The following is a 56,839-nucleotide window of genomic DNA, read 5'->3' on the forward strand; positions in this document are numbered from 1 at the left end:
CGAAGAGGGTGCCGGTCAGGTCGACCCCGGTCAGGTCCGGTACCGGATCGCGATCCAGCCGGAGCCCCTGCACGGTCAGGCCGGCCAGGCTGCCGGCCCGGAGATGGAGATCCAGTTCCTCGCGTGACTCGATCTCGTCGACGGTGTCGTCGTGCGGTTCGAGCACGTCGGCGGGGGGTGGCGTGGGCACCCTGCCATCTTGCCCCGGCCGGGCAAGCCGGCCCGCCCGGAACCGGCGAGAGCCCGACGACACCAGGTCGCCGGGCTCTCTGTTACCGGGTCCTGGGGAGGCTCCGGATCTCTATTTGTAGTCCAGTCCCGCCGGTACCGCACCGGCCGCACGCGTGACAGATCACTCAGCCTTTCAGCCAGCCCCGTGACATACCCCGCTCGCCGGAGCAGCCGGCGGCCGGGTTGAATGGTCCGATGCAGAACCTCTTGCCCGAACCGCCGGCCACCCTGCTGCCCGGCGACGACGAGGCCGAGTCGGCCCTCGCCGCCGCGCGGGCGGCGAACACCGACGAGGCGTACGCCTCGGCCGCCGCGCAGCACCCGACGTTCAGTGCCGCCTGGGCGGCGCTGGCCGCGCGGGCCCTCGACTCCGGCCAGGTCGTCGCCGCCTACGCGTACGCCCGCACCGGCTATCACCGGGGCCTGGACCAGCTCCGCCGCAGCGGCTGGAAGGGGCACGGCCCGGTCCCGTGGGGCCACGGGCCGAACCGGGGGTTCCTGCGCTGCCTGCACGTGCTCTCCCGGGCGGCCGGCGAGATCGGCGAGTCCGACGAGGCGGCCCGCTGTGCGCAGTTCCTCCGCGACTGCGACCCGGCGGCCGGGGACGCCCTCTCCAGCACCTGACCGGCACCGGTCCGGCGTCGGCGGCCGGGCGGCCACCCGACCCGCTCCCGGCCGTCGGCGAGCCGACCCGACCAGAAGCGTCGTGCCCAGACGCGCCGTGACCAGAAGCGTCCTGGCCAGGAACGCCGCGACCGGGGTCGTCGTCGTGACCGGGGTCAGAGCCCTTCGGCCACCGAGGCGGCGATCTTGAGCCAGGCGTCCCGGGTCGCGGACGAGAGTCCGGCGTACCGGATCGGCTCGCCGGTGTCGATCAACCGCTCGTACGGTGCCAGCAGCACCGTCCTGGTGCGGGCGGCGAAGTGCCGCTGGATCGCCGGTAGGTCGATCTCCTTGCGGGACGGCGGCATGGAGACCACCGTCACCGCCTGCCGGACGAGCCGCTGCCGGCCACTCTGCTCCAGGTGGTCGAGCATCCGGGCGGCCGTCTCGGCGGAGTCGTTCCTGGCCGACATGGTCACCACGAGCTGGTCGGTGGCGTCGATCGCCGCCTGCCAGTTCTGGGCCCGGACGTTGTTGCCGGTGTCCACGAAGATCAGCTTGTAGAACCGGCTGACCACCTCGCGGATCTCCGCGAAGGCGGCGGCGGTGAGCATCTCGCCACCGGTCGCGGACTCGTCGGAGGCGAGGACGTCGAACATGCCCTCGCTCTGCGAGCGTACGTACTGCGACAGGTCGCCGACCCGGCCGTGCGCACCCTTGAACTGGTAGAGGTCGCGCAGCATGTCCCGCACGGTCCGGGAGTGGAAGTCCTGCTGGGCCCGCATGCCCAGGGTCCCCTGGGTCTCGTTGTTGTCCCAGGCCAGCACGTACCCGCCGCGCTTCTGCCCGAAGGTCATCGCCAGCAGCAGGATCGCCACCGTCTTGCCGGCACCGCCCTTGGGGTTGACGACGGTCACCTGCCGCAACCCGCCGAAGTTCCGGCGGATCATCTCGATGTCCTGCTTGATCTCCTGCTCGTGCCGCCCCGGGGCGAGCTTCACCAGCCCCAGCGTGGTCTTGTTGACCGCGGCGCGTAGCCCGGTCTGCGCGACGGGGTCGGCGGGGCGTACCGCCCGGCGCCGGGCGAAGTCCTCGGCGGTGGGGGTACCGGAGTCCGGTGTCCAGAGCGGGTCGGGGTAGGCGGGTTGCGCTGGCACCCCCTGCACCCCGGCCGACTCGGCGTACGGCTGCTGCGGCACCTCGGTCACCCCGGGGTGCGGCGGGACCGGTGGCACCGGCGGTGGTGCCCAGCCGGACTGCGGGCCGGGTACCGGTGGAGGCGGGGGCGGATAGCTCGGGTAGCCGGGCTGGCTCGGGTAACCCGGCGGACCGGGCTGGTCCGGCGGCTGCGGCGGGTAGGCGGGGTGGGCCGCCACCGGAGGCGGTAGCGGCGGCTGCGGCGGTACCGGCTGTTGGGGCGACGGCGGCGGCGGATAGGCCGGCACCGGACGCGCCGCCGCCGAGTAGGCGCCGGGCGCCATCGTGGGCGGGTACGGGCCGACCGGTGGCGCGGCTCCGCTGACCGGACCGGGGCCGGGACCGGAGACGGGCTGCGGCGGTAACGGTTGTGCCGGTACCGGAGGTGGTGCCACAGGTTGTGCTGCCACCGGTGCCGGGGCGCCGTGCTGCGGGCCGACCGGTCGCTGCGGCGGCTGTGCCCACGGTGACTCGGTCGGCGGCCGGGCCGGCCCGCCCTCCGGCTGGCTCCGGCTGGTGGCCGGCAGTGTCGCCCGGCCACGGGCCGGTTCGGCGGCTCGGACGCCTTCGCCCGGCTCGGCCGCTTCGGCGGCCCGGTCGGCTTCCCGCTGCTCGGCCGGCGCGGCGGCTTTCGGCTGCTCGGCCGGCGCGGCGGCTTTCGGCTGCTCGGCCGGCCCGGCTTCCGGCCGGGCCCCGCTCGCCTCGGCCGCTCCCAGCGGCCCCGCCGGCCCGCCCTGCGGCGTGCCGGAGCCGGCCTCGGCGGCCCCGGCGGCCTGGCCGCCGCCAGCCGCCCCGCTGACCGGAATCGCCCCGCCGGTCGGGGTCGGGGTGCTGGTCGGGACGGAGTCGTTCGCCGGTATGGCGCCGCTGGTCGGGGCCGCCCCGCTGACCGGCTCCGTGCCGGCCGGTGCGACCGGGGGCGCCCCGCTCACCGGGTTCACCGTCGCCTTGCCAGTGGCCGGATTGACGGACGCCTTCCCGGCGGACGGGCTCACCGGGTTGACCGCCGCCTTGCCCGCGGTGGGACTGACGCTGGCCTTCCCGGCGGTGGGGCTGACGCTGGCCTTCCCGGCCGCTCGCGGCTCGGCCGTACCGGTGCCGCCGGTGCGCTCCTCGCCGGTCGTCGCCAGCCGGTCCGGGGACTCCGGCCGAACCCGGCCGACCGCGTCCGGGCGATGGATGTCACCGGTACCCACCGAGGCCCGGCCCTGGTTGCCCGGGGTGACCGTCGGCCAGACCCGGGTCGGGGAGTGCACCGGGGTCTCGGCCGCGCCGCTGTGCGGAGCCGGACCCGGTGGTGGCGGCGGCGCCGGCACGGGCGGGACCGGCGGGTGCAGCGGTACGGCGGTCACCGGCGGGACAGGCGGCGGAACGGGGGGCGCGGGCGGGATCGGCACGGGGCCGAACGACGGCGGGACCGGCGGCACCGGGACAGCGGGTGGCGGAGGAGGCGGTGGGGTGGACTGGTAGGGCTGGTGCGCGACGGGCTGCGGAACCCCGGCCATCGGGCCCGGCGGGGTCGCGTCCGGAGGCGGCGGTGGAGCCGGCGCCCAACTGATCGGATTGGACTCGTCGCGCGGCTCGGCGACGATCTCGTCCGGCGGCCACAGCGGCTCGGCCTCCTGCGGCGCTGGCGGCACCTGGCCCGGCACGTACACCCGGTCTCCATGATTGTTCACCACGACCTACCTACCTCCCTCCCACACCCGAGGATATGCCCGCCGATCGGCCTCGGGCCGGGCACGAAGGTCCCACCTACAGCCTTCCACAAGAGATCAGTGGTCGTACACCGCCCATGCCCCCGGCTCGATCCACCACGATCGCTTGCGGTTGAGGGTCCCCGTTACCCCGTCGTCCAGGAACGGAACCTCCGGATCCCGGGGCGTGACCGCGACCGCACGGCCACGCGCCCGCCGGACCTCGAGGCGTACCGTCCGGCGGCCGAGGCGGGACCGTTCGGTCACCGGTACGGCCACCGCCACCTCGACGGTGCCGTCGGCCGGGTCCGCCGTGGACAGCAGGCGCACCCCGCCCAGTTCGGCGTAGCCGCCCGCGTTGCCGATCGCGCAGGCGAAGAGCGGGTCGTCGCCGGCCGACAGCACGGTGTCGTCCACCTCCACCCGACCGCGCCAGGCCAACGGGGTACCGGCGTCGTTGGCGGCACCGAGCAGCGCGCCGTCCAGGGTTACCGAACCGCCGTCGTTGCGGAGCAGGTCGAGGCGGCGTACCCGACCGTCGAGCACGGCCCCGGCGACCGCCGCCGGTTCGCGGGGCAGGCCGAGTTGTCCGGCGAGGTCCCGGGGCGGACCGGACGCCGCCGACCGGCTCGGCTCCAGCGGCAGTACGCCGATCGCCGGCAGGTCCGGCACGGTCCGGTTGGCGGCGAGGTCGGCCGGGCGGCGGCTGGGCGGCGGGGCGTACCGGCGGACCAGCCGGCGCATGACGGCGCGTAACTGGCCGTCACTCGCTGTAGCGACGACGAGTCGGGTCTTAGCGTCCGGGTCGGGCCAGTCGAGCCCGTCCGGCCGGGGCGGACCGTCCAACCGGGCCAGCACGGCGTCGATCTCCCGATCCGACCGGGCGGTCACCGTCTCCACCCGGGCACCGCGCTCGGTGAGCGCGTCGGCGCAGGCCAGCACCGGTACCCGTGGGGTCTCCGCGCAGCTCGCCCGGTCGGGTGCCGCAGCGGACGAACAGCAGTCGCCGCCCGCGCCACAACCCGTCGGGGTGTCCTCACCCCGGGCGAGGGTGAGCAGTACCACGTCGTACACCGGGAGTCGCCTCCTGCCGCCAGCCGGCCTCTGCCGGCCGGGTCGTCACTTTTTGTTAGCCTGACACCCCGGGCTCGCCACGCGGTCGCCACCTGGCACCCGAGCCCCCTGGAGGCGGGTTTAGAGATGCCGGCGATCGTGCTCATCGGGGCGCAGTGGGGCGACGAGGGCAAGGGCAAGGTTACCGACCTGCTGGGTGACCGGGTCGACTACGTCGTCCGTTACTCCGGCGGCAACAACGCCGGGCACACGGTGGTGACTCCGGACGGGCAGAAGTACGCGCTGCACCTGATGCCGTCGGGCGCGCTCTCGCCGAGCGCGGTGATCGTGATCGGCAACGGTGTAGTGGTCGACCCGAAGGTGCTGATCTCCGAGATCGACGGCCTGGCCGAGCGGGGCGTCGACGTCTCCCGGCTGCGGATCTCCGGCGACGCACACCTGATCATGCCGCACCACCGGGCGCTGGACCGGGTCGTCGAGCGTTACCTCGGCTCGTCCCGGATCGGCACCACCGGCCGGGGCATCGGCCCGGCGTACGGCGACAAGGTGGCCCGGATGGGCATCCGGGTGCAGGACCTGCTCGACCCGGGCATCCTGCGCAAGAAGCTCGAACTCGCGCTGCGGGAGAAGAACCAGATCCTCTTCAAGGTCTACAACCGCAAGGCGCTGGACGTCGACGCGGTGACCGAGGAATACCTGGGCTACGCGGAGCGGCTGCGGCCGTACATCGCCGAGACCCGGGTGATCCTCTGGGACGCGCTGGACCGGGGCGAGACGGTGCTGCTGGAGGGTGCCCAGGCCACCATGCTCGACATGGACCACGGCACGTACCCCTTCGTCACCTCGTCGAACCCGACGGTCGGCGGCGCCTGTGTCGGCTCCGGCATCCCGCCGATGGCGATCAACCAGGTGATCGGGGTGACGAAGGCGTACACCACCCGGGTCGGGTCGGGGCCGTTCCCGACCGAACTCTTCGACGACAACGGCGCCCACCTGCGCAAGGTCGGCGCCGAGTACGGCACCACCACCGGCCGGGAACGCCGGTGCGGCTGGTTCGACGCGGTGATCGCCCGGTACGCCGTACGGCTCAACGGCATCACCGACCTGGTCGTCACCAAGCTCGACGTCCTCTCCGGGCTGGAGAAGGTGCCGATCTGCGTCGGCTACGAGATCGACGGCGAGCGGTACGACGACATGCCGATGACGCAGACCGCGATCCACCACGCCAAGCCGATCTACGAGGAGCTGGACGGCTGGTGGGAGGACATCTCCAAGGCGCGGTCGGAGGCGGAGCTGCCGGAGAACGCCCGCCGCTACCTGGCCCGGATCGAGGAGTTGTCCCGGGCCCGGGTCAGCGTGGTCGGCGTCGGCCCCGGCCGGGACGAGAACATCGTCCGCCACGAACTGATCCCGCCCCGAGGGGTGTAAGGAAGGGCCCCCTGTACAACAAAAAACGATAGGCGGGGGCCCTTCCTTACACCCCTGACCGTAGGATCGGTGGCCGTGCGCGTACTACTTATCGGTGGCGGCGGGCGGGAGCATGCTCTGGCGCTCGGCCTCGCCGCAGACCCGGCCGTCGACCAGTTGATCGCCGCGCCGGGCAACCCGGGCATCGCCGCGGTCGCGGAGCTGCGCCCGGTGCAGGCCACCGATCCGGCGTCGGTCGCGGCGCTCGCCGTCGAGGTCCAGGCCGACCTGGTCGTCGTCGGTCCGGAGGCGCCGCTGGTCGCCGGGGTCGCCGACGCGGTACGCGCCAAGGGCATCCCCTGCTTCGGTCCGTCCGGCGAGGCGGCCCGGATCGAGGGCTCCAAGACGTTCGCCAAGGACGTGATGGCGGCGGCCGGGGTGCCGACGGCCCGGGCCCGGACGGTCGACAATCCCGGCAGCGGGATCGGATCGGCGCTGGTGGCGCAGGCGCTCGACGAGTTCGGCCCGCCGTACGTGGTCAAGGACGACGGGCTCGCCGCCGGCAAGGGCGTACTGGTCACCGGCGACCGGTCGGCGGCACTCGACCACGCCGCCGGGTGTGGCCGGGTCGTCGTCGAGGAGTACCTGGCCGGACCCGAGGTGTCGCTCTTCGTGGTCACCGACGGCGAGACCGCGCTGCCGCTGCTGCCGGCCCAGGACTTCAAGCGGGTCGGCGACGGCGACACCGGCCCGAACACCGGCGGCATGGGGGCGTACGCGCCGCTGCCGTGGCTGCCCCCGGGCACCGTCGACGAGGTGATGGGGACGGTGGTCGAGCCGACCCTGGCCGAGATGCGACGTCGGGGCACCCCGTTCAGCGGACTGCTCTACGTCGGGCTCGCCATCACCCGGCACGGGCCACGGGTGATCGAGTTCAACGCGCGGTTCGGCGACCCGGAGACGCAGGTCGTACTCGCGCTGCTGGAGACGCCGCTCGTCGGCCTGCTGCACGCGGCGGCCACCGGCACGCTGGCCGCGCATCCGCCGCTGCGCTGGCGGTCCGGTGCGGCGGTCACCGTCGTGGTCGCCTCGGCGGGCTATCCGGGTACGCCCAGGACCGGTGACGTGATCACTGGTGCGGAGCGGGCCGGGATCGTGCACGCCGGCACCGCACACCGGGACTCGGACGGTGCGCTGGTCTCCGCGGGGGGCCGGGTCCTCGCCGGTACCGGTCTCGGCGCCGACCTCGACACGGCCCGGGCCGCCGCCTACGAGCTGGTCGCCGGGATCGACCTGCCGGGCGCGCACCACCGGACCGACATCGCGGCGCTCGCCGCGGCGGGCCGGCTCGCCGCGCCCGACCGCGTCGAGTCGCCGGCCGGCTGAGCCCGTCGGCACCGGGCGGCGGGGGCGGACCGCGACCTGTGCCGGCTGGCACGAAGTCGTGATTCGCGGCTCCGACCGATTCCCCTACCGTCAGATCAACCCCGGCCGTCGGTCCCGGGGATCCCACTGCCGGAGGAGCGACCATGCACAGGTACCTGATTCGGGCGGCGCTGGTCGCACTCGGCGGCGCGATCGCGATCGCCGCGACCGGCTGCGTGACCAGCGAGACCGGTGGGTCCACACCGGCCGGTTCGGCGCCGGCCACCGGTGACGCGGGCCTGGGCAGTGCCCCGCCGGCCGAGGCGGCCGGAACGCCGGCACCGACCGGCAGCCCGGCGGGCCAGGGCGGCCAGCCGGGCGGCGGCACCGGCAGACCTGGTGGCGGCGGCGACAGCGGTACGACGGGCAAGAAGCCGGGCGGTCCGACCATCGTGTTCTACCGGATCAAGCAGAAGCCGCAGTGCGACCAGGGTACGAACGTCAACCGCGTTCCCGGGGTGCCGGTGGTCCTGGAATGGAAGGTGACCGGCGCCGACAAGGTCACCATCTCCGTCGACGGGCCCGGGGTCTACGACACCTACCCGGCCGTCGGCACCGCGACGATCGACTTCCCCTGCGGCGACGGGCAGCCGGGCGGGTACGTCGAGCACACCTACCAGCTCCGTACCGTTGGCGGCGGCGAGGTGCGCTCCAAGACGCTGACCGCCTCGGCCCTGGTACACGAGATTCCCCAGGTGTGAGCGGGCGCCGCCCGGCCCGTCCAGGGCAAGAAGATCGACGTGATCTTCGTACGCGAGAACCGGATCGTCGGCACCTACACCGGCGACTCGCTCTCCGTCTCCACCGCCTGCGGCGGCGCCTGCTCCGACCACCGGATCCTGATCGGCACGGTCACCGTCCGGGTCGCCACCTGAGCCGTCGACGTGCCCGGGGCCTGACCGTCGACCGCCGAGGGGTGGCCGGGGGTCAGGCCCGGTGGTAGCGGCGTAGTTCCCGGGTCAGCACCTTGCCGGTCGCGTTGCGGGGCAGGGCGGGTACGAAGAGCACGTCCCGGGGCACCGAGAACCGGGCGCGGTAGCGGCGGACGTACTCGCGCACCGCGTCCGGGTCGAGCGTCTCGCCCGGATGCAGCACCAGGTACGCCGCCAGCCGCTGCCCGTACGTCCGGTCCGGTACGCCGATCACCGCCACCTCGCGTACCTGGGGCAGTTCGGCGAGCAGGTTCTCCACTTCGGACGGATGAACGTTCTCGCCGCCGGAGACGATCATGTCGTCGGCGCGGCCGTCGACGAAGAGCAGCCCGTCGGCGTCCAGGTGGCCGAGGTCGCCGGTGTCCAGCAGCCGCCCGCCGGCCGGGTCGCCCCGGCCGTCCGTTTCCCGGCCGCCCGTCGTGTACCCCTCGAAGAGCAGTTCGTTGCCGACCAGGATCCGGCCCACCTGGCCGGTCGGGACCGGCTCGCCGCGCGGGTCGACGATCACCAGCCGGGTGCCGTGCGGCGGCCGACCGGCGGTGGCCGGCGCCCGGCGCAGCTCGGCCGGAGTGGCGATGGCCGCCCAGGAGACCTCGGTGGAGCCGTACAGGTTGTAGAGCACGTCGCCGTAGCGGTCCATGAACCGGGTGGCCAGCCCGCCGGGCAGCGCGGAACCGCTCACCGCCACCACCTCCAGCGGGGGCCGGGTTGCCGGTGGCGGCACCTCCAGCAGCCGCTGCACCATCACCGGTACGGCGAAGAGCGCGGTGCAGCCGTGCCGCTCCACCGCCTCCAGCGCCGCCGACGGCTCGAACCTGCGGTGCAGTACGACGGTGCCGCGCAGCGCGAAGGCCATCTGGAGCGCGGCGTACCCCCAGGTGTGGAAGAGCGGGGCGGCGATCATCATCCGGACCCCGCTGTGCAGCGGGATCCGGCCGATGATCGCGACGAGCGGGCCGAGACCGTTCGGGGTGGGCCGGCGGGCGCCCTTCGGCGTACCGGTGGTGCCGGAGGTGAGCACGATGGTCCGGCCGTCCCGGCCCGGCGGGTGCAGCTCGCCGAGGGGCGCTCCGGCGACCAGGTCCGGGTACTCCCGCTCGTCGACCCGCTCCACCTCGGCAGGCAGCCCGACCACCCGGTCGAGGAACTCGGCGTCGTGCACCAGCAGCCGGATCCGCTGCTCCTCGGTGACGGTGCCGAGCTGCGTCCCGGAGAGTCCGGTGTTCACCAGCACGATGTCGGCGCCGAGCAGCCCGCCGGCGAGGGCCGTCTCCACCAGGGCGGAGTGGTTGCGGCAGAGCACCCCGATCCGGTCGCCCTCCGCGATGCCGTACCGGGCCCGCAGCGACCGGGCCAGCCGTTCGGCCCGGTCCAGTAGCTCCCGGTAGCTGATCTCGCCCTGCTCCTCGTCGATCAGCGCGGTCCGGTCCGGGTCCCGGGCCGCCGCCTGGCGCAGTTCGCCGACCAGGCTGAAGCCCCAGTTCCGCAGCGCGCCGAGTTGTGCCGCGACCCGCCGGGGCGAGCCGGGCTTGAGTAGTCCACGCCGGGTCAGCGTGCTGACGAGGAACGCGAGGTCCGAGGGCAAGGGTGGCTCCGATCAGCGGATCTGGCGACCGGAGATGGCCCGGGAGATCACCAGCCGCTGGATCTCCGAGGTCCCCTCGAAGATGGTGTAGATCTTGGCGTCCCGGTACCAGCGCTCGACCGGGTGCTCGCGCAGGAAGCCGGCGCCGCCGAGGATCTGCACCGCCCGGTCGGTCACCGAGACGGCCACCTCGCCGGCCTTGAGCTTGGACATCGAGCCCTCGCCCGCGCTGAAGGGCCGGTTGTTGCGGCCCATCCAGGCGGCCCGCCAGACCAGCAGCCGGGCGGCGTCGATCTCCATCCGCATGTCCGCGAGCTGGAACGCGATCGCCTGGTTCTCGATGATCGGCCGTCCGAACTGGATCCGCTCCTGGGCGTACGCCAGGGCGTACTCGTAGGCCGCCCGGGCCACCCCGATCGCCTGGGCCCCGACCGTCGGCCGGGAGAGTTCGAAGGTGCGCATCGCCGCCTGGCTGTTGCCGCGCTGGCCGGAGCGGGCCCGGTCGAGCCGTTCGCGCAGTGCCTCGGGCCCACCGAGCAGGCAGCGGCCCGGCACCCGTACCTCGTCGAGGAAGACGTCGGCGGTGTGCGAGGCGCGCAGCCCGAGCTTTTTGAGCTTCTTCGTCGCGGTCAGCCCCTCGGTGCCGGGCGGCACCACGAAGGCGGCCTGGCCACGGGAGCCGAGTTCGGGCTCCACCGAGGCGGTCACCACGTGCACGGCGGCGATCCCGCCGTTGGTGGCGTACGCCTTCTGCCCGGTCAGCACCCACTCGTCGGCGGCGGCGTCGTAACGGGCCCGGGTACGCATGGCGGAGACGTCGGATCCGGCCTCCGGCTCGGTGGTGCAGAACGCCGCGACGGCCGGCCGGTCGGTGTCGCCGTAGCACTGCGGTACCCATTCGACCAGTTGGTCAGGGGTGCCGGAGCCGTAGATGGCGGCGACCGCCAGGGTGGTGCCGAAGAGGGCCATGCCGATGCCGGCGTCGCCCCAGAAGAGTTCCTCGTTGGCCAGTGGCAGGGACAGCCCGGTCGGGTCGGCCCAGCAGTTCGCGATGAACTCGAAGCCGTACAGTCCGACCTTCGCCGCCTCCTGGATCACCGGCCAGGGGGTCTCCTCGCGGGCGTCCCACTCGGCGGCGGCCGGGCGCACGACCTCGGCGGCGAAGCCGTGCACCCAGTCCCGCAGGTCGCGTTGCTCTTCGTTCAGGTCGAGCGAGAACTCGGTCACGCCGTCCCCTCGTCGGTCGTCGGATTCGGTGCCCGGGGCGCCGACTCGGCCGGGCCCGGGTGCCGGGGGTCAGGCCTTCGGGATGTCGAACAGATTGGCGATGTTGGCCGCCAGCCCTAGGTCGCCCTTTGCCTTCAGCTTGCCGGTCATGAACATCATCACCGGGTTGGCACCACCGGAAACGATCTTGAGGAACTCCACCGGACCCATCGTGAGGGTGAGCTTCGGCTCCCGCTGCGGCGTCTCCGAGACCTGGCAGGTCCCGTTCTCGATGACGATCTCGTAGGTGTCGGAGCCGCCGTCGGCCCGGCCGGTGATGGTCCAGTGGATGACCGTGTTGGTGTTGCCGGCCCGGTCGGCCCGGAACAGCGACGGCATCCGGCCGAACACCGCGTCGAGGACCTTGCCGCGCAGGTCGCCGCTCATCACCTCGGCCAGCTTGTCGTCCGGGGTGGACTTGACGATCTGGGCGAACTGCTTGGGCTCGAGCGAGGCGAAGTTCGCCGGGTCGAAGTCGGTCATTCGAGAGTCCTCCGGGCTGCTGGTGGTCGTCGCTGTTCCGGTCAACTTTATTGGTTACTCACGCGTAACCTTACGCACGAGTAGGTAAGCTCGCAAGGGTGTCGACTCCGCCCGCGTTCCGGCGGCTGCCCCGGGCCGTACGGGAGCAGCAGATGCTCGACGCCGCGGTCCGGGTCTTCTCCCGACGTGGCTTCCACGCGGCGAGCATGGACGAGATCGCCGACGGAGCAGGCATCTCCAAACCCATGGTCTACGCCTATCTGGGGTCCAAAGAGGAGCTTTTCACCGCCTGCCTGCACCGCGAGGGGACCCGGCTGGTGGAGGCGATCGTCGGCGCGGTCGTGCCGGACCTGTCGTTCGAGGAGCGGCTCTGGCGCGGCCTGCGGGCGTTCTTCCGGTTCGTCGGGGCGCACCGGGACGGCTGGGCGGTCCTCTACCGGCAGGCCCGGGGCGAGCGGCCGTTCGCCAGCGAGGTGGCGGTGATGCGCAGCCGGATCATCGAGGTGGTCGCCGGGATGCTCGCCCGCGGCCTGGCCGCCGACGGCCGCGAGGTCCGCGAGCCCGAACTGGAGGTCATGGCGTATGCCCTGGTCGGCGCCTCGGAGTCGGTCGCCGACTGGCTGGCCGACCACCCCGACGCCGACCCGGACGCGATGGCCGGCCGGATGATGGACTTCGTCTGGACCGGCGCCGGCAACCTGCTCGCCGGCCGCTCGTGGCGCCCCCCGTCCGCCCCGGTGGACTGACACCCCCGCTGTTCCGACGGCCTTCCGGCGTCGCCCGCGCCCTCGCCGTCGCCGATCCGTCACTTGACGTCTGCCGTCCGGGGTGTCAGTCTCGTCTGACAGGGGGTGTCAGACGAGACTGACATCCAGGAAGGGAACCGGACGCATGGACCAGGCCCCGCCCTCGGGGGAGCAGTTGCTGCGGATGCTCACCGCGCTGGCCAGCCCGCACCGGCTGCGAATCGTCGCGGCGCTGGTCGAGGGCCGCAGCTATGTCAGTCAACTGGCCCGTCGGCTGGGGATGAACCGGCCGCTGCTCTACATGCACCTCCAGCGGCTGGAGGCGGCCGGCCTGGTCGTCGGCGAGCTGGAGACGGCCCGGGACGGCAGCTCGGTGAAGTACTTCGAGGTGGTGCCGTTCGCGCTGGCACTCACCCCGCAGGTGATCGCCGGGGCCGTCCCGACGCTGGCGGCGGCGGAGCCCGGAACTGGCGGAACCGGAGGGAACGGCCCGGCAGCGGGCGGATCGGGAGAGGACACGAGCAGGTGACCACACTGTTGGCAGCCGAGCCGGACATCGCGCAGACCACCACGGTCGCGTCGGCCGCGCTGGACATCGCGCAGACCGCCACGATCGCGTCCGCCGTACTGGGGGTGGCGCTGGTCGCCGTCGTCGGCTTCGTCGCCCTGGGCTTCTACCGGGCCCGGCGGAGCACGGCCGGCGAGGCGGCGTACCGCGCACTGGTCGAGCGGGTCGTCGAGGCGGAGACCCGGACGGCGGAGGCCACCGCCGCGACCGCCGAGCAACTGGCCGCGCTCCGTGCCGAGCTGCGCGGCACCCGCGACGAGACGACCGAGGTCAAGCAGCGGCTGGCCGAGTTGGAGCGGCTACTCAGCCAGATCGGCTGAGTCGTCGGCCGGCGACACCTCACGGGGAGGAAACACGAATGGGATCCAGCCTGCGACACACCGTCCGGGCGGTGCTGGCGGCGGTGCTCGCCCTGCCGGCGGCGGTGGCCGCCGGGACCGGGTCGGCGGCCGCAGTGCCCGCACCGGACGAACTGGCCCGGGTGGAGAGCTACCTGCGGGAGTACATGTCCGAGGTTCGCACGCCGGGGCTGGCGTACGCGGTGGTGCGTGGCGACCGGGTCGTCGGGCAGGGCACCTGGGGGGTCGACGGTGACGGCAACCCGATCACCGCGCACACCCCGTTCGTGCTCGGCTCGGTGACGAAGTCGTTCACCGCGCTGGCGGTGATGCAGCTCGTCGAGGCGGGCCGGGTCGAGCTGGACGCACCGGTCCGCCGGTACGTCCCGTGGCTGCGCCTGGCCGACGATCCGGTCGCGGCCAGGATCACCGTACGGCAGCTGCTCATCCAGACCAGCGGGCTGCCGCAGGTGGCCGCGATGGGGCTCACCGACCGGTACGACAACACGCCCGGCGCGCTGGCCCGTGCGGTACGGGACCTCGCGGCGGTCCGGCCGACGGCCGAGCCGGGCGGAGTCCACCAGTACAGCGACGCCAACTACATGATCCTGGGCGTACTGGTCGAGGAGGTGACCGGGGAGAGCTACGGCGGATATCTGCGCCGGCATGTACTCGATCCACTCGGGATGGTCGACTCCGCCGCCACCGGTGCCGAGGCGGAGGCGGTCGGGGTACCGCCCGGACACCGCTACTACCTCGGCCGTCCGCGGCGCTTCGACCCGGGCTTCGACGGCTCCGGCGTGACCTACGGTTTCCTGGCGGCGAGCCTCACCGACGTGACCCGCTACGCGATGGCACAGCTGGCCGGCGGCCGGTACTCGGGTCGCGCGGTCCTGTCCCCACAGGGCGTCGCGCAGTTGCACACCGGCCAGGTCCCGACCGGCGGCGGTGGCCGGTACGCGATGGGGTGGCGGGACGGCACGCTCGGCGGTCCGGCCGAGCGGGTGGTCTGGCACGCCGGGGCGACGGCGAACTCGTTCGGCCACATCGTGCTGGTACCCGGGTCGGATCTGGCCGTGGTGGTGCTGGCCAACATCTACAGCCTGGCGATGGACGGTCCGCTCGTCTCGGCGGCCTTCAACGTGGCCCGGATCCTCGGCGGCGCCGAGCCGGAGGCCGGTGCGGCGAAGGATCCGACCTTCACCCGGCTGCTCGCCGGGCTGGGCGTGGTCGCGGTGCTCCTGCTCGGCCTGCTGGCCTGGTCGGTACTCCGGCTCCTCCGTCGCCCGGCCGGAGCGGCCGGGTCGCGCCGCCGGATCCTCGCCGGAGCGGCCGGCTGGGTCGCCGGCTGCGCCGGGCTGGCCGTGGGGGTGACCTGGGCGATCCCGGCGGCCTGGGACGGTGCCGGGCTGACGCAGGTGCGGCTCTTCGCCCCGGATGTCGGTGACGCGATCGTGGCGGTGGCGGTGCTGGCCGGACTGCTGGCCCTGGCCCGGGTCGGCGTCGCCGCCGTCGCCCTGGCCGGTCGCCGACCGGTGCCGCAGACGCGGCCGCGCTACGAGGCGGCCGGCTGACCGCTCGGGCGCCGCGCTGCCGAGGTGCCCGGCCGACGGTCGGCGGGAACGGGGGTACGGGTGCTCCGGTCCGGTGGGACCGGAGCACCCGTCACGTCGCCGGTGGTGCGGGGTCGGATCAGCCGTGCCGACGGTCAGATCCGGCCGGTGCCGGCGCCGCCGGTGACGATGGACTTGACGTTGGCGGCCGGGTCGACGCTGACGCTGTACGGGAGGCTCCGTACGCTGCCGCCGGTCTGGCCGCTGCCGGAGTTCACGAAGTGGTTGTTCCGGGCGACCAGGGTGCCGGGGCCGGAGCTGGCCTCACCGAGGTGGTACGGGTCGTCGGTGTTCTCGAAGTAGTTGCCCTCGACGAGCACGCCCGCGCCCTCGGTGGAGGCGACGCCGTAGCCGCCGACGTTGTTGTAGTAGTTGTTGAAGACGTGCACCGGGTTGCCGAAGCGGACCCGGGGGTGCCGCTGGTTGGAGCCGTCGAACCAGTTGTGGTGGTACGTCACCCGCAACTTGCCACTGTCCTCGCTCGCGTTGTCGTCGGAGTGGCCGAGCAGGAACGACTTGTCGTGGTCGAAGACCCGGTTCCAGGAGACGGTGGCGCAGTCCGAGGCCCGCTTGATGTCGACCGCGCCGTCGGAGCCGTTGCTGAAGCTGTTGTGGTCGATCCAGACCCGGGTCGAGTACTGCACGTTGATCGCGTCGTCGCTCCAGTTCCGGAAGTTGATGTTCCGGATGATGACGTTGCTGACGCTGGCGACGTTGAGCCCGCCACCGGTGATGGCGGCGTTGCTGCCCACCCCGATGATGGTCTTGTTGGCGGCGACCTTCTGCATGCCGCTGATCGACAGGCTGCCGGAGACCCGGATCACGCGCGCACCGCTGGCCTGCATCTCGCTGACCAACTGGCTGCCGCTGGTGACCGTCACCGGGGAGGCGTTGCCGCCGCCGGTGGTGCCACCGCACTGGGTCGCCCAGCCCTGCATGTTGAACGAGGCGGCCGACGCGCTGGGCGTCGCGACCATCGAGGTGGTGACGAGTACGGCGGCGGTGGCTGCGGCGAGCAGTGGCGTCCGGGTGAGCCGTCGTACGCGCTGGGACGTGGTGGTTTCGGTGCTGGACACAGATACCTCCGAGCGGAAGTGATCCACCTCGGCGGCCGGGTCGCGGGTGGGACGCGGGCGCCGCCAGCGATGGTGGACGGTGCGGCCGGCGGTTCCGGGCGCGCACTTGTTGGGGACGGGGATGCTGGAAAGCGCTTTCCAGCATCAAACGAAGACTATCGATGCACATCCAGTCGTGTCAACGACGAATCTCGATGTTTGTTCCGTCCTGTCGGGCTTGGGGCGAGAGCGCGATCAGTCCGGATCACACCGGATCAGACCCCGGTCGCGGCCACCTCGCCGACCAGGTGGGCGCGACCACGCGACGGGTCGTACAGCCCGAAACTCCGGGCCGGGTCGGCGGAGAACGCGACCGTACCGGGCAGCGGCACGGGCCGCCGGAAGGCCACCTCCACGGTGTACGCGTCGGGCAGCCGCCCCTCCAACGCCGCCAGGCACCGCGCCTTGCTCCACATGCCGTGCGCGATCGGCCCGGCGAAGCCGAACAGCCGGGCGGCGACCCGCGAGGTGTGGATCGGGTTGTGGTCGCCGGAGACCCGGGCGTAGTCCCGGCCCACCCGGGAGCCCAGCCGCCAGAGCGCGGTCGGGGCCGGCGCCGCCGGCTGCTCCGGGGAGTCGCCCCGGCCGCCGGCCGCCGTACGCTCCCGCCGCAGGTACGTCGACACTCCGCGCCACACCACCTCCCCGTCGGCCGAGGCGGTGCAGACCACGTCGAACTGCCGGCCCCGGTCGTGCGGGCGCAGGTCGACGGCGCGTACCGCCAGGTCCAGCGGCTCCGCCGCGTCCATCCGCCGGTACGTGGTGATCCGGTTCGCCACGTGCACCAGGCCGACCAGGGGCAGCGGAAACTCCGGCGCGCTCATCAGGCGCAACGCCAGCGGGAAGGCGAGTACGTGCGGATAGGTCGGCGGCAGCGCGTCGGCGAGCCGGAACCCGCAGACCCGGTCGTACGCCGCGAGGTGGTCCCGGTCGACCGTGACCGCCCGGACCAGCAGTCCGGTCCCGGGGAGCCGGTCGGCCCGCCGGGCCGCACCGAACCTCGGGGCCAGCCCGATCGCCGCCCGCCGGTAGAGCGGCCCGGGGGCCGGCAGCGCCGCCAGCTCGACCGCGGACCTCCCCGGTGCTCTCCCGGGCTCGTCCGCAGTGCTGTCCCCGGTGTCGTTCGGCAGCTGCGCCATCACGCCCCCAGCAGACTCTGGCCGCAGACCCGGACCACGTTGCCGGTGACGCCGGCCGAGCCGGGCGAGGCGAACCAGGCGATCGTCTGGGCGACGTCGACCGGCAGGCCGCCCTGGGCCATGCTGTTCATCCGCCGGCCGGCCTCGCGGAGCACCAGCGGGATCCGGGCGGTCAACCGGGTCTCGATGAAGCCCGGCGCGACCGCGTTGACGGTGATGCCGCGCTCGGCGAGGACCGGAGCCATCGAGTGCACCAGGCCGATCACCCCGGCCTTGGAGGTGGCGTAGTTGGTCTGGCCCCGGTTGCCGGCGATCCCGGCGATCGAGGAGACCCCGATGAGTCGCCCGCCGGGCGGGATCAGCTCCCGGTCGAGCAGTACGTCGTTGATCCGCTCCTGGCTGGTGAGGTTGACCTCCAGCACCGAGTCCCACCAGTCCGGCTGCATCCGGCCGAGCGTCTTGTCCCGGGTGATCCCGGCGTTGTGCACCAGCACGTCGACCCGGCCGTGCCGGTCGGCGAGGTGGTCGGCGAGCCGCAGCGGTGCGTCCGGCGCGGTCAGGTCGAGCTGTACCGCCGTACCGCCGACGGCGTTGGCGACCTCGGCGAGCGCGTCACCGGCGGCCGGTACGTCCAGGGCCACCACCTGGGCACCGTCGGCCGCCAGCACCTCGGCGACCTTCGCCCCGATCCCCCGGGCGGCACCGGTGACCAGGGCGATCCGGCCGTCCAGCGGGCGGGCCCAGTCGACCTCCGGCACCTCGGCCGGGCCGATCCGGACCACCTGTCCGGAGACGTACGCCGAACGGCCGGAGAGCAGGAAGCGCAGGGTCGACTCGACCGCCCGCTCGGCGCCCGGCGCGACGTAGACGAGCTGCGCCGTCGTACCCCGGCCGAACTCCTTGCCGATGCTCCGGGTCAGCCCTTCCAGGGCGCGCTGCGCCGTCGCCTCCCGCGCGGTGGCGCAGGACTCCGGCGGCGTGCCGAAGACGACCACCCGGCCGGACGGGTGCAGCGCCCGGGCCAGCGGGTGGAAGAAGTCGTAGAGCGCACGCAGCCCGGCCGAGTCGGTGATGCCGGTGGCGTCGTAGAGGAGGGCGGCCTGCGGCGGCACCCGGCCGTCGCCGCCGGTGGGCCGGATGGTGGCCGGATCGGAGATCTCCACGCCGGCCGAGGTGAGCACCTTGGCCAGCGGTTCGACCAGGCGGCCGCCGGAGGCGGCGTCGAGGCGTACCGGGCCGTGTGTCAGCGGGTCGCCGGGGCGGTACCGGCGCAGTCTGGGCGGGTCGGGCAGGCCGAGGCGCTTGACCAGCGCCCGGCCGGGACCGGTGTGGGCGAAGCTCGCGTACCTGTCACTCATGAGAGAAGCCTACTCGCGGGTAAGGTAGGAACAACCCTGCGTTCTGGAGGCGTCACCATGGAAACCGTACGCCGCGTCGCGGTCCTCGGAGGCAACCGGATCCCGTTCGCCCGCTCCAACGGTCGGTACGCAAAGGCGTCCAACCAGGACATGCTGACCGCCGCCCTGGACGGGTTGATCGCCCGGTTCGGCCTGGCCGGCGAGCGGCTCGGCGAGGTGGCCGCCGGGGCGGTGCTCAAGCACTCGAAGGACTTCAACCTCACCCGGGAGGTGGTACTCGGCTCCCGGCTCGACCCGCACACCCCGGCGTACGACCTCCAGCAGGCCTGCGGCACCGGCCTGGAGGCGGCGATCCTGGTCGCCAACAAGATCGCGCTCGGTCAGATCGACGTCGGGGTCGCCGGTGGCGTGGACACCACCTCGGACGCGCCGCTGGCCGTCAACGAGGAACTGCGGCGCACCCTGCTGGAGATCAACGCCGCCCGTACCCTCGGCGGGCGCCTGAAGGCCGCCAGCCGGCTCCGCCCGGCCCAGCCGTTCCGGCCGGAGATCCCGCGCAACGCGGAGCCGCGTACCGGACTGTCGATGGGCGAGCACGCGGCGGTCACCGCCCGGCGGTGGAACGTCGACCGGCAGGCCCAGGACGAACTCGCGGTCCGGTCGCACCAGCGGCTCGCCGCCGCGTACGACCGGGGGTTCTTCGACGACCTGGTCACGCCGTACCTCGGGCTGACCCGGGACGCGAATCTCCGCCCCGACACCAGCGTGGAGAAGCTCGGCCGGCTCAAGCCGGCCTTCGGCACCCGGGGGCCGGACGCCGAGCGGGCCAGCATGACCGCCGGCAACTCGTCCCCGCTCACCGACGGGGCGTCGACGGTGCTGCTCGCCTCCGAGGAGTGGGCCAGGGCGCACAACCTGCCGGTACTCGCCTGGTTCGGCGCGTCGACGACCGCCGCCGTCGACTTCGTGCACGGCGACGAGGGGCTGCTGATGGCCCCCGCGTACGCCGTACCCCGGCTGCTCGCCCGGACCGGGCTGACCCTGGCCGACTTCGACTACTTCGAGATCCACGAGGCGTTCGCGTCGCAGGTGCTGGCCACCCTGGCCGCCTGGGAGTCGCCGGAGTTCTGCAAGGAGAAGCTGGGCCTGGACGCCCCGCTCGGCACGATCGACCCCGACAAGCTGAACGTCAACGGCTCGTCGTTGGCCGCCGGCCACCCGTTCGCCGCCACCGGCGGCCGGATCGTGGCCACCCTGGCCAAGCTGCTCGCCGAGCGCGGCTCGGGACGCGGGTTGATCTCGATCTGCGCGGCCGGCGGCCAGGGCGTGGTGGCGATCCTGGAACGCTGAGCCCGCACCGCAGCCCGTGAGCCCGACAACCGTCGGGATCGGTGACCTGGACACCAGATGCGCTAACCGTGCGACGTAACGCCTCTCAGGTCCAGGTCGAGATCGCGACACCACTCCCAAACAACTGTTTGATAGTCGAGTCGGCGTCTCCTAGCCCAGCCGTGCCGCCACGCCCAGCCGTGCCGCCGCGCCCAGCCGTGCTGCCGGGCGCTCCGTCGCCGGCAGCGGGTCCGGCTCCGGCGGGCCGGGTCGGGTGGTGCCGCCGCCCCCACCCACCGCACCGGTGCCGGACCCCGCCGACGCTGTTCAGTCGTCGGTGACGAGTACCCCCATCGACCGGGCCGTGCCGGCGACCTGCCGCATCGCCGCCGCCACGTCGTCGGTGTTCAGGTCGGGCAACTTCCGCTCGGCGATCTCCCGGAGCTGCTGACGGGAGATCGTGGCCACCGCCTGTGAGCCGGGCCGTGCGGAACCACCGGCCAGCCCGAGCGCCTTCCGGATCAGGTACGCCGTCGGCGGCGTCTTGAACCGCAGCGCGTACGACCGGTCGTCGAAGACGGTGACGACCACCGGAACGATCTCGCCGCGCTGGGCCGAGGTGGCGGCGTCGTAGTCGAGCTTGAGCTGCCGGGTGTTGACGCCGGTCGGGCCGAGCATCTTGCCGATGTCGACCATCGCCGCGTTACCGGCGTCGAGTTCCAGCGTGAGCTGGCGGTTGATCTTCTTCTGCGGTGCCATGCCGGCGAAGCTATGGATTCCAGCGACTGGAGGGTCAACGCGATTGTCCAGGGCCCGGACCGCCCGCCGGACGGATCCGGACCGGGATGGCAGACAATGGCGGGGTGACCAGCATCCCCAACGTCCTCGCCAACCGCTACGCCTCGGCCGAGCTGGCCGCCCTCTGGTCCCCGGAGGAGAAGATCCGGATGGAGCGCCGCCTCTGGCTGGCCGTACTCCGGGCGCAGCGCGATCTCGGCGTGCCGGTGCCGGACGGCGCGGTCGAGGCGTACGAGCGGGTGCTGGACCAGGTCGACCTCGCCTCGATCGCGGCCCGGGAGCGGGTGACCCGGCACGACGTGAAGGCGCGGATCGAGGAGTTCAGCGCGCTGGCCGGGCACGAGCAGGTGCACAAGGGGATGACCTCCCGGGACCTGACCGAGAACGTCGAGCAGCTACAGGTCCGCGCCTCGCTGGAACTGGTCCGGGACCGGGTGGTCGCCGCACTGGCCCGGCTGGCCCGACTCGCCGTCGAGCACGCCGACCTGGTGCTGACCGGCCGCTCGCACAACGTCGCCGCCCAGGCGACCACGCTGGGCAAGCGGTTCGCCAGCGCCGCCGAGGAACTGCTGATCGGGTACGAGCGGCTGACCGACCTGATCGAGCGCTATCCGTTGCGCGGCGTGAAGGGGCCGGTCGGTACCGCCGCCGACCAGCTCGACCTCTTCGACGGGGACCCGGCCAAGGTGGCCGAGCTGGAGCGCCGGGTCGCCGAGCACCTCGGGTTCCGCCGGGTGCTGGACAGCGTCGGCCAGGTCTATCCGCGCTCGCTGGACTTTGACGTGATCTCCGCGTTGGCCCAGACGGCCGCCGCGCCGAGCAGCCTGGCCACCACGATCCGGCTGATGGTCGGCCAGGAACTGGCCACCGAGGGCTTCCGCCCCGGCCAGGTCGGCTCCAGCGCGATGCCGCACAAGATGAACACCCGGTCCAGCGAGCGGGTGAACGGCTTCGCGGTGATCATCCGGGGCTATCTGTCGATGGTCGGCGAGCTGGCCGGCGACCAGTGGAACGAGGGCGACGTCTCCTGCTCGGTGGTGCGCCGGGTGGCGCTGCCGGACGCGTTCTTCGCCGCCGACGGGCTGTTCCAGACCTTCCTGACCGTGCTGGACGAGTTCGGCGCGTACCCGGCGGTGATCGCCCGGGAACTGGACCGCTACCTGCCGTTCCTGGCCACCACCAAGATTCTTGTCGCGGCGGTGCGGCGCGGGGTCGGTCGGGAGACCGCGCACGAGGTGATCAAGGAGCACGCGGTCGCGGTGGCGCTGGCGATGCGGGAGAAGGGCGCCGCCGAGAACGACCTCTTCGACCGGCTCGCCGCCGACGGCCGGCTCGGGCTGACCCGGCCCGAGATCGACGAGCTGGTCGCCGACCGTGCCGGCTTCACCGGGGCGGCGTCCGCCCAGGTCCGGGCCGTGGCCGACCGGATCGCGGCGGTGGTCGCGGCGCACCCCGACGCCGCCGCGTACGACCCGGCGCCGATCCTCTGATCCCGGCCGGCAACCCGTCAGGGCGTTAGGAAGGGCCCCTTCATCTACCGAAAACGATAAGCGGGGGCCCTTCCTTGCGCTCAGTTTCGGGGTGTCGGGGTGCCGGCGGCGCTGCCGAGGTCCGGTGCGCTGGGCGCCTCGGCGATCGCCCCGGAGTCCAGCGGCTCCGCCAGGTGTGCCGTCTCGGCCGCCACCTTCGGCTGGTCGCTGGGTGGATTCTCCGGTGGCTGCCGGACGGCGACCACCGCCGTGCCGTACGCGCAGAGTTCCATCCACATCTCGCCGACCTCGCGATGGTCGAACCGCATCCCGATCACGGCGTTCGCGCCGAGCCGGGTCGCCTCCTCACCCAGCTTCTGCACGGCGTCGGTACGCCAGCGGGTGAGGTTCTCGGGCGCCTTGGGGTCATAGGCGCCACCACGGAGGTTCTTCACGCCTTCCCGGTACGGGTTCCGGGTTCGGGCCTGGGAAGATACGACCTCGCCGAGTACCGCGCGGATCTCGTACCCCGGTAGGTGATCCGTCGTCACGACCAGCACAGCTTGATGCTGGCAGAGCAGGGCCCGTGCGTTTTGCGAGGGCTGTTCACATCGCTCCAGTTTGCGAAACGGCGCGGCTGCCGCGAACCGGCCGCCGGAGCCCGTTCCCGGCCGCGTCGCCGCCAAACCGCGCGCCGGTCGCCCAAACGGCGCGGCGCGGACGTCCCATCGCAGCTGGAACGTCCGCGCCATACCCCTGAGGAGGGTGTGGGTGGTGCCTAGACGCCGGAGACGGAGGTGATCCAGGAACGGTTGTAGGCGACGCTGCCGTAGTTCTGGATGCTCTGCCCGTCGGCGGTGGAGGCGACGCCGACCTGGGCGCCGTTGTAGACCTGTGGGCCACCGGAGTCACCACGCCAGGCGTTGCCGTTGACCCGGGTGCTGCGGATCGCCCGCCCGCCGTACGCGTCGGTGACGTTCGTGCTGGTCACCCGTACCGTCGCGGTCTTCAGCGTGGTCGACGCCGAGCAGCCGCTGTAGCAGGTCATGCCCCACCCGTAGATCGAGTTGGTGGAGTTGACCGGCGGGTAGGCGCTGGACAGGGGCATGTAGCTGGTGTTGATCGAGGTGGACAGGTTGAGCAGCGCGAGGTCGTACCGGGAGTAGCTGGCGGTCACGCCACTGGTGACGCCGCCGGAGGACCGGTTGACGCTGCCGACCCGCACCGACATCGTGCCGCTGACGCAGTGCCGGGCGGTGAGCACCCAGCGGGCCGCGATGATGGTGCCGGAGCAGGTGAACGAGCCGTTGCTGAGCACGGCCGCGGCCCAGGGGGCCGAGGAGACGGTGCCGCCGCCGATGATGAAGGGGGTGGCGGGGGCGGCAGTGGCGACGGACGGCGCGACGAGCGCGCCGGCCATGGCGGTGGCGAGCATCACCAGGGTTCGGCGAAGACGCACAGGGGGCTCCTTCCGGGGGGTTTACCCGGGGTCACCGGGTCGGTTTGAGCCGCCGTAGGCGGGAGGATGTCCGCCGTACGGACCTGGACAGTCAACGTTCGGTGTAGACAACCGGACGTTTGACGCCACACGCTAAGCCGTTCGTCACCTATTCACAAGGGTGAACCTCTGTGGTCGGTTTCCGACCCTCTCCGGCGGGTGACCGGGTCCACCGGAGGCGCTCGGCCGGCACCCGGGGTCGGTCGGGGCATCGACGCGCCGGCCCGTGCATCAACTGGCTGGTCGGCCGGGTACGCTGGCTCCGCTCGCCCCTTTCGTGGGCCGGCACCCAACTGCGTACACAGTCAGGAGTGCCCAGTGCCTCGCGTCGTCGTCGACGTCATGCTCAAGCCGGAGATTCTCGATCCCCAGGGCCAGGCCGTCGCGAATGCCCTGCCGAGGCTCGGAGTCACGGACGTGTCCTCCGTGCGCATCGGCCGGCGGATCGAGATCGAGTTCACCGGCCAGCCGGACCTGGACCGGGCTCGGGAGATCGCGGACAAGCTGCTGGCCAACCCGGTGATCGAGGACTTCGCGGTCCGGGTCGTCGAGGCCGGCGACGCCGAGGAGCGCAATCCATGAGCGCCCGGATCGGCGTGGTGACGTTCCCCGGCTCGCTGGACGACCGGGACGCCGCCCGGGCCGGCCGGATCGCCGGTGCCGAGGTGGTGTCCCTCTGGCACGACGACCCCGACCTGCACGGCGTCGACGCCGTGGTGCTGCCCGGCGGCTTCTCCTACGGCGACTACCTGCGCTGCGGCGCCATCGCCCGGTTCGCCCCGGTGATGGAGTCCGTCGCCGCCGGAGCCCGGGACGGCCTGCCGGTGCTCGGCATCTGCAACGGGTTTCAGATCCTCTGCGAGGCGCACCTGCTGCCCGGCGCGCTGACCCGCAACCAGCACCTGCATTTCCGCAACCGCGACCAGGTGCTGCGGGTCGAGTCGGCGGGCACCGCCTGGACCAACGCGTTCCAGCCCGGGCAGGAGATCCTGATCCCGGTGAAGAACGGCGAGGGCTGCTATGTCGCCGACGAGCGCACCCTCGACGAGCTGGAGGCGACCGGCCGGGTGGTGGCCCGCTACCTGGGCGGCAACCCGAACGGTTCGCTGCGGGACATCGCCGGGATCAGCAACGAGGCCGGCAACGTGGTCGGGTTGATGCCGCACCCCGAGCACGCCGTGGAGGCGCTGACCGGCCCGTCCCTCGACGGACTCGGCTTCTTCACCTCGGTCCTCAAGCACCTCGCGGGAGTACCCGCATGATCGAACGGAGTGAGGTCATGGGCCAGCCAGAGCCCGCCCTCGCCGGCCACCCCTCGGCATCCGATCCCGCCCCGGTACCCGCCTCGGCCGTCGACGCGGTGGCCAGGAGGGCTGCGGCCGAGTCGTCCGTACCCGGCCAGGCGGCGCCGGTCGGCGTCGGCGCGGACTTGCCGGTCAACGGCTACCCCGGCGGCCTGGACACCGTGTCGAACGCGTCGGCCACCCCCGGCGACCTACAGCCCTACGCGGAGCTGGGCCTGCGCGACGACGAGTACGACCGGATCCGGCAGATCCTCGGCCGCCGACCCACCCAGTCCGAGCTGGCGATGTACTCGATCATGTGGAGCGAGCACTGCTCCTACAAGTCGAGCAAGGTGCACCTGCGGCAGTTCGGTGAGAAGGCTCCGCCGAGCGACCGGCTCCTCGCCGGCATCGGCGAGAACGCCGGCGTGATCCAGATCTCCGACGAACTGGCGGTGACCTTCAAGGTCGAGTCGCACAACCACCCGAGCTTCGTCGAGCCGCACCAGGGCGCGGCGACCGGTGTCGGCGGCATCGTCCGGGACATCCTGGCGATGGGTGCCCGGCCGGTCGCGGTGATGGACCCGCTGCGGTTCGGCGCCGCCGACCACCCCGACACCGCCCGGGTACTCCCCGGCGTCGTCGCCGGGATCGGCACCTACGGAAACTCGCTCGGCCTGCCCAACATTGGCGGCGAGGTGGTCTTCGACGCCTGCTACCAGGGCAACCCGCTGGTCAACGCGCTCTGCCTCGGTGTGCTGCCCGTGCGGCGGTTGCAGAACAAGGCCGCCGCCGGCCCCGGCAACGTCGTGGTGCTGCTCGGCGCCAAGACCGGACGGGACGGCATCGGCGGGGTCTCCGTGCTGGCCAGCGCCACCTTCGACGACGGCAGCGCGCAGCGCCGCCCGTCGGTGCAGGTCGGCGACCCGTTCATGGAGAAGCTGCTGATCGAGGCGTGCCTGGAGCTGTACGACGCCGGACTCGTCGTCGGCATCCAGGACCTCGGCGGCGCCGGGCTGACCTGCGCGCTCACCGAGACCGCCGCCGCGGCCGGCACCGGCATGCGGGTCTGGCTGGAGCGGGTGCCGCTGCGCGAGGCGTCCATGCAGCCGCACGAGATCCTGGCCAGCGAGTCGCAGGAGCGGATGCTGCTGATCGTCGCCCCGGAGCAGCTCGACGCGGTGCTCCGGATCGCCGAGAAGTGGGGCATTCCGGCCAGCGCGATCGGTGAGGTGACCGGTGCCCCCGAGGGCTCCGGTCCGGGCCGGCTGCTGGTCACCTGGCAGGGACACACCGTGGTCGACGTGCCGCCGGGGTCGCTGGTGGACGACGGCCCGGTCTACGCCCGCCCGATGCGGGAGCCGGCCGACCTGATCCTGCTCCAGGCGGACCGGGCCGAGACGCTGCCCCGACCGTCCACCGCCGAGGCGCTCCGGGAGACCCTGCTCCGGATGATCGCCTCGCCGAACCTCTGCGACAAGACCTGGGTCACCGAGCAGTACGACCGGTACGTGCTCGGCAACACCGTGCTGGCGCAGCCGGAGGACGCCGGAGTGATCCGGATCGACGAGCGGTCCGGGCTGGGCGTCGCCCTCTCCGTCGACGGCAACGGCCGGTACGCCCGGCTCGACCCGTACCACGGGGCGAAGCTGGCGCTCGCCGAGGCGTACCGGAACGTGGCGGTGACCGGCGCGAAGCCGATCGCGGTGACCGACTGCCTGAACTTCGGCTCGCCGGAGGACCCGGGCGTGATGTGGCAGTTCGCCGAGGCCGTACGCGGGCTCGCCGACGGCTGCGCCGAGCTGGGCATCCCGGTCACCGGTGGCAACGTCAGCTTCTACAACCAGACGGGTGCGGCGGCGATCCACCCCACCCCGGTCGTCGGGGTGCTGGGCGTGCTCGACGACGTCGCCCAGCGGGTGCCGATGGGCTTCGCCCGGACCACCGGGGCCGACCACGATCTGATCTTCCTGCTCGGTGAGACCCGGGTGGAGCTTTCCGGCTCCGAGTGGGCCTGGGTCACCCACGAGCACCTCGGCGGGGTACCGCCGAAGGTCGACCTGGCGACCGAGCGTAGCCTCGCCGAGCTGATCGCCGAGGCGGCCCGGGTCGGGCACCTGCGCTCCGCCCACGACCTCTCCGACGGCGGTCTCGCCCAGGCGCTGGTCGAGTCGACCCTCCGGCACGGCGTCGGCGCCCGGATCGCCCTGCCGGAGGGCTTCACCGCCGGCTCGATGCCGTTCGTCTTCCTGTTCAGCGAGTCGGCCGGCCGGGCGATGGTGGCGGTGCCGCGCGGGCACGAGAAGGCGTTCACCGCGCTCTGCGTCGAGCGCGGCGTGCCGTGGACCCTGATCGGGGTCACCGACACCGGCGCGGACGAGTTGGAGATCCGGGGCCAGTTCACCGTCGGCCTGCCCGAGCTGCGTACGGCGTTCAGCGCCACCCTGCCGGGCCTGTTCGGCGAGAGCGCGGCGGCGCTGGCCGAGTCGGTGGCGACCGGGACGAGCACGCCGGAGGCCGGGCCGACCGGTTCCGACCGGGCCGGGACCCAGCCGGTCACCGGCACGGACCAGCCGGTCACCGGCACGGACCAGCCGGGCTCCGGCACCGACCGGCCCGAGCCGGACGCTGCCGACCGGCCCGAGCCGGTGCACTCCGCTGCCGGCTCGGCGGCGAAGCCGGAGACGGCCGTCGCTCCCACCGCCGCCGGCCCGGAGGCCGCCACTGTCGAGGGCGTGCCTGGCGAGGGCGTGGCGGCCGAGAGCGTGGCGGCCGAGGGCGCCGCTCCCGAAGCCGCGGCTCCGAGCGAGGGCGCTCCGACCACCACCGCCACTGCCGCTCCGAGCGACGGCCCCGGGGAGCCGGAGCCGGCGGACCAGGAGCGGGCGGACCAGAGCGATGCCGGAGATCGCCGGACGGACTGACCCGGCTGCGCGGCGGTCGGGTCGATCCGGCGGCGGAGGGACCGCGTCGTGGCGGAGCTGACCGGACCATCGGACGGCTCGGCGGAGTCTGTCTACGCCCAGCCCGGTAGCGGCGCCAGGCTGGACTGGGGACTGGCCGGCGCGGCCGAACTGAGCCGGGTCTGCGCGGTACTGGTGATCGTGGACGTGCTCTCCTTCACCACGTCGGTGGAGGTGGCCGTCGCCCGGGGAATGCGGGTGCACCCGTTCCCCTGGGGTGCCCAGGCTGCGGAATACGCCACCCGGGTCGGCGCGGTCGCCGCGGTCGGCCGTCGCGCGGTCACCCCGGACCATCCCTGGTCGCTCTCCCCGGCGGCTCTGCACACCGCACCGGTCGTGCCGGATCTGGTACTGCCGTCCCCGAACGGTTCGGCGATCAGTGCCGCGGCCAGTGCGACCGGGCTGCCGGTGGTGGCGGCCTGCCTGCGTAACGCCACCGCCGTCGGGCGCTGGCTCCTCGCCCAGGGGTACGGCTCGACCAGCGCACCGATCGGCGTCGTGGCTGCCGGGGAACGCTGGCCGGACGACAGTCTCCGGCCCGGTGTCGAGGACCAGCTCGGTGCGGCGGCCGTACTGGACGCTCTCTCCACAGTGCCAGGTGGGCTCTCCGTCGAGGCGGCGCTGGCGTTGGCCGCGTTGAACAGCCTTCCCGACGTGCCGGCGGCGGTCCGGGGCAGCGTTTCCGGGCGGGAACTCGTCGCCCGGGGATTCGGTCAGGACGTCGAGATCGCGGTCCAGGTCGGTGTCTCCGACGTGGTGCCGGTACTCCGCAACGGCGTCTACTCGCCGGCCTGACCGGGACCGTTCCGCCCGTCGTCAGCCGCAGCGGCCAGCACAGCGGTGCCGCGAACCCGAAGGGGCCCGGCTCGCCATCGCGAACCGGGCCCCTTCGAATTGGTCGTGCGGGCCGCCTCAGTCGTCCAACCAGTCGAGCGACCGGCGCTCCGAACGGCTCGACTGCTGCGGCGCACCGGACCGGCTGTGCCCGGCCCGCGGCGCGTCGTCGTAGTAGCCGGCACCCTGCTGCTGGTCGTAGCCGGCGCGGTCGTCGTAGCTGCTCTGGTCGTCGTAACCACCACGCGGCTGTTCGTATCCGGCACCGGTGGTCGGCTGTTCGTAGCCGGCCCGGTCGGCGCCGTACCCCTGTTCGTAACCGGCCCGGTTGTCGTAACCCTGCTGGTCGTAGCCGTCGTCGGCGCGCGCGTATCCGGCACCCGTACGCGGCTCGTCGCCGTAGCCGGCCTGACCCGCGCCGTAGCCTCCGGCGTCGTACCCGTCGTCGTCCCGCCCGTACTGCTGGGTGGGCTCGTACCCAGCGGCGTGGCCGGCGCCCGAGGACGGCCGGTAGGCGTTCGTGTCGTACGGGTCGGCCGCCGGGCCGTACTCGTCGGCACCGCCCCGGCCGCCGGTGTAGCGCCCGGTCGGCTCGTCGTACCCGTCGTCGTAGCCACCGGCACCGTTGGCGGAGTATCCACCACCGGAGACGGGGGCACCGTACCCGGCACCCGAGCCGGGGGCGTTGCCGTAGCCGGCCCCGGAGGCGGGGGCGCCGTAGCCGGCACCCGAGCCGGGAGCGTTGCCGTACGCGCCGGCACCGGACCCGGGGCGGTCACCGTAGCCGTTGGCGTCGCCGCCCCAGCCCGGCTGTCCGGCGGCGCCGTAGCCCGGCGCCTGGGGCGCGGGAAGCGGTGCACCGTACGGGTCCGGGAACTCGTCGTCGACCAGCGGTGCACTGTGCATCATGGTCGGCGCGTCGGCGAGGTTGCCGCCCCGGTTGACCATCGTCGGGTCGGCACCGGCCCGGTTGGTGACCCGGGTGGCGTCGTCGTCGCCCCGGTAGCCACCCCGGCCGGCTCCGGCACCTCCGCGCGGTCCCGGCCCGCCGGGACCGTCCTCGTCGTCGTCCCCGCCGTCTTCCTTGCGGCGCATCAGCAGCAGCACGATCGCGCCGACACCGAGGGCGACGAGCAGGCCGCCGGCCAGGATCAGCACCCAGGAGCCGAGTCCGCCGCCGGACTCCTCGTTGGCGGCCTGGTCGGGCGCGCCCGCCTCCTGGCTCTCCTCGGCACCGGCCTCCTCGGTCGGCTCCTCCTCGGCGGCGTCCTCGGTCGGCTCGACCGTGGCCTCCGGGGTCGCGGTCGGCGCGCCGGCCAGGGCGAGCTGGATGCCCTGCCCGTTGACCCGGGCACCGGCGGCCCCGTTCACGTCTTTGGTGTCGCTGATGCCGTCCTTGGTGGCCCGGATCTGGAGCCGTCCCGGCGCGATCGGCCGGTCCTGGGAGCCCCTGAACTGGTAGTTCCCGTTGCTGCTCGTGGTGGTGTTGTGGGTCCGGCCCTGCCCGTCGGTCAGCCGTATGCTGGCGTTGGGAACCCCTTCGCCGGTGGCCTCGTTGGTGACCCGTCCCGACACCTCGGCGACCGTCTGCACCTCCGGCGGCGCCTCCGGCCCGCGCACGGTGATCCTCGTTGAGGCCGATTTGCTGTCGTTACCGACCTGGGCGGTGACCTGGATGTTGCCGGACCGAGTCTGTCCGGCCGCGACGTTTCCGGCGCGGAGCGTGACGCTGTAGGACTTGGTCGCACCGAGGTCGATGGTGTCGATGAAGCCGCACCGGTCGCCCTGGCACTGCACCTCGTTGAAATCCCGGACGTTGATGTTGAACGAGGTCTCCCCGCCCAGCACGCCGCCGTTGTTGTTCTTGACGGTGAAGCTGAGCGTGGTGGTCTGCCCCGCGTTCAGGTTGGTGTTGACGCCCGTGATCGTTACGTCCGGATCGTCAGCCAGCGCTGGTGTGGTGGGGAGAGCGAATACAGCGCTGGCTGCCAGCGCCACGACCACACCGGCCCGGGAGATCCAGGCTCGTCGGTGTGCTGTCACGTCCACCGCCTTCCGGGGCTCCGCCGCCGACCCGTCGTCGGCGGGGATCTACCCATACGACTACACCGTCGGCAACTATGCCTTGTCCGACCGGATGAGCGCGACCCAGGGGCGGCGAAAAATGCCATGAAGCCGGGTCGTATCGTCCCGACGTGTCCTCTCCGCACATTAAGTCCGCAGCGGTCACGGCCGCGCTGGCGGACCTCGACGCCGGCCGTACGCCGGACCGGACGACCTCGCGGGACGCCGTTCGTGCCCTGCTGAGCGAGCTGGCCCGGGCAGTTCCCGGCCGGGCGGTGGAGGTCCGGGTGCCACCCTATGGGGCGATCCAGTGTTGCCCCGGGCCGCGGCACACCCGTGGTACGCCGCCGAACGTGGTGGAGATGGCACCGGAGACCTGGATCCGGCTGGCGACCGGGCGGTTGTCGTGGTCGACGGCGGTCGCCGACGGGCTGGTGCAAACCAGTGGCAATCGTTCTGATATCTCTCCTTTCCTCCCGATTTAACCGAACCATTCCATCACCATCTGTCACTTACAGGGGTCATAACGTGGCTCTCTGTATCGGCTGCGGTTCGCGTACACTGTCTGAGTCGACAGAACCCGAAATCAGCCGGGTGACAGGCGAGTCCGAGCAGATCAGCAAGAGGGAGCGGCAGGTGCCCCGAGGCGACGGCCGGTTGAGCCATGACCTCGACCCCCAACGACCCGGCCCACAGGACGCGTGCGGTGTTTTCGGAGTCTGGGCTCCGGGCGAAGAGGTGGCGAAGCTCACCTACTTCGGTCTCTACGCGCTCCAGCACCGCGGTCAGGAGGCTGCCGGCATCGCCGTCAGCGACGGGTCGGGCGTGGTGGTCTACAAGGATCTCGGCCTGGTCGCCCAGGTCTTCGACGAGCCGACGCTGGCGAGCCTGCGCGGCCACCTGGCGATCGGACACACCCGATACTCCACCACCGGTGGTTCGACCTGGGAAAACGCCCAACCGACCATCCGGGCCAACACGGCGGGCACCACGATCGCGCTGGCCCACAACGGCAACCTGGTCAACACGGCCGAACTCGCCCGGGACGCGATCGAGCGCGGCATGGACTCGGACGGTTCGACCTCCGACACCGCCCTGGTGACCACGCTGCTGGCCAGCCGCCCCGACCTCTCGGTCGAGGCCGTCGCGCTGGAGGTGCTGCCGACGCTGCGCGGCGCGTTCAGTTTCGTCTTCATGGACGAGACCACCCTCTACGCCGCCCGTGACGCGTACGGGGTCCGTCCGCTGGTGCTCGGCCGGCTGGAGCGCGGCTGGGTGGTGGCGAGCGAGACCGCCGCGCTGGACATCGTCGGCGCGAGCGTGGTCCGGGAGATCGAGCCCGGCGAGCTGATCGCCATCGACGAGCACGGCCTGCGGTCGGCCCGGTTCGCCGCGCCGGAGCCGAAGGGCTGCCTCTTCGAGTACGTCTACATCGCCCGGCCGGACACCACGATCGCCGGGCGCAACATCCACGCCGCCAGGGTCGCGATCGGCCGGAAGCTCGCCCGGGAGCACCCGGTCGAGGCCGACCTGGTGATCCCGGTGCCCGAGTCCGGCACTCCGGCCGCGATCGGCTACGCCGAGGAGTCCGGCATCACCTACGGCGCCGGCCTGATGAAGAACCCGTACGTCGGGCGCACCTTCATCCAGCCGTCGCAGACGCTCCGTCAGCTCGGCATCCGGCTCAAGCTCAACCCGCTCCGGGAGAACGTCCGGGGCAAGCGGGTGGTCGTGGTGGACGACTCGATCGTGCGCGGCAACACCCAACGGGCGATCGTCCGGATGCTGCGCGAGGCCGGTGCCCTGGAGGTGCACGTCAGGATCTCCTCGCCGCCGGTCAACTGGCCCTGCTTCTACGGCATCGACTTCGCCACCCGGGCGGAGCTGCTCGCCAACGGGCTGGACAACGAGGGCATCCGGCGGTCCATCGGGGCCGACAGCCTCGGGTACGTCTCGCTGGCGGGTCTCATCGCGGCCACCGAACAGCCGAAGACCCGGCTCTGCCGGGCCTGCTTCGACGGGGAATATCCAATCGAGCTGCCGGCGGGGAACCTGATCGGCAAGCACGTACTCGAAGGAGTTGACCGCCGGGTCGCCGGCGCCGGGGCGGAGGAGGTCGCCTCGACCGGGGCCACCCGCGGTCCGGGCGGTCAGCCGTTCGTGAGCAGTCCCAGTGGCGGCGAGGTGTCGTCGCACGCGTAGGCACCACGCCGGGCACCGCTGATGGGCACGACGCCCGGCGCCAGGACCGGCCCAACCGGACACACCGGCCGGGCAGCAGGAAGTCGAGCGATCCTCGACCGCTACCGACGCGGCCAGCCGCGAGAACCACTAAGGGGAGAACCGTGACGCACGTGACCGAGCGCAGTGGTGCAGGAAACGGCCCGGGCGGCACCCATCAGCCCTGGACGGCGGGAATGGGCCGGTCCGGACGCAAGCGCACCGTGTCGTACGCGGACGCCGGCGTCTCGATCCACGCCGGTGAGCGCGCGGTCGAACTGCTCCGCCCGAAGGTGCAGGGCACCCGGCGTCCCGAGGTGATGGGCGACATCGGCGGCTTCGCCGGCCTGTTCCGGCTGGACACCCAGAAATACCGCAACCCGATCCTCGCCTCCTCCACCGACGGGGTCGGCACCAAGCTGGTCATCGCGCAGCAGATGGACATCCACGACACCGTCGGCATCGACCTGGTGGCGATGGTGGTGGACGACCTGGTCGCCTGTGGCGCCGAGCCGCTCTTCCTGCTCGACTACATCGCCTGCGGCGAGGTCGTACCGGACAAGGTCGCCGAGATCGGCGCCGGCATCGCCGACGGCTGCCGGTACGCCGGCTGCGCGCTGCTCGGTGGCGAGACCGCCGAGCATCCCGGGGTGCTCCGCCCCGACGAGTACGACGTCTCGGCCACCGGCGTGGGCGTGGTGGAGGAGAGCGAGATCCTCCGCCCGGAGCGGGTCGAGGTCGGCGACGTCGTGATCGCGATGGGCTCCTCGGGCCTGCACTCCAACGGCTACTCCCTGGTCCGGCACGTGCTGCTCGGCGCCGGCCGGATGCGGCTGGACAGCGTGATCGAGGACTTCGGCAAGCAGCGCACCCTGGGTGAGGAGCTGCTGACCCCGACCAAGATCTACGCGCAGGACTGCCTGAAGCTGATCGCCGAGGCCGAGGTACGCGCCCTGGCGCACGTCACCGGCGGCGGCATCCCGGGCAACCTGGTCCGGGTGCTTCCCGAGAACGTCGACGCGGTGGTCAACCGGGCCACCTGGCGGCCGCAGCCGATCTTCGACCTGGTCCAGGCCAAGGGCCGGATCGAGGACCAGGACATGGAGTCCACCTTCAACATGGGCGTGGGCATGTTCGCGATCGTCTCGGCCGAGGACGCCGACCGGGCGCTCGCCTGCCTGACCGGCCGCGGTGTCGAGGCGTGGCAGGCCGGCGAGATCATCGAGGGCACCGGCGAGGTGCACATGATCGGCCAGCACACCCGAGGCTGACCCGAGCGAGGCCGGGTCGAGTACAACAAAAACGCCAAAACCCGCATCCGCGATATTGCCCGTGATTCTCGGCATACCTGGTCAGGACTTCACCGGGGTGGCTACCGCCACCTAGCCTGAGGGGCACCTCAGAGGCGGGGGAGGAGGGCCATGGCTGTCCGTGGACAGGAGTTTTCCGGCATGCGGGGGATCGCCGCGGTCCCCAGCTACGTGGTCATGCAGCCGACCACGCTCTGCAACCTCGACTGCGCGTACTGCTATCTCCCGTTGCGGGCGGCGGACCGCCGGATGACGGTACCGGTGGCGGCGGCAGTGGCCGGCCCGGTCAACGACTGGGCCCGGCAGGGGCGGTTCTCGGTGGTCTGGCACGGGGGCGAGCCGCTCGCCGCCGGACGGGAGCACCTGGCGGCCCTGCTGGCGCCCTTCGACCCCGCCGTCGAGCACCACGTGCAGACCAACGCGACGTTGATCGACGACGCCTGGTGCGAGTTCTTCGCCGCGCACCGGATCCGGGTCAGCGTCAGCGTCGACGGGCCCCGGGAGCGCAACCGGGAGCGGGTCGGCCGGGGCGGCCAGCCGTCGTACGACCGGATCATGGCCGGCGTCGAAGCGCTGCGCCGACACGGGATCGCCTACTCGGCGCTCTGCGTGGTCGGTCGGCCGGAACCGGGACTCGCCACCGAGCTGTACGACTACTTCCTCGACCTCGGCTGCGACGTGCTGGGGATCAACATCGAGGAGACGGAGGGGGTCAACACCCGGCGCAACGCCCACCCGGCGGAGCTGGTCAGCGGCTTCTGGGCCGAACTCGTCGCCGCCTGGCGCCGGAACCCCCGGATCCATCTCCGGGAGGTCGAGTGGTCGCTGCGGTACGCGGCGGCGGTCCTCGACGGGGCCGAGGACGACGTACTGCCCCGCCAGCTCGATCCCATCCCGACCATCGGGTACGACGGCTCGGTGGTGCTGCTCTCTCCCGAGCTGGCCGGCTTCACCGACCGGGACTACGGCGACTTCACCAGCGGGAACGTCCTGGAGACCCCGTTGCGGGACATCCTCGCCTCGGCCGGGCGGACGCCGTGGGTGGCGGAGTTCCTCACCGGGGTGGAGAACTGCCGCGCCCAGTGCCCCTACTTCGGGTTCTGCGGGGGTGGGCACGCCGCCAACCGCTACTTCGAGCAGGGGCGTTTCGACGGTACGGAGACCGACCACTGCCGCAACAGCAAGATCCGTCTACTAGAGGGAGTGTTGGACCATGCCCGAGATCACGAGCCAACGGCCGCCTGAGCCCGTCGAGGCCGTACCGCACGATCGGGTGGCCGCCCGGGTGCGGGATGCTCGGGCCGGGCTCACCAGCCTGCTGCGGGAGGCGGCGGAGGCGCGCCGGCTCCGGGACGAGGTGGCGACCGGCGGGGACGGCGCGAGCGCGGTCTGCGCCTGGAACCACTTCGAGAACATCCCGACGTTCTACAACTGGAACAACCGCCCTCGCTGAACCGGCTGCGCCCTGCCCCGGTGTGCCGGGCGTCCCGTTCCGCCCGTCCGGAGTCGGACGTCCCGCCGTGGGGCGGTGACCGCATCGCGACGGCTCGGCCGCGCCCTACCGGTGATGGACGGTCACGACCAGCGGAAGGACCTGCCAGCGGGCTGGAGACATGCTCCGACCCCGGCAGGTCCTTACCGTTTGGCGTCCCGATCGGCGCCGGCCCGCAGACACTCGGACACGCGTGAGCACGCGGTGTTACCGCGTGCTCAGATGTGACCAGAGGTCAGCGGGCCGAGACCCAGTTACCCGGGTCGTCGTCCGCGGCGTGATCCTCGTCATCGTCGTCGACATACTCTTTGTAGTCGTCGTCGAAGTCGTGGTCCGACTTGCGGCTGCCGCCGAGTTCTCGCTGCAAGGCGGCGAGGTCGGTGTTCGGGGAGTGGTACTTCAACTCCCGGGCGACCTTAGTCTGCTTGGCCTTAGCACGGCCGCGCCCCATGGCTCGACCCCCTCGCACAGAATTCGGGGCAGCCCGAAGGCGGGCCCCGATGACGTCAGGCATCTCTCGTGGCTCTTACGGTACATGGGGATGCCCCGGTTCGGCACCTCGGGTTACCACCGCCCGTGCCCGCGCGTCGCGGGACATCGACGGGCGGTGCCATCCTACTCAGTAAGGAGCGCCTGCCCGTCCTGTCCGTGACGTGTTTGAGGCCTCCGGACCCATCGGTCCAGTACAGCGTACTTTCCGCCTGATTGGCCGGCAATCCGCCGGAGGTCCGTCCCGTCGGGGCGCGGAGCCGGGGTACCCCGCTCGGCTCCGCCCCTGGACCGACGGGAACCCTCAACGCAGGTGGATGGTGCGCAACCGGCCGACCTCGGCCATCCGGCGCTCGGCGAGCCGGTCGGCGGCGACCGCCGGCGGCACCCCCTCGGCGTCGGCCAGCCGCAGGATCTCCCGGGTGGTGTCGTAGATCCGGGTCGCCCGCAGCTTGGCCCGCTCGAAGTTGAAGCCCTCGATCTCGTCGGCGACCTGGATCACCCCGCCCGCGTTCACCACGTAGTCGGGGGCGTACAGCACGCCCCGGTCGGCGAGCAGCTTCTCGATGCCCGGGTGTGCGAGCTGGTTGTTCGCCGCGCCGACCACCACCGAGGCGCGCAGCGCCGGCACGGTGTCGTCGTCCAGGGCGCCGCCGAGGGCGCAGGGGGCGTACACGTCGATGTCGGAGGTGATCAGGGCCTGGGTGTCGGCCACCACGTCGACCTGCGGGTAGGCCTGCCGGACCCAGGCCAGCGCGTTGGGGTTCACGTCGGTCGCCACCACCGAGGCGCCGTCGTCGATCAGGTGGCCGGTCAGGTGCTTGCCGACCTTGCCGAGCCCGGAGACCCCGACCCGACGCCCGGCCAGGGTCGGTGAGCCCCAGGCGTGCTCGGCGGCGGCCCGCATCCCCTGGAAGACCCCCCAGGCGGTCAGCACCGAGGAGTCACCGGCGCCGCCGTGCTCGACGCTGCGGCCGGTCACGTAGCGGGTCTCCCGGGCGACCAGGTCCATGTCGGCGACGTAGGTGCCGACGTCGCAGGCCGTGTAGTAGCGGCCGCCCAGCGACTCGACGAAGCGGCCGTACGCCCGCAGCAGCGGCTCGGTCTTGATCCGCTCCGGGTCGCCCCAGATGACCGCCTTGCCGCCGCCGAGGTCCAACCCGGCCAGTGCGTTCTTGTACGCCATGCCACGGGACAGGTCGAGCACGTCGTGCAGCGCCTCGGCCTCGGTGTCGTACGGGTAGAACCGGGTGCCGCCGAGCGCGGGGCCGAGGGCGGTCGAGTAGATGGCGATGATCGCCTTGAGTCCGGTCTGCTTGTCCTGGCAGAACACGACCTGCTCGTGGCCGTCGGATTCCGGACCGTCGGTACTGGCGAATACGTCCATGTCTCGCTCCTGATCTGGAGGTGGGCATCCTTGTGGGACGCGGTGGGAGGGGGGCTCCCGGTGCCGGCGGGGGATGTTGCCGGCCTGCTCCGAGCCTAATCGCGATCGCCCCGGGCGTGGTCGCGGCCAGCGCGCCCGAGATTGATTGGAGATGCTGGAGACTCCTCGGCTCTCGTTTCGTGGGAGGATCGCGCCGTGCCGTCGCTCTTCGCTTCCTACCTGCGGGTGTACGAGCCGTTGACCGCCTTCGACCGGGACCGGCAACTCTTCTGGCGTCGCTACGTCAAGGAGGGCCGGGCGGTGGCGCCGCTGGAGGGGCCGGTACGGCAGCGGACGGCGGTGATCGAGGCGCTCGGTGCCGGCTGGACCCGGCTGCCCGACCTGCCCGAGGAGGCGTACGTCCTGGAGGCGGACGACACGCTGCTGGTCTGCCCCTGGAACCTGCGGGTACGGGTCGCCGAGGCGGCGCTGAGCGCCCGGGACGGCGTCCCTCCGGTGCTGGCCGACGCGTTCGTCCCGCCGGTGCTGGCCGGGCAGGCGAAGGCCGTGGTGGAGGACTGGCGCAGTGGCGCGCGGGTGCTGGAGCACGGGGTGCCGAGGCTGCACGAGCAGATCGCCACCTGGGGGGTGCCGCTGCGCTGGTTCGTCTTCGTCGACCCGGAGGAGCGCGAGCTGACCACCCGGCCGGACCGGCGGGTGCTGCGGTACCGCACCGAGATCTCCAAGGCCCGGCGGCGGGCCTCCCGGGGCCTGTCGGTGCTGCGCAAGTCGGTCGGGGACGCGCCGATCACCGAGGCCGTCGAGGAGGGGGCCCGCTGGCTGGAGGAGTTCCATCCCCGGTCGGTGGTGGAGCTGGACTACGGCGGGCTGGTGGACCTGCTCCCGGACGAGGCGCTGGCCGCGGACGACTCCCCGGAGCTGGTCGCGGCCGGGTTGGCCGGGCTGTCCCGGGGTGACGCGGACGCGGCCACCGAGGCGTACGAGAAGCTGGTGGCGCGGTGGCGGGCGGTCCAGTTACTGGAGCGTTGCAATTAGCGAACAATGCGGCTCAGAGCCCATTGGGAGCGCACACAGGTGAATGCCGCTCGTAACATCGGCGTCACGAGGGGCAATCGGCCGTCCGGTTAAGTCTTTTTCTGGCATAAAAAAGGGCCATATATCGGTCATTGTTCATCCGTCCATCCAGGGACCTTCGGCCGTTCGGCCCATGTCGGACATCGGGGACTAGCCGGACCATGGGAGACGCGTCGGCCGGCGGGACCCCGGCCGATGTCTATAGGCACCTGTGGAGGAGTGACCGATGGCATCGCGTACGCATGAACCTGAGCCGCTACTCACGCCGGCAGAGGTCGCGTCGATGTTCCGTGTCGACCCGAAGACCGTGACCCGGTGGGCTAAGGCGGGGAAGCTCAGCGCGATCAGAACGCTGGGCGGGCACCGCCGTTACCGCGAGTCGGAGGTTCGTGCCCTGCTGCAGGGCCAGATCCCCCAGCAGCGGCAGGGCGACTGAGACTCGAACGAACGTCGGCTCAGGGGTGGGGCTCGTACCAGCGTACGAATCCCACCCCTGAATCGTGTCCGGGACGCCTCAGCTCCCGGCCAGCGCCGCCTCTTCCAGACCCGCCCCGTCCACCAGCCGGCCGTCGCGCAGCGTCAGGACCCGGTCCGCCAGGTCGATCAGGGTCGGATCGTGCGTGGCCACCAGCGCGGTCATCCCCCGGGCGTGCACCAGCGCACGGAGCAGATCCATGATCGAACGTCCGGTCTCCGAGTCGAGCTGACCGGTCGGCTCGTCCGCGATCAGCAGCGCCGGATCGTTCGCCAGGGCCCGGGCCACCGCCACCCGCTGCTGCTGGCCGCCGGAGAGTTCGTACGGGCGCTGCGCCGCCTGACCGCCCAGCCCGACCAGTTCGAGCAGCATCGTCACCCGCTCCTCCCGCTCGGCCCGGCGCCGCTTCGCCAGCCGCAGCGGCACACCGACGTTCTCCGCCGCCGACAGGATCGGGATCAGCCCGAAGGACTGGAAGACGAAACCGATGGTGGAGCGGCGCAGCTCCAGCAGCTCGCTGCTCCCGGCTGCCGTGATCTCGTGCCCGGCGACGTGGATCCGTCCGTAGCTCGGCCGGTCCAGACCGCCGACCAGGTTCAGCAGGGTGGTCTTGCCCGCGCCGGAGCGGCCCCGGATCGCCACCAGCTCGCCCCGGGCGGCGGTGAACGAGACCTCCCGGACCGCGTGCACCACCCGGTCGCCGGCCGGGTACTCCCGCCCGACCCCCTCGACCCGGACCAGTTCCTCGCCCATCAGCCGCCCTCCCGCGCCGTCCCCGCCCGTGTCCTGTCGCCCCGCCCCGCCGGTCACGGCTGCTCCCCGTCCCCGGTGCCGCCGGGCCGGACCTGCACGTGGTCCGGCTCCAGGTTCAGCCGTACCCGGTCGCGCAGGCTCAGCGCGTCGACGAAGGCGGCCGGCAACTGCATCCGACCCGACCGGTCCAGCAGCGCGTACTCCTCGGTGACCAGCTCCTCGACGCCGTCCGCGCCGAGCCGGGTCGAGCGGCGTACCTCGGAGGCCGTCCGCCCGTCGCGGATCGCGACCGTCCGGCGGACCTGGGACGAGACGGCGTGGTCGTGCGTGACCACCACGATGGTGACGCCCAGCTCTGCGTTGATGGTGCGCAGCGCGCCGAAGACGTCGGCCGCGGTCGCCTCGTCCAACTCGCCGGTCGGCTCGTCGGCGAAGAGCACCTCCGGATCGTTCGCCACCGCGACCGCCACCGCGCAGCGCTGCTGCTCGCCGCCGCTCATCTGGTCCGGCCGGCGGTCGGCGCAGTAGCCCACGCCGACCATCTCCAGCAGCTCGGTCGCCCGCCCCCGGGCCGCCCGGCCGCGCAGCCCCCGGGCCAGCCGCATCGGCAGCTCGACGTTCTCCCGGGCGGTCAGATACGGCAGCAGGTTGCGGGCGGTCTGCTGCCAGACGAAGCCGACCGTGTGCCGGCGGTACCGCAGCCGCCGCTTCGGCGACATCGTCAACAGGTCGAAGTCGGCCACCCGGGCGATCCCGGCGGTCGGCACGTCCAGCCCGGAGAGGATGTTCAGCACCGTCGACTTGCCCGAGCCGGAGGCCCCGACGATGGCGAGCAACTCGCCCCGGTCGACCACCAGGTCCAGCCCCTGTAGCGCGACCACCTCCACGCCCTCGGTCTTGAAGATCCGGACCAGCCCGTCGCAGACGATGTGTCCGCGCAGCCGGTCCTCGCCGCCGGCCCGCGCCGCCGCCCGCTCGGCGGCCCTGCGCTGGAGTACGGCGAGGTCGGGCGCCGCCGTGGCAGTCGTCGGACTCGCCATCAGTTCTCGTCCCCTCTCCGGGCCATCAGTTCTCCTCTCCGAGACGGAGCACCTCGCCGAGGCGCATCCGCCGGTTGACCAGATTCTCGACACCGAGGGCGGCGACCAGCGCCACCACGACCAGCAGCAGTACGCCGACCACCAGCAGCGGATCCAGGTGGATCCGGGCCGGCACGCCGCCGGTGAACCCGGCGAGCCCCAACGCCGGCCCGAGCAGCCGGGGCAGCGCCACCCCGACCAGCCCACCGGCCAGTACCGCGACGCCGATCAGCGGCACCAGTTCGTAGACGAGCAGTCCCCGGCCCTGCCGCCCAGAGAGCCCCATGGTGCGCAGCCGGGACAGCATCCGGCCCCGGCCCGGCGCCTCGGCGAGTACCGCGAAGCCGACCGCCAGCAACGCCAACGCGGTCGCCCCGGCCACCCCGGTGCCGAAGGTGAAGCTGAGTAGCCGGTTGACGCCGCTGCGCTCCAGCGCCTGCCGGTGCTCCGCCCAGGTGGTGACGGTGACCGCCGTCTGCGGGCGTACCCGCTCGACCGGCTGCGCCAGCACCTTCGCCAGGTACTCCCGCTGGGCGGTGTCGACCGTCGTGGTCAGCTCGGCGACCGAGAAACCCTCCCCGGCCACCAGGAACTGGTTCGACCGGATCGGCTGGAACTCCGGCACCGGCAGCGCCTGCCAGGGCAACACCACGAACCGGCGTACGTCGGCCGCCAGTCCCGGGAAGCCGGACGCCACCCGGTCGACCCGGAACTCGTACCGGCGGCCCTGCACCTCGGTGACCGCACCGGCACCGACCGCCTCGGCCACCTCCGGCGAGACCAGCGCCGGTACCGGGCCGTCGATCCGCCCCGGCGCGGTCAGTGCGGCCGGCACGCTCACGTCGACGCCGCTCGCCGCCAGCACCCGGGCCAGCGACGGACCGTCCACCACCAACACCTGGGTCTGGCCGAGATCACGCCCGCCGAGCTTGTCCGGGGTGGGCGAGCGCAGCGGCTGGCCCACCTCGACCGCCAGCGGACTGACCGCGGCCACCCCGGGCAGCGCGCCGAGCCGGTCGGCGGTGCCCTGGTCGGAGTAGGAACCGACGAGCCGGGCGTCGGCACCGACCTCCTGGTCGGTGACCCGGTCCCGGGCCTGCGCGACGGTGCTGGTCACCACGCTGGTGAAGACCCCGGTGGCGATCGCGACGACGAGCACGGCCAGCGGTCCGACGGTCACCGGCGCGCCCCGGCCGGCCCGGGCCAGGCCGACGAACGGCACCACCGTACGGGCCCGGGCGGCGAGCCGGCCAAGCTGGCGCAGCGGCCACGGCACCAACCGCAGCGCCACCAGGGCGGCGGCCACGGCCAGCAGCACCGGCACCGACACCAGGTACGGATCGACCCCGCTGTCCTGGCTCAGCCCGCGTCGGCGCAGCAGCACCACGCCGAGCACCGCGAGCAGCAGGACGAAGAGTTCGGCGGTCAGCCGGCGGGCCGACGGGCGGTGACGCACCAGGTCCCGTCGGCGGCCCACGAAGCTCGCCCGGCGCTGGCCGAGCGTCGCCAGCAGCGGGATGGCCAGGGTGGTGCCGACAACCACCAGCGCGACCCCGAGCGGTTCGGTTCCGGCGGGGCGACCCGGCGCCAACCGGCCGAGCAGCCAGCCGGCGAGTACCGCGACCGGCAGCACGGCGACGGTCTCCCGCAGGGTACGGGCACCGATCTCCACGGCGGTCGCCCCTCGGGCCCGGAGCAGGGTGAACTCCTCCCGGCGGCGCTGCACCGCCAGCCCGGCGGCCAGGGCGACCAGCCCGAGCAGGGTGGCCAGGATGCCGGCCTGCACCACGGCGAGCAGCGCCCGCACCGCGCGGAGCTGACCGTCGTACCTGTCCAGGCTGTTGTCCAGGCCGGTCGCCAGCACCAGCCCGAGTTCCGGCGGCGTACGCCGGGTCGTCGCGACCGCGGTCAGCATCTCCGGAATGTCGGCGGTGGTCATCCGCTCCTCGTCGACCCGGTACCGCCACTCGTAGCCGATTCCGAGCACCTGGCCGGCGGCGGTGATCCCATCCAGGTCGGTCAGCAGCGTCACCCGGTGCGTGGTGCCGGCGGTCGGGTCCGGGCAGGGCACCTCGGCGATCCGGATCTCATCCCAGGCCGGCGCGGCCGGGTCGATCGGGTCGTACAGCCCGACGATCCGGACCGGGACGGAACCCTGCGTCGTGCCCCCGCCGCTCAGCACGACGAGGGTGCCGACCCGCAGCCCGAGGAGGTCGGCGGCCTCCCGGGACAGCGCCGCCTCGACCCCGTTCGGGGAGGCCGGCCAGCGTCCCTCGACGACCCGCAGCTCCCGTTCGACGTCGGCCTGGCCGCGCAGTTGCAGCTCCGGCCGGCAGGTCCCGCGCAGCGACGGCGCGTCGCCGGCCACGCTCAGGTCCTTCGGGCCGATCCGCCCGGCGAACCACTGCTGGCCGACCAGCGTGGGCAGCGGTCCGGGCAACCGCTTCCGGAACCGGTCGAGCCAGCCTGCCGCCACGCCGGCGGGCGGGCCCTCGGTGGGGTTGAACGACGCGCTGAAGGTCAGGTCCCGGACCTGGTACGGCAGCTCGCGTACGTCGTGCCGCATCCCGTCGTCGGCGAACTCGTTCGCCAGCCGGGGCGCCCCGGTGACCAGCAGCGCGGCCACCAGCCCGAGTACGCCGAGCAGCCCCAGATAACCGGCGAAGATCCGGGCTCGCCGCAGCGGCCCCGGCAGTCGCCCTCCGGCCCGCTTCGTCACCGGTGCGTCCCGCACAGTGTCCCGTCCCTCCACCGGTCCCGAACTGCTCTCCACCGGTCCCGTGCTCACCGGTCCTCCCCGATCCGGAGCTGGGCCGCGGCCAGCCGTTGCCGCATGGTGGCGGCGGTCAACCCGCTCAGCGCCATCGCGAGCAGCAGCAGTACGGCGGCGGTCCCGGCGGCCGGCAGCCAGGCGACGTCCAGCACCGGCACCGGCACCGGCCGCTGTGCCGACGGGGTGAGGATGACCAGCGGGGCCATCGTGGCGGCCACGCCGATGCCCACCGCCAACCCGACCAGCACGCCGATGCCGGCCAGGAACGCCTGCTCGACCAGGAGCGACCGGGCCAGCAGCCGGGGACCGGCGCCCAGGGTGTGCAGCACGGCCAGCTCGGTGACCCGGCGTCGGGCGGTGGCCCGGACGTCCACGGTGATGCCGACCGCCGCGAGCAGGATGGCGCCGAGCGCGGCGGCGAAGAGGGCGGCCCGGGCGCCGACGCCGTACGGGTCCTCGGCCGAGCGGCTGGCCACCTCCACCCGGTCGGCGACCTGGAGCCCGCCGAGCCCGGCCGCCGCCCGGGCCGCCTCGGCGTGCTGGTCGGGGCGGGTGGCCAGCCACCACTCCTCGGGTGCGGAGGTGACGCCCCGCTGGTGGAAGAGCGCCGTACCCAGCGACGGCAGGTCGACCAGGAGCGCGGCCGGCTCCGGTACGCCGGGCAGCGCGGCGACCGTACCCGTGATCCGTACGTCGACGGCTCCGCCGCTGAGCACCAGTACGGTCTGCTCGCCGACGCCCAGCCGCAGTGCCGCCAGCGCCTCCGGGGTGGCCACCACCGGCACCTGCCCCGGCTTGGGCGCGACGGTCACGGCGAACGAGACCGACGAGCTGACGCCCGCCCAGCCCCCCGACGGGGACGCCTGGTGCTGGGCGGTCAGCCCGCGCGGTCCCGCCGTCGCGGGTTCGGTCTTGCCGGAGCGTTGCACCGCCTGCCACTGCCGCCCGTCGGCGAGCGGCACGGCGGTCCCGTCGCCGCCGGCCGGGACGGCGCGCAGGTCGGTGAGCTGCCAGTCGACGACGTACCCGGGAGGTCCGAGGGTGTCCACCGCGAAGCCGGCCAGTGTCGGCGGCCCGTCGCCGCCGGCCGGCAGCTCCACGCTGAACCGCAGCGGCGTGTCGTCGTAGCTCGCGCCGAGCGGGATCCGGAGGTGCCCGCCGTGCGGCGCGGTGAGTACCGCCGCGGTCCGGACCGGGACGCGGGCGGAGCCGCCGGTGCCGGTGGTGGTGATCTGACCGGTCAGCCGGCGGGTCTGCGGCGGAAGCGCCACGACCGGGGCGGTCAGCCGGGCGTCGGTCATCCCGGTGAAGAGTCCGGTGGTGCCGCCGTCGACCAGGTCGCCCCGGAGCCGGACGACCCGGTCGGCCTCGGCGACGTCCAGCGCGACCATCCCGGCCGGCAGGGCGTCGGTGCCGAGCCGGGGCGTGTCCCGCCAGGCCGGCAGGACCAGCTCGGCACCGGGCAGCTCGGCGAGCTGGTCGGCCCGGGCCGGCGGCGCGACCCCGGACGACTCGACCAGCCGCAGGTCGGCGCCGACCTGGTGGTCGGCCTGGTCGGTCAGGGACCGCTCCGAGGTGGCGGCCAGGCACCAGGCGAGGGTGCCGACCGCCACCGCCAGGGCGAGCAGCAGGACCGGCCCGGCGTGCGGCCGGCGGCCGGCCTGCCACATCCCGAGCATGGTGCCGGTCCAGGACCGGCGGTCGACCCACCGCTCGGCAAGCCTGGCCATCGGGGGCAGGCCGCGCAGCGCGAGTACCGCACCGGCCAGGACTCCCACCGTCGGGGTGGCGGCGAGCAGCGGGTCGATCCCGAGGGTGCCGTCCGGGCGGGCACCGGCGAGCGGGGAGGAGTACTGCCGCAGTTGCAGCCAGCCCAGCACCGCCAGTGCGACCAGTGCGACGTCCAGCCCGGCCCGCTGCGCGATCGTCCGCCGGCTCGGCCGCGACCGGCTCGCCATCTCGCCGACGTAGCTGCCGGCGCGACGCAGCGCCGGGCCGAGCATCGCCAGCGCGCAGCCGAGCGCGGCCAGCCCGGCGATCAGCCAGGTCCGGGTGTCGAGCCGGGGGCTCAGGTGCAGCGCGGCGGCGGCCAACATCGGGGTACGGTCGGCCAGCCGGACCAGCTCGGTGGCGAGCACGGGTGAGATCACGGCGGCCGGCAGGACGACCAGCAACGCCTCCCGGGCGGCCAGTCCGGCCAACTGGCCCCGGCCGGCGCCCCGGGCCCGGAGCAGCGCCGCCTCGCCCCGGCGCTGTTCGGTGAGGAGGAGCGCGACCAGCAGCAGCGCGTACCCGCCGAGGACCACCACCAGCAGCATCGGGGTGACCAGGGCCGACCGGCCGACCAGCCCGGCCCGGTCCAGCCGCTGCACGAGTTCGCCGAGCTGGGTGGTGACCAGTCCGGAGCTGCCGAGTCCGGTCTCGGCGGGCAGGCTGGCGGTGGTCCGGTCGGCGGCCTCGCCGAGCCGGCCCAGCGAGTTCATGGTCGCGCCGGACAGGTCGGGTTCGACCAGCCAGCCGGCGGAGGCGTTGGCGATGAAGTGTGCGAGGAAGTCGGCCCGGTCGACGACCAGCGGCCCGTACGTGGCGGACCCGGTGGCGACCCCGTCGGTCACCTCGGGCACGAGCCGCCAGTACGGGTCCCGGGCGTCGCGCGGCTTCCAGATGCCGGTGACGGTCACCTCGGTGACCCGGTCGGTGACCCGGTCGGTGATCGGGATCCGGTCGCCGACCCGTGCTCCGAGGATCTTGGCGACCGGCTCGGCGAGCGCGGTCTGCACCGGCCGCCGGCCCGCGCTCGGCCAGGTGCCGTCGGTCAGCAGGGCGTGCCCGGGGAGGTCGTCGAGGAACACCACCCGGGCGAAGACCAGGCCCTGGGCGTCGGGTACGGCGTTCCCGGTGCGGCCGGCGAGCTGCCGTCCGGCGGCGTACCCCGCACCGGAGATCCCGGCGGGTGCTCCGCCGAAGCCGTCGGCGAACCGGGACCGTACCGCCGTGTCCCGCTCGGCGAGGCTCTCCGGCGTACTGCCGGCGGTGCCGCGTACCAGGATCGACCGCTCCTCCTGGGAGGCGGACGCGACGGCGCGCTCGGTGCCGGAGTCGACCACCTCCCGGCTGTAGCCGGCGAGCCCGGTGAGCAGGGCGGTGGCGATCAGGGTCGCCCCGGTAGCCGCCAGGAGCAGACTCTTCGCCCCCCGGGCACGCCGAAACACCAGCCTCATCGTTCTGCTTCTCCCCCATGGGCGAGGAGGGCGGCGTCGGTCGCCGCCCCTCCTGGCTGCGAAGCGCCCGAGGGGGAGCGAAAGGTTGGCGTGCGGGGCAGTGATTTGTCACCGGGGGCGACTTCGTAACCTGATCATGACTGAACTGAGATCGAGTCGTTGTGCGCCGCCGCCGGCCCGGGGGCACGAAGCCGCGTCCGCCGGCCGGACGGGTACCCGAAGGCCCGGGGGGGGGGGGCCCCGGGGGGGGGAAACCCCGCGCGCCCCCCCCCCCCCCCCGGGTGTTGGGGGTGCCCCCGGGGGGGGGGGGGGGGGGGGGGGGGGGGGGGGGCCCGCCCCGCCCCCCCCCCACGGCCGCTGTCTGTCGGTCTGCCGCCGGTCAGGCGAGCGGTGGGTGCCCGCCGTCCCCGTCCACCACCTCGTCCGGCTTGCCGTCCTCGTCGGCGTCGACCATCGTGATGTCGACCTTGCCGTCACCGTCGGTGTCGAACTGGAAGAGGTCCGGCTTGCCGTCGCCGTCGGTGTCGACCACCCAGACGTCGGTCTTGCCGTCCTGGTTGGCGTCCGCCCGGAGCAGTTCGATCCGTTCGTCACCGCGGGTGTCGACGGTCTCCTGCGACTCGCTCATCTGTTGCCCTTCCGTCAGCTTGAAGTTTCTGGCCACGCCGGAACCCTCGGTCCGCGTGCCGCCCGGACACCCACGAGAACCTCGAACCTCCCCGACACGACTACCGCACTGTGCCACCTCGCACTACCCCCATGGGCCCCCGAACATGCCGATCGGGGTGCGGCAACACCCGGGTCGACCAGGGCAGAGGTGGCCAAGCCGGGCGGATCGGGCGCGGCGCCGCCCGCGCGGTACGCGCCGCCGGGCGAACCGCGCGATCAGTTCGTGACGTACGGGTTGGTCTGCCGGTCCTGGTAGTTGACCTGGTCGACGGTGCCGTCGTGGTCGGTGTCCACCATCAGCCGATCGGCCCGACCATCCTCGTCGGAGTCGACCCGGATCTCGTCCGGCCGCCCGTCGAAGTCGCTGTCGGTCATCCAGGTGTCCGGCCGCCCGTCGAAGTCGGCGTCCGCCACCACCCGGTCCACCGCGCCGTCCCGGTTCGTGTCGGTGACCACCGAGTCGACCCGGCCGTCCCCGTCGTTGTCCTCCAGCACCTGGTCGACCCGACCGTCCAGGTCGGAGTCCCGCTCGACGCTGTCCAGCCGGCCGTCCCAGTCGGTGTCCTGGTAGCGCACGTCGGCCACCCGGTCGCCGTTGACGTCGAACTCGAGCAACTCGGCGTAGCCGTCGCCGTCGAGGTCGGTGGCGACCTCGGTGATGCCGCCCGCGTAGTGCGTGACGACGGAGGTGACCGGCGGAGGCTCGTCGCCGATCTCCGGCCGGTCGGGCGCCAGCGGGTCCGAGGAGAGCGGGTCCGGGGTGAGCTCCACCGCCGGGCCGAAACCCTGCTGGTCGTCGACGCCGGGCAGTTCGTGCTCCGGAAGGGCGTCATCCAGTGCGCTGGGGTCGCCGTCGTAGCTCATCTCGTACCTCCCCGGTTTCCCTGTGCCCGACGGGACCGTCGGGCACAGGGGTAACGCTAGGGCGACGAGCCCACCCGGCGACTCCCGGAAGTGTGCCACTCCGGCGGTCTGCCGGGCGGAACCCGGGGCGGCGCCGCTCGGGGCGGGCTACTGCTGTTGGATGCTCACCCCGGCGGCGGCGAGCGCCTCGATGACCCTCGCCGACTCGCCGTATCCGATCACCAGAATCGCGTCGGCGCCGAACTGCTTGATCTCCTGGGCGCCCTTGGCGAAGTCCACCGGCGGCGCGTCGGGCCCGGGCTTCACCTCGTAGTTGAAGAGCCGCACCTGGTCCGAGCCGTGCCCGGCCCGCTCCAGTTCGGCCCGGACGTTGCCCTGGAGGCCCTCGCCGTACGAGTCCTGCCGGGCGACCAGCGCGATCCGGTTCGGCCCGTCCCGCAGGATCATGTCGGCGAGCGCCCGCCCCTGGAGGATGTCCGACGGGGCGGTACGGAAGTAGAGCCCCTTGTCGTCCACCGTGCTGAGCCCGGCGTCGGTGTTGCTCGGCGAGAAGAGCACCAACCCGGCGGCGATCACGTCCGGCAGTACCGCCCGGGAGATGCCGGAGCCACCGGCTCCGATGATCACGTGCACCCCGGCGCGTACGTGCTGCGCGACCGTCGCCTTCGCGACGGCCGGGTCGGTGCCGTCGTCGCCGTCGACCCAGACCACCGGCTCGCCGAGTACGCCGTCGGCGGTGTTGACCTCGTCGATAGCCAGCGTCGCGGCCGCCGCCATCGGCGGGTAGGCCAGCGCCAGGTCGCCGGTGCGTGGCAGCAGTCCGCCGAGCTTCAGCGGCGCACCGCTGCGCTGCTCGACCGCCTTCGTCTGCTTCTTGCCGGGTGGCGGCTTCTTGGCGCTGGCCGTGGACTCGTCACCGGCGCCGAGGAATTCGGTCTTGCCGTTGTCGAGCTGATCGTCGCTGCCGAAGTGCAGGGTGGCGTAGCTCGCCGTGGAGGGCTCGCCGATGTCGGTGAAGCCGCCCCGGTTCAGCGAGACGCCCCGGTAGGCGACATCGGTGCCGTTCCGGGCGAGTTGCAGGCAGGCCGCGATCGAGTCGCAGCGTTCACCCCCGGTGGTGACCCCGACGATCTGCTTGGCGATCTCGGCCGGGTCGGTGGAGCCGGCGAGCTGCGCCGCGATCGCGCTGATCGCGACGGCGTCGTAGGACTCGGCGGCGTAGAGGAAGTCGGAAAGCTTGGGGTCCTTCCGCAACAGCCGGTTCTTGAAGTCCTCGGAGAGCGGGGTGAGCGGCGTGGTGCCCTTCATGCCCTTGAGCAGACCGGTCTGCTGGTCGAACTCCGCCTTGAAGGAGTTCTGCATGTTGCCGTCCGTGCCGTACAGCCGGACCTGGGTCGGCTGGGTCTGCTCGGCCTGCCCGGCCTCGCCGTCGCCGTCCGAACCGCAGCCAGCAAGCAGCAGTGCCGCACAGGCCGCGGCGGACAGGGCGGCGCGGCGGGTGCCGCGGAATACGAGCATGGGGTGTCCTTCCTCCCCGGAGATCCGTTGCGCAGATTAGCGCGCCTCGTTCCGGCGCGCGCCCGCGGTCGACCGCCAATTGCCGATCGAGGAGCACTATCATCCTGGTTAAGCAGCATTCATGCCGTTTGTCAGACGCTGCTTGACCTGGCGGCATACCCTTCCGCACGTGACGGACGTTCCGCAGGAGACGCTGGATGACGCCACCGCGGTGCTCACCTCCGCGTTGGCCGGTGACAGCGACGGCGTGGTCGGCACGTTCGACGCGGTGGTCGACCGGTCCGGTGTCGCCGGTGCCTACGAGGTGGCCTGGTGCCTCGCCGCCACCATGGTCGGCGACGGTGTGCCCCGGGGCGCGTGGACCCTCGACTTCCCCGGCATCGACGAGGCGGGTTACGACGCGCGCTGGGTGGCCCGGTTCGTCAGCGCGTACGCGAACGCCGACGGCGACACGGGAGCCGCGCTCTTCGGTGCCGCCCTCGCCGACGGGCAACTGCCGGACTGCCTGCTCACCCTCGCCGGGTCGGCCGTCGCAACGCTGCGGCACCGTGCCGGATAAAGCCTTCATCGACGTCCATCTTTGCATGCTCCTCGGCCGGTTTGTCCAGGGGGCACCCGCCCGGCCGGTGTGATAGCTCTGGTGCATGTCCGACGCGATGCTCAGCAAAATCCGCAAGTTGCTGGCCAAGGCGGAGGACCCGGCCTGCACGCCGGCCGAGGCCGAGGCGTTCAACGCCAAGGCGACCGAACTGATCGCGCGGTACGGAGTCGACCGGGCGTTGCTCGCCGCCCGCGACCCGGGCACCGATCCGGTCGGTGACCGGATCGTCGACATCCCCGCCCCGTACGCCCTGGACAAGGTGGGTCTGCTGGCCGGGGTCGCCGACGCGCTGCGCTGCCGGTCGGTACGCCGACGCGGCGACAGCGGGTTCGTCATGCACCTGTTCGGCTTCGCCAGCGACCTGGAACGGGTGGAGGTGCTCTTCACCTCGCTGCTGGTGCAGGCCGCGCACGGCATCTCGGTCGCACCGGTACCCCCTGGCGACCATCCGGCCGCGTTCCGCCGGTCCTGGCTGGCCGGCTTCGCCGCGGCGGTCGCCGGGCGGTTGCGCCGGGCCGAGGCGGCCGCCGCCTCCGCAGCCCCGTCCGGTGCCCCCTCGATGGCCCTGGTCCTCGCCGACCGGTCGAACCGGGTCGACCGGCGCCTCGCCGAGGCCTACCCACGACTGCGTACGGCCGCACCGCGCCGGCTGCTAGGCGGCGGTCTGGAGCAGGGCGCGGCGGCGGGTCGGCGGGCCGACCTCGGCGGCACCGGACTCAACCCCGGCCGGTCCACCCCGCTCTCGTCCGCCTGACCGTCCCGACCAGCCCGACCGTCGGACGTCGGAAAGCGTCGGCGGGGCGCCGACGGAGGTGAGAGGGTGAGGGCGGGCGGCCACGGGGGCCGCGAGACGCCGCTGCCCTGACCTCCGCCGCGCCCCGCTCGGCGGCCCGGCCCCGAGCGGCGGCAGAGGGCACCCATGACCAGGATCGGCGTCGTGCAGTGGCTGCGCCGGCGGGACCCGGAGTACCGGGTGCTCCGCCGGGGCGCCCGGCTCGCACTGGTCGCCGCCGCCGGACTCTTCGGCGGCACGTACGGGCTCGGCAACCCGCTGCTCGGGCTCTACACCCTCTTCGGGGCGATCGCGACCGGCTTCATCTCCCAGGTGCCCGGCGGTCCCACCCAGCGGGCCCGTACCCTGCTCGCCGCACTGCCGGTCGCCTGGCTCCTGGTCACCGTCGGGACGTTCCTCGCCGTCAACACCTGGGTCGCGGCGGCCGGCATGCTGGTGGTCGGCTTCGTCATCCCGTTCGCCGGAGTGGGCGGGCCACGGATCCTCGGCCTCGCCACCGGATTGCAACTCTTCTACATCGCGGCGTCGTTCCCGCCGTACCAACCGGACACCCTGCCGTCCCGGCTCGGCGGGGTGACGCTCGGGGTGGCTCTGCTGATCACCGCCGAGCTGGTGCTCTGGCCCGATCCGACACCGCCCGGCTACCGGCAGCGCCTCGGCGAGGCGGCCCACTCGGTGTACCGGTGCCTCGACCTGCTGGCCGGGCTGCCCGCCGGGGTGCCGGTCGACCGGGCCGAGATATCCCGGCGGCAGGAGGCGTCCGAGCGGGCGATGGACGGGGTGTGGCTGGCCCGGATCCCGCCGACCCAACGGCCGGCATCGGCCGGGCCGCGCGACCGGGCGCTTCGGCACGGCGACCGGCTGCTGCGCCAACTCCTCCACCACCTGGACCGGATCGCCGACGAACTCGGCGACCTCAGCGACGACGAGCTGGCCGGGTTGCTGCGGCAGTCGGCGGAGGTGCTGCACGCGGCCGCCCGGACGCTGTGCGGCGGGGCAGGGGCGGTCGAGATCATCCGGTTGACCGAACTGGAGGCCCGGATCAAGGACCTCTACGACCGGCCGCCGACCGTACCGGCGCCGCCGACCGACGCCGCCGGCCCGGCACAACTGCGCAGGGAGGCGGTCAGCCTGCGGGTCGCCGCCGAGGTCTACGGGTTCGGCGTCGCGGCCCGGATCGCCGTCGGGTTGCGCCCGCCGGCCCGGTCGCCCGGCGGGCCGGGCCTGGACGATTTCTGGTACGCCCACCGTTCGCCGTTCGCGCTCTACTGGCAGCAGTTCCGGTTCCACCTGACGACCCGCTCGGTCTACCTGCAAGGGGCGGTACGGGTCTCCCTCGCCCTGGCCGCCGCCCGGGTGGTCGCCGGCTTCCTGCACCTCAACCACGGGTTCTGGGTACTGCTGGCGATCCTCACCCTGATCCGGACCTCGGCCGTCGACACCCGCAGCGCGCTGCGCCCGGTGCTGCTGGGTACCCTGCTCGGCGCCGCCGTCGGCAGCCTGCTGCTGTACGGCGCGGGCGAGGTCCCGGAGCTGCTGCTGGCGGCCCTGCCGGTGGCGATGGTGCTGACCTTCACGATCGGGCCGCTGCTGCCGCAGCTCTGGGGGCAGTCGCTCTTCACCGTGCTGTTCGTGATGGTCTTCGCCCAGGCCGGTCCGGCGAACCTACAGATCGCCGGGGTGCGGCTGCTGGACGTCGCGATCGGCTCGGTGGTCGGGGTACTGGCCGGCCTGCTGATCTGGCCGAAGGGCGGCAGCGGGGAACTGCGCCGCTCCATCGCCCGGTATCTGGCGGTCAGCGCCGCCGCGGCCGAGGAGGTCACCCGGACCCTGGCGGGCCGGCCGTCCCGGCAGGATGCGCTCGGTGCGGCCCGGCAGGCGTGGATTCTCGCCGAGGCGTCGTTCCTGCAGTACCAGCTGGAGCGGGACGACCCCCGGCTGCCGCCGGTCAACTGGCAGGCCGCGCTCGCCGCCGGCCAGCACCTGCAGCTCGGCGCGGTGTCCCGGCTGCGCCGTGGCGCGCACGCCCGGCTGACCCGGGTGGAGGACGCCGCCGCCCCGCTCGACGACCTCGCCGGTCGGCTCCGGCGCGGCTACGCCGACCTGGCCGAGCAGTTGGCCGCGGGCCGGCTCGGCCGGCGGGTCTGCGCACCGCCGCCCCCGGAGAACTTCGACACCCGGGTACGGGATGTGCTGGCGGCAGGCGAATCCCGGGCCGCCGCACTCAACCTGGTGGACGTGGAAACCTGGCTGACCGGCGCCGGGGCCTATCTGGAGCGGATCCAGTCGGCCGGGGTGACGTCGAAGTCGAGCCCGCCGGGATCCGGGTGACCGACAGCCGTCGGCTGCGGAGTCGTCAATCCTGCTCGGCGGCGTTCCCGACCGCGCTCGCGTACCGGGAGAGCAGCTCGTGCCAGCCGGCGGTGAGCGCCTCGCGGTAGCCCTCGGCGGCCTCGCCGTGCCGGTCGAAGTCCCGGTGTTCCACCTCGACCAGGGTGGTCCCGTCGGCCTGCGGCGCGAACCGCACCTCCACCACACTGGCCTGGTCCGGGTCGGGCACAGGTGCCCGGTCCGGACCGATCTGCCAGTTGAAGACCAGGCGGCGGGGCGGCTGCCAGTCCAGCACCCGGCCCCAGTCGGAGCGGAACCCGTGCGGACCGATCTCGTACAGCATCCCGCCGCTACCGGGCTCGATGCCGAGCTTGGCCAGCTTCTGCGGGCCCGACCAGGTGTATTCCTTCACCCACCAGTCGGCGAGACCCTCCGTGAAAGCAGCGAAGGCCCGGTCTGCCGGGCCCGGGACACGGAGGCTGCTGCGCACGGAGTAGGTGCCTGTGTCCTGCTGGATGTCGGAGGCGTTCGTAGTCTCCTGTCCCATACGCCGGGACCATACCGGCTGCTGCTGAGCTGTGCAGCTTTGCATCGGCGGGCGGTCGATCCCTGCGCCGAGCGGTAGATCATCAATGGGTGTCGAGGCCGGTGCTGGCTCCCCGGCACTAGCATCGACCGGAAACGCTGTTCGCGCGGCCGATCCGGTCCGCGCCGGGGGCGACGGCGGTGCGGGAAGGAGTTCCACATGCCCGACGATCCCACCGTGACCCGCATCGACGGGCGTGCAGCACGGCGTCGACTGCTCGTGATCGCGTTGTCGTACCTGTTGGCGGTGCTGGTGTCGGCCCTGGTCGCCCGCGCGGGCCTGGCGGCGGGCCGCTCCGGGGTCGACCGGATCGGGCTGCCCTGGGCGGTTGTCGGGCTGGCCGGCATGCTCGGCGCCGGCACCATCGCCACCGCCGCCTGGTACGCCCGCCGTGGCCCCGGCACCGGGTCCCCCGATCCGGCCCGGCTGGCCCGGGCGGTGCTGCTGGCCCGGATGGGCCGGTTCGGGATGGTGCTGGTCGCGGCCGTCGCGGCGGTACTCGGCATCGTGCTGGCGCCGGACGGTGCCGAGCGCGGCTTCGCCATCCTGGTCAGTACCGGCCTCGCCGCCCTGCTCGCGCTCTTCGCCCTGCTCGCCAACGACCTCACCCGGCTCCGCCGCCGCGCCGCACCCAGCGACTGATCCGGGTAGCGGGTAGCGTCCGGCCTGCTCGGGCCGGCCAAACGCTACGCGATCCCCTCACCGGCGGCGGTCACCCGGTGCGAAAATAGAGCGGCCCCCGTCCGGCGTTTCCGCTGGTGGGGGCCGCTCTGATAGCCCGGCGAAAGGCTATGTGGCCAGGGGCGGGGTCGAACCGCCGACCTTCCGATTTTCAGTCGGACGCTCGTACCAACTGAGCTACCTGGCCGGGTTACTCGGCACATGTTACCGGTCCGGCCTACCCGCTGCCGTCCCGATCATCCGGGCCGAAACGCAGACCGCCGCGCGTTGGACGCGCGGCGAGCGGCGCTGGCGGTCCTGACGGGACTTGAACCCGCGACCTCCGCCTTGACAGGGCGGCGAGCACTCCAACTGCTCCACAGGACCTTGCTCTTACTGCTGTCCCCGGCCGAGACCGGGGTCGTGCCCCCAACGGGATTCGAACCCGTGCTACCGCCTTGAAAGGGCGGCGTCCTGGGCCGCTAGACGATGAGGGCGGCCCCGCCATCATTGCACATGACAACTTCAGCGGCTGTGCTCCCATCCGGCCCCGCCGGAGGCTCCGAAAGCATACGTGATGGCCAGCCGCCCGACCAAACCGGTATTGCCCATCGGACAAAGTCCCCTAAACCACCTCACCTCAGCCGGGTTATCCCGTACTTCCGCTTCAGCGAGCTGATCACCTGGGGACAGGCGCCGAGGGTGCGACTTCGATCACCGCCACCGTCGTGCAGCAGCACGATCGAGCCGGGCCGGGCCTGCTGGGCCACCCGCCGGCTGATCTCCGAGGTGCTGGTGTCGTCCCAGTCCACCGGGTCGACGTCCCAGTGCAGCGGCTTCATGCCGAGGGCCCGGGACACTCCGACGACGGCCGGGGTCCACTTGCCGCCCGGTTGCCGGTAGTGCCGCACCTTGACCCCGGGCACCGCCCGCTGGATCTCCTGGTTGGTCCGGCGCAGGTCGGCCCGGATCTGCGCCGCGCTCCGGGTGCCCAGCTTCAGGTCGTGCTGCCAGCTGTGGTTGCAGAGCGTGTGGCCCTCGCGCACGATCCGCCGTACCAGCGCCGGATACTTGCGGACCTTCACTCCCACCACGCAGAAGGTGGCCCGGACCCCGGCCCTGCGGAGCTGGTCGAGCACCTTCGGCGTCCACTGTGGATGCGGCCCGTCGTCGAAGGTCAGCGCGACCCCGCGTACCCCGGTCAGCCGCTGGGTGTTCAGCGGGCCGACGGTGCCTCTGGGGGCCGGCTTCTTCCGGCTCGGTTTGGCCGGCGGCTGGGTCGGTGCGGGGGTCGCCGTCGCGGTCACCTGGGGAATCGGCGGATAGGGCAGCGGTGACCTGGCCGGCGCCGGCTGCTGGTTCGCGCATCCGGTGGACAGCAGCACCAGCAGGACGAGGCCGGCGGCGAGCGCCGTACGTCGGGTCATCGGGCGGCTCCCGAGGGGATTTCGGGTTACGGCTGCCCCACGTTAGCGGAGTGCGTACGGTGGCGATGTCCCGAATGCTCGGTAGCCGGGTCAGCGCCCTGA

Annotated in this window: 50 protein-coding genes, 3 tRNA genes and 1 pseudogene (2 of these 54 running past the window's edge); 26 read left to right on the forward strand and 28 right to left on the reverse strand. The window is 72.9% G+C overall.

The genetic code is table 11. The features are described 5' to 3' along the window. A protein-coding gene (locus V1634_RS24175; protein ID WP_331210172.1) for an LOG family protein crosses the window boundary here: on the reverse strand, positions 1–190 show its beginning. Its footprint begins 1,085 nt before the window's first position; the window shows 190 of its 1,275 coding nt (coding positions 1–190); the start codon lies at positions 188–190; the stop codon falls past the left edge of the window. A gap of 236 nt (positions 191–426) precedes the next feature. Here V1634_RS24175 and V1634_RS24180 point away from each other — a divergent pair, with 236 nt between their 5' ends. Beyond that, positions 427–855, forward strand: coding sequence for a DUF3151 domain-containing protein (locus tag V1634_RS24180; RefSeq protein ID WP_331210173.1), 429 nt, complete (start codon positions 427–429; stop codon positions 853–855). A gap of 155 nt (positions 856–1,010) precedes the next feature. Here the strand turns inward: V1634_RS24180 and V1634_RS24185 are convergent, their stop codons facing one another. After that, positions 1,011–2,747, reverse strand: a complete 1,737-nt coding sequence (locus V1634_RS24185) for a MinD/ParA family ATP-binding protein (protein WP_407951844.1) — start codon at positions 2,745–2,747, stop codon at positions 1,011–1,013. A gap of 1,059 nt (positions 2,748–3,806) precedes the next feature. Beyond that, positions 3,807–4,802, reverse strand: a complete 996-nt coding sequence (locus tag V1634_RS24190) for a diacylglycerol kinase family protein (RefSeq protein WP_331210174.1) — start codon at positions 4,800–4,802, stop codon at positions 3,807–3,809. 126 nt (positions 4,803–4,928) lie between these two features. Here V1634_RS24190 and V1634_RS24195 point away from each other — a divergent pair, with 126 nt between their 5' ends. The 4 genes and pseudogenes from V1634_RS24195 to V1634_RS24210 all read left to right on the forward strand — a co-directional run. Continuing rightward, positions 4,929–6,230 (forward strand): adenylosuccinate synthase, encoded by a 1,302-nt coding sequence (locus V1634_RS24195; RefSeq protein ID WP_331210175.1) that lies wholly within the window; start codon positions 4,929–4,931, stop codon positions 6,228–6,230. 75 nt (positions 6,231–6,305) lie between these two features. Continuing rightward, entirely contained in the window at positions 6,306–7,595 is a 1,290-nt protein-coding gene (gene purD / locus V1634_RS24200; RefSeq protein ID WP_331210176.1) for a phosphoribosylamine--glycine ligase, read from the forward strand. Between the two features lie 143 nt (positions 7,596–7,738). After that, a complete protein-coding gene (locus tag V1634_RS24205; protein WP_331210177.1) occupies positions 7,739–8,335 on the forward strand; it encodes a hypothetical protein in 597 nt (198 codons plus the stop codon). A gap of 24 nt (positions 8,336–8,359) precedes the next feature. Next, positions 8,360–8,509: pseudogene (locus V1634_RS24210) on the forward strand (endonuclease/exonuclease/phosphatase family protein); the annotation flags it as partial. Positions 8,510–8,561: 52 nt separating this feature from the next. Here V1634_RS24210 and V1634_RS24215 read toward each other — a convergent pair. From V1634_RS24215 to V1634_RS24225, 3 genes are all read right to left on the reverse strand, one after another. Beyond that, positions 8,562–10,151, reverse strand: a complete 1,590-nt coding sequence (locus V1634_RS24215; protein ID WP_331210178.1) for an AMP-binding protein — start codon at positions 10,149–10,151, stop codon at positions 8,562–8,564. Positions 10,152–10,163: 12 nt separating this feature from the next. Continuing rightward, entirely contained in the window at positions 10,164–11,378 is a 1,215-nt protein-coding gene (locus tag V1634_RS24220) for an acyl-CoA dehydrogenase family protein (protein WP_331210179.1), read from the reverse strand. A gap of 69 nt (positions 11,379–11,447) precedes the next feature. Further along, the gene (locus V1634_RS24225) at positions 11,448–11,900 is read right to left on the reverse strand and encodes an SCP2 sterol-binding domain-containing protein (protein ID WP_331210180.1); all 453 of its coding nucleotides are present in this window, start codon (positions 11,898–11,900) and stop codon (positions 11,448–11,450) included. A gap of 98 nt (positions 11,901–11,998) precedes the next feature. Between V1634_RS24225 and V1634_RS24230 the strand changes: the two genes are divergently transcribed. The 4 genes from V1634_RS24230 to V1634_RS24245 all read left to right on the forward strand — a co-directional run bounded on the left by V1634_RS24230 (position 11,999) and on the right by V1634_RS24245 (position 15,126). Continuing rightward, the gene (locus V1634_RS24230; RefSeq protein WP_331210181.1) at positions 11,999–12,646 is read left to right on the forward strand and encodes a TetR/AcrR family transcriptional regulator; all 648 of its coding nucleotides are present in this window, start codon (positions 11,999–12,001) and stop codon (positions 12,644–12,646) included. Between the two features lie 145 nt (positions 12,647–12,791). Further along, the gene (locus tag V1634_RS24235; RefSeq protein ID WP_331210182.1) at positions 12,792–13,175 is read left to right on the forward strand and encodes an ArsR/SmtB family transcription factor; all 384 of its coding nucleotides are present in this window, start codon (positions 12,792–12,794) and stop codon (positions 13,173–13,175) included. Next, positions 13,172–13,534, forward strand: coding sequence for a hypothetical protein (locus V1634_RS24240; RefSeq protein WP_331210183.1), 363 nt, complete (start codon positions 13,172–13,174; stop codon positions 13,532–13,534). Before V1634_RS24235 ends, V1634_RS24240 begins: the two co-directional genes overlap by 4 nt. 38 nt (positions 13,535–13,572) lie before the next feature. Further along, complete coding sequence (locus tag V1634_RS24245; RefSeq protein WP_331210184.1) at positions 13,573–15,126, forward strand: serine hydrolase domain-containing protein; 1,554 nt, start codon at positions 13,573–13,575, stop codon at positions 15,124–15,126. Positions 15,127–15,260: 134 nt separating this feature from the next. Here V1634_RS24245 and V1634_RS24250 read toward each other — a convergent pair whose 3' ends face one another. The 3 genes from V1634_RS24250 to V1634_RS24260 form a co-directional block, all read right to left on the reverse strand. Then, positions 15,261–16,142, reverse strand: coding sequence for a pectate lyase family protein (locus tag V1634_RS24250; protein WP_456238622.1), 882 nt, complete (start codon positions 16,140–16,142; stop codon positions 15,261–15,263). 353 nt (positions 16,143–16,495) lie between these two features. Beyond that, positions 16,496–17,419 carry a MaoC/PaaZ C-terminal domain-containing protein gene (locus V1634_RS24255; protein WP_331210278.1) on the reverse strand — a complete coding sequence of 308 codons (924 nt, stop codon included), beginning with the start codon at positions 17,417–17,419 and terminating at the stop codon, positions 16,496–16,498. Continuing rightward, positions 17,419–18,777 (reverse strand): 3-oxoacyl-ACP reductase, encoded by a 1,359-nt coding sequence (locus V1634_RS24260; protein ID WP_331210186.1) that lies wholly within the window; start codon positions 18,775–18,777, stop codon positions 17,419–17,421. Before V1634_RS24260 ends, V1634_RS24255 begins: the two co-directional genes overlap by 1 nt. Positions 18,778–18,834: 57 nt before the next feature. Here V1634_RS24260 and V1634_RS24265 point away from each other — a divergent pair, with 57 nt between their 5' ends. Continuing rightward, positions 18,835–20,127: an acetyl-CoA C-acetyltransferase gene (locus V1634_RS24265; RefSeq protein ID WP_331210187.1), complete on the forward strand. Its 1,293-nt coding sequence runs from the start codon at positions 18,835–18,837 to the stop codon at positions 20,125–20,127. 306 nt (positions 20,128–20,433) lie between these two features. Here V1634_RS24265 and V1634_RS24270 read toward each other — a convergent pair whose 3' ends face one another. Next, positions 20,434–20,865: an uL11 family ribosomal protein gene (locus tag V1634_RS24270; RefSeq protein ID WP_331210188.1), complete on the reverse strand. Its 432-nt coding sequence runs from the start codon at positions 20,863–20,865 to the stop codon at positions 20,434–20,436. A gap of 104 nt (positions 20,866–20,969) precedes the next feature. Between V1634_RS24270 and purB the strand changes: the two genes are divergently transcribed. After that, the gene (purB, locus tag V1634_RS24275; protein ID WP_331210189.1) at positions 20,970–22,394 is read left to right on the forward strand and encodes an adenylosuccinate lyase; all 1,425 of its coding nucleotides are present in this window, start codon (positions 20,970–20,972) and stop codon (positions 22,392–22,394) included. An 80-nt stretch (positions 22,395–22,474) separates the two neighbouring features. On the opposite strand, the gene V1634_RS24280 is transcribed toward purB, so the two are convergent. Then, positions 22,475–22,933 (reverse strand): YbjQ family protein, encoded by a 459-nt coding sequence (locus V1634_RS24280; protein ID WP_318398999.1) that lies wholly within the window; start codon positions 22,931–22,933, stop codon positions 22,475–22,477. A 218-nt stretch (positions 22,934–23,151) separates the two neighbouring features. Next, positions 23,152–23,808 (reverse strand): S1 family peptidase, encoded by a 657-nt coding sequence (locus tag V1634_RS24285; protein ID WP_369931464.1) that lies wholly within the window; start codon positions 23,806–23,808, stop codon positions 23,152–23,154. A gap of 381 nt (positions 23,809–24,189) precedes the next feature. Between V1634_RS24285 and purS the strand changes: the two genes are divergently transcribed. Genes purS through V1634_RS24305 form a run of 4 tightly spaced genes read left to right on the forward strand, consistent with a single transcriptional unit; the run spans position 24,190 to position 28,912 of the window. Beyond that, positions 24,190–24,453, forward strand: a complete 264-nt coding sequence (purS, locus tag V1634_RS24290) for a phosphoribosylformylglycinamidine synthase subunit PurS (RefSeq protein ID WP_331210190.1) — start codon at positions 24,190–24,192, stop codon at positions 24,451–24,453. Next, positions 24,450–25,133 carry a phosphoribosylformylglycinamidine synthase subunit PurQ gene (gene purQ / locus V1634_RS24295; RefSeq protein WP_331210191.1) on the forward strand — a complete coding sequence of 228 codons (684 nt, stop codon included), beginning with the start codon at positions 24,450–24,452 and terminating at the stop codon, positions 25,131–25,133. The genes purS and purQ overlap by 4 nt, the downstream gene beginning before the upstream one ends. A gap of 17 nt (positions 25,134–25,150) precedes the next feature. After that, on the forward strand, positions 25,151–28,078 hold the full coding sequence (purL, locus tag V1634_RS24300) for a phosphoribosylformylglycinamidine synthase subunit PurL (protein WP_407951840.1): 2,928 nt from the start codon (positions 25,151–25,153) through the stop codon (positions 28,076–28,078). A 57-nt stretch (positions 28,079–28,135) separates the two neighbouring features. After that, positions 28,136–28,912: a 2-phosphosulfolactate phosphatase gene (locus tag V1634_RS24305; protein ID WP_331210279.1), complete on the forward strand. Its 777-nt coding sequence runs from the start codon at positions 28,136–28,138 to the stop codon at positions 28,910–28,912. A gap of 117 nt (positions 28,913–29,029) precedes the next feature. On the opposite strand, the gene V1634_RS24310 is transcribed toward V1634_RS24305, so the two are convergent. Beyond that, on the reverse strand, positions 29,030–30,994 hold the full coding sequence (locus V1634_RS24310) for a carboxypeptidase regulatory-like domain-containing protein (protein WP_331210192.1): 1,965 nt from the start codon (positions 30,992–30,994) through the stop codon (positions 29,030–29,032). Between the two features lie 152 nt (positions 30,995–31,146). Here V1634_RS24310 and V1634_RS24315 point away from each other — a divergent pair, with 152 nt between their 5' ends. The 5 genes from V1634_RS24315 (at position 31,147) to amcA (ending at position 35,998) form a co-directional block, all read left to right on the forward strand. Continuing rightward, positions 31,147–31,500, forward strand: a complete 354-nt coding sequence (locus tag V1634_RS24315) for a sterol carrier family protein (RefSeq protein ID WP_331210193.1) — start codon at positions 31,147–31,149, stop codon at positions 31,498–31,500. A 151-nt stretch (positions 31,501–31,651) separates the two neighbouring features. Continuing rightward, entirely contained in the window at positions 31,652–33,217 is a 1,566-nt protein-coding gene (gene purF, locus V1634_RS24320) for an amidophosphoribosyltransferase (protein ID WP_331210194.1), read from the forward strand. 143 nt (positions 33,218–33,360) lie between these two features. Next, complete coding sequence (purM, locus tag V1634_RS24325) at positions 33,361–34,506, forward strand: phosphoribosylformylglycinamidine cyclo-ligase (protein WP_331210195.1); 1,146 nt, start codon at positions 33,361–33,363, stop codon at positions 34,504–34,506. Between the two features lie 180 nt (positions 34,507–34,686). Next, positions 34,687–35,790, forward strand: coding sequence for a cyclophane-forming radical SAM peptide maturase AmcB (amcB, locus tag V1634_RS24330; protein WP_331210196.1), 1,104 nt, complete (start codon positions 34,687–34,689; stop codon positions 35,788–35,790). After that, complete coding sequence (amcA, locus tag V1634_RS24335; protein ID WP_331210197.1) at positions 35,759–35,998, forward strand: multiple cyclophane-containing RiPP AmcA; 240 nt, start codon at positions 35,759–35,761, stop codon at positions 35,996–35,998. Before amcB ends, amcA begins: the two co-directional genes overlap by 32 nt. 274 nt (positions 35,999–36,272) lie before the next feature. On the opposite strand, the gene V1634_RS24340 is transcribed toward amcA, so the two are convergent. Next, positions 36,273–36,488 (reverse strand): DUF3073 domain-containing protein, encoded by a 216-nt coding sequence (locus tag V1634_RS24340; RefSeq protein ID WP_331210198.1) that lies wholly within the window; start codon positions 36,486–36,488, stop codon positions 36,273–36,275. Positions 36,489–36,830: 342 nt separating this feature from the next. Next, complete coding sequence (locus tag V1634_RS24345) at positions 36,831–37,913, reverse strand: Glu/Leu/Phe/Val family dehydrogenase (RefSeq protein ID WP_331210199.1); 1,083 nt, start codon at positions 37,911–37,913, stop codon at positions 36,831–36,833. Between the two features lie 195 nt (positions 37,914–38,108). Here V1634_RS24345 and V1634_RS24350 point away from each other — a divergent pair, with 195 nt between their 5' ends. After that, complete coding sequence (locus tag V1634_RS24350; RefSeq protein ID WP_318399009.1) at positions 38,109–38,948, forward strand: hypothetical protein; 840 nt, start codon at positions 38,109–38,111, stop codon at positions 38,946–38,948. Positions 38,949–39,213: 265 nt separating this feature from the next. After that, the gene (locus tag V1634_RS24355; protein ID WP_007073996.1) at positions 39,214–39,423 is read left to right on the forward strand and encodes a BldC family transcriptional regulator; all 210 of its coding nucleotides are present in this window, start codon (positions 39,214–39,216) and stop codon (positions 39,421–39,423) included. Between the two features lie 78 nt (positions 39,424–39,501). Here the strand turns inward: V1634_RS24355 and V1634_RS24360 are convergent, their stop codons facing one another. The 7 genes from V1634_RS24360 to V1634_RS24390 all read right to left on the reverse strand — a co-directional run bounded on the left by V1634_RS24360 (position 39,502) and on the right by V1634_RS24390 (position 50,339). Continuing rightward, positions 39,502–40,215 carry an ABC transporter ATP-binding protein gene (locus tag V1634_RS24360; protein WP_331210200.1) on the reverse strand — a complete coding sequence of 238 codons (714 nt, stop codon included), beginning with the start codon at positions 40,213–40,215 and terminating at the stop codon, positions 39,502–39,504. Between the two features lie 53 nt (positions 40,216–40,268). Beyond that, the gene (locus V1634_RS24365; RefSeq protein WP_331210201.1) at positions 40,269–41,255 is read right to left on the reverse strand and encodes an ATP-binding cassette domain-containing protein; all 987 of its coding nucleotides are present in this window, start codon (positions 41,253–41,255) and stop codon (positions 40,269–40,271) included. 25 nt (positions 41,256–41,280) lie between these two features. Further along, entirely contained in the window at positions 41,281–44,082 is a 2,802-nt protein-coding gene (locus tag V1634_RS24370) for an FtsX-like permease family protein (RefSeq protein WP_331210202.1), read from the reverse strand. Next, a complete protein-coding gene (locus V1634_RS24375) occupies positions 44,079–47,288 on the reverse strand; it encodes an FtsX-like permease family protein (protein ID WP_331210203.1) in 3,210 nt (1,069 codons plus the stop codon). Before V1634_RS24375 ends, V1634_RS24370 begins: the two co-directional genes overlap by 4 nt. A gap of 379 nt (positions 47,289–47,667) precedes the next feature. Continuing rightward, positions 47,668–47,916, reverse strand: coding sequence for a hypothetical protein (locus tag V1634_RS24380; RefSeq protein ID WP_331210280.1), 249 nt, complete (start codon positions 47,914–47,916; stop codon positions 47,668–47,670). 257 nt (positions 47,917–48,173) lie between these two features. Then, a complete protein-coding gene (locus V1634_RS24385; RefSeq protein ID WP_331210204.1) occupies positions 48,174–48,821 on the reverse strand; it encodes a hypothetical protein in 648 nt (215 codons plus the stop codon). Between the two features lie 147 nt (positions 48,822–48,968). After that, on the reverse strand, positions 48,969–50,339 hold the full coding sequence (locus V1634_RS24390) for an ABC transporter substrate-binding protein (protein WP_331210205.1): 1,371 nt from the start codon (positions 50,337–50,339) through the stop codon (positions 48,969–48,971). 169 nt (positions 50,340–50,508) lie between these two features. On the opposite strand from V1634_RS24390, the gene V1634_RS24395 reads away from it, so the two are divergent. The 3 genes from V1634_RS24395 to V1634_RS24405 all read left to right on the forward strand — a co-directional run bounded on the left by V1634_RS24395 (position 50,509) and on the right by V1634_RS24405 (position 54,064). Beyond that, positions 50,509–50,898, forward strand: a complete 390-nt coding sequence (locus V1634_RS24395) for a hypothetical protein (protein ID WP_331210206.1) — start codon at positions 50,509–50,511, stop codon at positions 50,896–50,898. An 85-nt stretch (positions 50,899–50,983) separates the two neighbouring features. Continuing rightward, positions 50,984–51,694: a DUF2786 domain-containing protein gene (locus V1634_RS24400; protein WP_331210207.1), complete on the forward strand. Its 711-nt coding sequence runs from the start codon at positions 50,984–50,986 to the stop codon at positions 51,692–51,694. A 165-nt stretch (positions 51,695–51,859) separates the two neighbouring features. Continuing rightward, on the forward strand, positions 51,860–54,064 hold the full coding sequence (locus V1634_RS24405) for an FUSC family protein (RefSeq protein WP_331210208.1): 2,205 nt from the start codon (positions 51,860–51,862) through the stop codon (positions 54,062–54,064). Between the two features lie 25 nt (positions 54,065–54,089). On the opposite strand, the gene V1634_RS24410 is transcribed toward V1634_RS24405, so the two are convergent. Beyond that, positions 54,090–54,611: an SRPBCC family protein gene (locus V1634_RS24410; protein ID WP_331210209.1), complete on the reverse strand. Its 522-nt coding sequence runs from the start codon at positions 54,609–54,611 to the stop codon at positions 54,090–54,092. A 198-nt stretch (positions 54,612–54,809) separates the two neighbouring features. Here V1634_RS24410 and V1634_RS24415 point away from each other — a divergent pair, with 198 nt between their 5' ends. Further along, complete coding sequence (locus tag V1634_RS24415; RefSeq protein ID WP_331210210.1) at positions 54,810–55,292, forward strand: hypothetical protein; 483 nt, start codon at positions 54,810–54,812, stop codon at positions 55,290–55,292. 152 nt (positions 55,293–55,444) lie between these two features. Here V1634_RS24415 and V1634_RS24420 read toward each other — a convergent pair. The 5 genes from V1634_RS24420 to V1634_RS24440 all read right to left on the reverse strand — a co-directional run. Then, positions 55,445–55,518: transfer RNA gene (locus V1634_RS24420), tRNA-Phe, on the reverse strand. Between the two features lie 102 nt (positions 55,519–55,620). After that, positions 55,621–55,697 (reverse strand) — tRNA-Asp (locus V1634_RS24425). A 37-nt stretch (positions 55,698–55,734) separates the two neighbouring features. Beyond that, positions 55,735–55,807: transfer RNA gene (locus V1634_RS24430), tRNA-Glu, on the reverse strand. Positions 55,808–55,945: 138 nt separating this feature from the next. Then, the gene (locus V1634_RS24435) at positions 55,946–56,737 is read right to left on the reverse strand and encodes a polysaccharide deacetylase family protein (protein WP_331210211.1); all 792 of its coding nucleotides are present in this window, start codon (positions 56,735–56,737) and stop codon (positions 55,946–55,948) included. 90 nt (positions 56,738–56,827) lie between these two features. After that, positions 56,828–56,839: the 3' portion of a MerR family transcriptional regulator gene (locus V1634_RS24440; RefSeq protein ID WP_331210212.1), read on the reverse strand. The gene runs 912 nt beyond the window's last position; only the last 12 of its 924 coding nucleotides appear in the window; its start codon lies beyond the right edge, outside the window; its stop codon occupies positions 56,828–56,830.

The sequence above is a fragment of the Plantactinospora veratri genome, assembly GCF_036421995.1.
Lineage (GTDB): Bacteria > Actinomycetota > Actinomycetes > Mycobacteriales > Micromonosporaceae > Plantactinospora > Plantactinospora veratri.

Excerpts from the sequence above, each read along its gene's own strand:
- V1634_RS24380 (WP_331210280.1), bottom strand. The coding sequence starts at position 47,916 with ATGAGCGAGTCGCAGGAGACCGTCGACACCCGCGGTGACGAACGGATC.
- V1634_RS24180 (WP_331210173.1), top strand. The coding sequence starts at position 427 with ATGCAGAACCTCTTGCCCGAACCGCCGGCCACCCTGCTGCCCGGCGAC.
- amcB (WP_331210196.1), top strand. The coding sequence starts at position 34,687 with ATGCGGGGGATCGCCGCGGTCCCCAGCTACGTGGTCATGCAGCCGACC.
- amcA (WP_331210197.1), top strand. The coding sequence starts at position 35,759 with ATGCCCGAGATCACGAGCCAACGGCCGCCTGAGCCCGTCGAGGCCGTA.
- V1634_RS24410 (WP_331210209.1), bottom strand. The coding sequence starts at position 54,611 with ATGGGACAGGAGACTACGAACGCCTCCGACATCCAGCAGGACACAGGC.
- V1634_RS24400 (WP_331210207.1), top strand. The coding sequence starts at position 50,984 with ATGTCCGACGCGATGCTCAGCAAAATCCGCAAGTTGCTGGCCAAGGCG.
- V1634_RS24375 (WP_331210203.1), bottom strand. The coding sequence starts at position 47,288 with ATGAGGCTGGTGTTTCGGCGTGCCCGGGGGGCGAAGAGTCTGCTCCTG.
- V1634_RS24345 (WP_331210199.1), bottom strand. The coding sequence starts at position 37,913 with ATGGACGTATTCGCCAGTACCGACGGTCCGGAATCCGACGGCCACGAG.
- V1634_RS24195 (WP_331210175.1), top strand. The coding sequence starts at position 4,929 with ATGCCGGCGATCGTGCTCATCGGGGCGCAGTGGGGCGACGAGGGCAAG.
- V1634_RS24255 (WP_331210278.1), bottom strand. The coding sequence starts at position 17,419 with ATGGCGCAGCTGCCGAACGACACCGGGGACAGCACTGCGGACGAGCCC.
- V1634_RS24405 (WP_331210208.1), top strand. The coding sequence starts at position 51,860 with ATGACCAGGATCGGCGTCGTGCAGTGGCTGCGCCGGCGGGACCCGGAG.
- V1634_RS24355 (WP_007073996.1), top strand. The coding sequence starts at position 39,214 with ATGGCATCGCGTACGCATGAACCTGAGCCGCTACTCACGCCGGCAGAG.
- V1634_RS24205 (WP_331210177.1), top strand. The coding sequence starts at position 7,739 with ATGCACAGGTACCTGATTCGGGCGGCGCTGGTCGCACTCGGCGGCGCG.
- V1634_RS24235 (WP_331210182.1), top strand. The coding sequence starts at position 12,792 with ATGGACCAGGCCCCGCCCTCGGGGGAGCAGTTGCTGCGGATGCTCACC.
- V1634_RS24270 (WP_331210188.1), bottom strand. The coding sequence starts at position 20,865 with ATGGCACCGCAGAAGAAGATCAACCGCCAGCTCACGCTGGAACTCGAC.
- purL (WP_407951840.1), top strand. The coding sequence starts at position 25,151 with ATGGGCCAGCCAGAGCCCGCCCTCGCCGGCCACCCCTCGGCATCCGAT.
- purQ (WP_331210191.1), top strand. The coding sequence starts at position 24,450 with ATGAGCGCCCGGATCGGCGTGGTGACGTTCCCCGGCTCGCTGGACGAC.
- V1634_RS24360 (WP_331210200.1), bottom strand. The coding sequence starts at position 40,215 with ATGGGCGAGGAACTGGTCCGGGTCGAGGGGGTCGGGCGGGAGTACCCG.
- V1634_RS24385 (WP_331210204.1), bottom strand. The coding sequence starts at position 48,821 with ATGAGCTACGACGGCGACCCCAGCGCACTGGATGACGCCCTTCCGGAG.
- V1634_RS24260 (WP_331210186.1), bottom strand. The coding sequence starts at position 18,777 with ATGAGTGACAGGTACGCGAGCTTCGCCCACACCGGTCCCGGCCGGGCG.
- V1634_RS24365 (WP_331210201.1), bottom strand. The coding sequence starts at position 41,255 with ATGGCGAGTCCGACGACTGCCACGGCGGCGCCCGACCTCGCCGTACTC.
- V1634_RS24285 (WP_369931464.1), bottom strand. The coding sequence starts at position 23,808 with ATGCTCGCCACCGCCATGGCCGGCGCGCTCGTCGCGCCGTCCGTCGCC.
- V1634_RS24415 (WP_331210210.1), top strand. The coding sequence starts at position 54,810 with ATGCCCGACGATCCCACCGTGACCCGCATCGACGGGCGTGCAGCACGG.
- V1634_RS24250 (WP_456238622.1), bottom strand. The coding sequence starts at position 16,142 with ATGGTCGCGACGCCCAGCGCGTCGGCCGCCTCGTTCAACATGCAGGGC.
- V1634_RS24225 (WP_331210180.1), bottom strand. The coding sequence starts at position 11,900 with ATGACCGACTTCGACCCGGCGAACTTCGCCTCGCTCGAGCCCAAGCAG.
- V1634_RS24340 (WP_331210198.1), bottom strand. The coding sequence starts at position 36,488 with ATGGGGCGCGGCCGTGCTAAGGCCAAGCAGACTAAGGTCGCCCGGGAG.
- V1634_RS24435 (WP_331210211.1), bottom strand. The coding sequence starts at position 56,737 with ATGACCCGACGTACGGCGCTCGCCGCCGGCCTCGTCCTGCTGGTGCTG.
- V1634_RS24265 (WP_331210187.1), top strand. The coding sequence starts at position 18,835 with ATGGAAACCGTACGCCGCGTCGCGGTCCTCGGAGGCAACCGGATCCCG.
- V1634_RS24390 (WP_331210205.1), bottom strand. The coding sequence starts at position 50,339 with ATGCTCGTATTCCGCGGCACCCGCCGCGCCGCCCTGTCCGCCGCGGCC.
- V1634_RS24245 (WP_331210184.1), top strand. The coding sequence starts at position 13,573 with ATGGGATCCAGCCTGCGACACACCGTCCGGGCGGTGCTGGCGGCGGTG.